The organism is Micromonospora sp. NBC_00617 (assembly GCF_045161355.1).
Classification (GTDB): Bacteria; Actinomycetota; Actinomycetes; order Mycobacteriales; family Micromonosporaceae; genus Micromonospora.
The window spans coordinates 4582993-4638862 of the sequence record NZ_CP107751.1 but is presented as its reverse complement, the minus strand read 5'-3'; the positions used below and the strand labels follow the sequence as shown (position 1 = coordinate 4638862).

Annotated in this window: 54 protein-coding genes and 1 pseudogene (2 of these 55 running past the window's edge); 31 read left to right on the top strand and 24 right to left on the bottom strand. The window is 72.5% G+C overall.

Annotated elements, in window-relative coordinates:
- Nucleotides 1-163 carry the 5' end (the start) of a sensor histidine kinase gene (locus OG505_RS21275; protein WP_405426886.1) on the bottom strand. It extends 995 nt beyond the left edge of the window, so the window shows 163 of its 1158 coding nt (coding positions 1-163); its start codon is at nt 161-163; its stop codon lies beyond the left edge, outside the window.
- Nucleotides 164-332: 169 nt separating this feature from the next.
- On the opposite strand from OG505_RS21275, the gene OG505_RS21270 reads away from it, so the two are divergent.
- The 3 genes from OG505_RS21270 to OG505_RS21260 are packed head-to-tail and all read left to right on the top strand — an operon-like array spanning nt 333 to nt 4537.
- Nucleotides 333-1085 carry an ABC transporter ATP-binding protein gene (locus OG505_RS21270; protein ID WP_405426884.1) on the top strand — a complete coding sequence of 251 codons (753 nt, stop codon included), beginning with the start codon at nt 333-335 and terminating at the stop codon, nt 1083-1085.
- Nucleotides 1079-3508, top strand: coding sequence for an FtsX-like permease family protein (locus OG505_RS21265; RefSeq protein ID WP_405426883.1), 2430 nt, complete (start codon nt 1079-1081; stop codon nt 3506-3508). Before OG505_RS21270 ends, OG505_RS21265 begins: the two co-directional genes overlap by 7 nt.
- A gap of 48 nt (nt 3509-3556) precedes the next feature.
- Entirely contained in the window at nt 3557-4537 is a 981-nt protein-coding gene (locus tag OG505_RS21260; RefSeq protein WP_405426881.1) for a hypothetical protein, read from the top strand.
- Here the strand turns inward: OG505_RS21260 and OG505_RS21255 are convergent, their stop codons facing one another.
- From OG505_RS21255 to OG505_RS21240, 4 genes are read right to left on the bottom strand one after another with little or no spacing between them, the layout of a single operon-like run.
- A complete protein-coding gene (locus OG505_RS21255) occupies nt 4538-5101 on the bottom strand; it encodes an SOUL family heme-binding protein (RefSeq protein WP_405426879.1) in 564 nt (187 codons plus the stop codon).
- Nucleotides 5102-5132: 31 nt separating this feature from the next.
- Complete coding sequence (locus OG505_RS21250; RefSeq protein WP_405426877.1) at nt 5133-5870, bottom strand: hypothetical protein; 738 nt, start codon at nt 5868-5870, stop codon at nt 5133-5135.
- A gap of 2 nt (nt 5871-5872) precedes the next feature.
- Nucleotides 5873-6670 carry an ABC transporter permease gene (locus OG505_RS21245; RefSeq protein WP_405426875.1) on the bottom strand — a complete coding sequence of 266 codons (798 nt, stop codon included), beginning with the start codon at nt 6668-6670 and terminating at the stop codon, nt 5873-5875.
- On the bottom strand, nt 6667-7563 hold the full coding sequence (locus OG505_RS21240; protein ID WP_405426873.1) for an ABC transporter ATP-binding protein: 897 nt from the start codon (nt 7561-7563) through the stop codon (nt 6667-6669). Before OG505_RS21240 ends, OG505_RS21245 begins: the two co-directional genes overlap by 4 nt.
- Nucleotides 7564-7695: 132 nt before the next feature.
- On the opposite strand from OG505_RS21240, the gene OG505_RS21235 reads away from it, so the two are divergent.
- The 3 genes from OG505_RS21235 (at nt 7696) to OG505_RS21225 (ending at nt 10268) form a co-directional block, all read left to right on the top strand.
- On the top strand, nt 7696-8949 hold the full coding sequence (locus OG505_RS21235; RefSeq protein ID WP_405426871.1) for a sensor histidine kinase: 1254 nt from the start codon (nt 7696-7698) through the stop codon (nt 8947-8949).
- Entirely contained in the window at nt 8928-9650 is a 723-nt protein-coding gene (locus OG505_RS21230; protein WP_405434624.1) for a response regulator, read from the top strand. Before OG505_RS21235 ends, OG505_RS21230 begins: the two co-directional genes overlap by 22 nt.
- A 126-nt stretch (nt 9651-9776) precedes the next feature.
- Nucleotides 9777-10268 carry a hypothetical protein gene (locus OG505_RS21225; RefSeq protein WP_405426869.1) on the top strand — a complete coding sequence of 164 codons (492 nt, stop codon included), beginning with the start codon at nt 9777-9779 and terminating at the stop codon, nt 10266-10268.
- Nucleotides 10269-10368: 100 nt separating this feature from the next.
- On the opposite strand, the gene OG505_RS21220 is transcribed toward OG505_RS21225, so the two are convergent.
- On the bottom strand, nt 10369-11157 hold the full coding sequence (locus OG505_RS21220; protein ID WP_405426868.1) for a D-Ala-D-Ala carboxypeptidase family metallohydrolase: 789 nt from the start codon (nt 11155-11157) through the stop codon (nt 10369-10371).
- A 303-nt stretch (nt 11158-11460) separates the two neighbouring features.
- On the opposite strand from OG505_RS21220, the gene OG505_RS21215 reads away from it, so the two are divergent.
- The gene (locus OG505_RS21215; protein WP_405426866.1) at nt 11461-12099 is read left to right on the top strand and encodes a DUF6642 family protein; all 639 of its coding nucleotides are present in this window, start codon (nt 11461-11463) and stop codon (nt 12097-12099) included.
- Between the two features lie 69 nt (nt 12100-12168).
- Nucleotides 12169-12633, top strand: coding sequence for a PPOX class F420-dependent oxidoreductase (locus OG505_RS21210; RefSeq protein ID WP_405426864.1), 465 nt, complete (start codon nt 12169-12171; stop codon nt 12631-12633).
- 271 nt (nt 12634-12904) lie between these two features.
- Here the strand turns inward: OG505_RS21210 and OG505_RS21205 are convergent, their stop codons facing one another.
- Nucleotides 12905-13546, bottom strand: a complete 642-nt coding sequence (locus OG505_RS21205; protein ID WP_405426862.1) for an NAD(P)-dependent oxidoreductase — start codon at nt 13544-13546, stop codon at nt 12905-12907.
- Between the two features lie 54 nt (nt 13547-13600).
- On the bottom strand, nt 13601-14833 hold the full coding sequence (locus OG505_RS21200; protein WP_405426860.1) for a serine hydrolase domain-containing protein: 1233 nt from the start codon (nt 14831-14833) through the stop codon (nt 13601-13603).
- A 94-nt stretch (nt 14834-14927) separates the two neighbouring features.
- On the opposite strand from OG505_RS21200, the gene OG505_RS21195 reads away from it, so the two are divergent.
- The 3 genes from OG505_RS21195 to OG505_RS21185 all read left to right on the top strand — a co-directional run bounded on the left by OG505_RS21195 (nt 14928) and on the right by OG505_RS21185 (nt 17104).
- Nucleotides 14928-15521 (top strand): pentapeptide repeat-containing protein, encoded by a 594-nt coding sequence (locus tag OG505_RS21195; protein ID WP_405426858.1) that lies wholly within the window; start codon nt 14928-14930, stop codon nt 15519-15521.
- Nucleotides 15522-15709: 188 nt separating this feature from the next.
- Nucleotides 15710-16678, top strand: coding sequence for a hypothetical protein (locus tag OG505_RS21190; protein ID WP_405426856.1), 969 nt, complete (start codon nt 15710-15712; stop codon nt 16676-16678).
- Nucleotides 16679-16777: 99 nt separating this feature from the next.
- A complete protein-coding gene (locus OG505_RS21185; RefSeq protein ID WP_405426854.1) occupies nt 16778-17104 on the top strand; it encodes a hypothetical protein in 327 nt (108 codons plus the stop codon).
- Nucleotides 17105-17313: 209 nt separating this feature from the next.
- On the opposite strand, the gene OG505_RS21180 is transcribed toward OG505_RS21185, so the two are convergent.
- Nucleotides 17314-17493 (bottom strand): hypothetical protein, encoded by a 180-nt coding sequence (locus tag OG505_RS21180; RefSeq protein ID WP_405426852.1) that lies wholly within the window; start codon nt 17491-17493, stop codon nt 17314-17316.
- A 92-nt stretch (nt 17494-17585) separates the two neighbouring features.
- Here OG505_RS21180 and OG505_RS21175 point away from each other — a divergent pair, with 92 nt between their 5' ends.
- Both OG505_RS21175 and OG505_RS21170 read left to right on the top strand, forming a co-directional pair.
- On the top strand, nt 17586-17738 hold the full coding sequence (locus OG505_RS21175) for a hypothetical protein (RefSeq protein WP_405426851.1): 153 nt from the start codon (nt 17586-17588) through the stop codon (nt 17736-17738).
- Between the two features lie 191 nt (nt 17739-17929).
- Nucleotides 17930-18211, top strand: coding sequence for an adhesin (locus tag OG505_RS21170; protein WP_405426849.1), 282 nt, complete (start codon nt 17930-17932; stop codon nt 18209-18211).
- 39 nt (nt 18212-18250) lie between these two features.
- Here the strand turns inward: OG505_RS21170 and OG505_RS21165 are convergent, their stop codons facing one another.
- On the bottom strand, nt 18251-19321 hold the full coding sequence (locus tag OG505_RS21165; RefSeq protein ID WP_405426847.1) for a beta family protein: 1071 nt from the start codon (nt 19319-19321) through the stop codon (nt 18251-18253).
- Between the two features lie 91 nt (nt 19322-19412).
- Here OG505_RS21165 and OG505_RS21160 point away from each other — a divergent pair, with 91 nt between their 5' ends.
- The 4 genes from OG505_RS21160 (at nt 19413) to OG505_RS21145 (ending at nt 22884) form a co-directional block, all read left to right on the top strand.
- Nucleotides 19413-20306, top strand: a complete 894-nt coding sequence (locus OG505_RS21160; RefSeq protein ID WP_405426845.1) for a sulfotransferase domain-containing protein — start codon at nt 19413-19415, stop codon at nt 20304-20306.
- 242 nt (nt 20307-20548) lie between these two features.
- On the top strand, nt 20549-20941 hold the full coding sequence (locus OG505_RS21155) for a cupin domain-containing protein (protein WP_405426843.1): 393 nt from the start codon (nt 20549-20551) through the stop codon (nt 20939-20941).
- Nucleotides 20942-20983: 42 nt separating this feature from the next.
- Nucleotides 20984-22780, top strand: a complete 1797-nt coding sequence (locus OG505_RS21150) for a glycoside hydrolase family 15 protein (RefSeq protein WP_405426841.1) — start codon at nt 20984-20986, stop codon at nt 22778-22780.
- Nucleotides 22750-22884 carry a hypothetical protein gene (locus OG505_RS21145; RefSeq protein ID WP_405426839.1) on the top strand — a complete coding sequence of 45 codons (135 nt, stop codon included), beginning with the start codon at nt 22750-22752 and terminating at the stop codon, nt 22882-22884. Before OG505_RS21150 ends, OG505_RS21145 begins: the two co-directional genes overlap by 31 nt.
- A gap of 39 nt (nt 22885-22923) precedes the next feature.
- Here the strand turns inward: OG505_RS21145 and OG505_RS21140 are convergent, their stop codons facing one another.
- Complete coding sequence (locus OG505_RS21140) at nt 22924-24114, bottom strand: threonine synthase (RefSeq protein WP_405426837.1); 1191 nt, start codon at nt 24112-24114, stop codon at nt 22924-22926.
- 14 nt (nt 24115-24128) lie between these two features.
- Nucleotides 24129-25060 (bottom strand): annotated as a pseudogene (locus OG505_RS21135) (DNA polymerase ligase N-terminal domain-containing protein).
- Between the two features lie 94 nt (nt 25061-25154).
- Between OG505_RS21135 and OG505_RS21130 the strand changes: the two are divergent.
- The 3 genes from OG505_RS21130 (at nt 25155) to OG505_RS21120 (ending at nt 27185) form a co-directional block, all read left to right on the top strand.
- Nucleotides 25155-25943 (top strand): aldo/keto reductase, encoded by a 789-nt coding sequence (locus tag OG505_RS21130; RefSeq protein ID WP_405426835.1) that lies wholly within the window; start codon nt 25155-25157, stop codon nt 25941-25943.
- A 124-nt stretch (nt 25944-26067) separates the two neighbouring features.
- A complete protein-coding gene (locus tag OG505_RS21125) occupies nt 26068-26223 on the top strand; it encodes a hypothetical protein (RefSeq protein WP_405426833.1) in 156 nt (51 codons plus the stop codon).
- Nucleotides 26223-27185, top strand: a complete 963-nt coding sequence (locus tag OG505_RS21120; RefSeq protein ID WP_405426831.1) for an N-acetylmuramoyl-L-alanine amidase — start codon at nt 26223-26225, stop codon at nt 27183-27185. Before OG505_RS21125 ends, OG505_RS21120 begins: the two co-directional genes overlap by 1 nt.
- Before the next feature lie 150 nt (nt 27186-27335).
- Here OG505_RS21120 and OG505_RS21115 read toward each other — a convergent pair whose 3' ends face one another.
- Nucleotides 27336-30275, bottom strand: coding sequence for a hypothetical protein (locus OG505_RS21115; protein ID WP_405426829.1), 2940 nt, complete (start codon nt 30273-30275; stop codon nt 27336-27338).
- 191 nt (nt 30276-30466) lie between these two features.
- On the bottom strand, nt 30467-31591 hold the full coding sequence (locus OG505_RS21110) for a GH12 family glycosyl hydrolase domain-containing protein (RefSeq protein ID WP_405426827.1): 1125 nt from the start codon (nt 31589-31591) through the stop codon (nt 30467-30469).
- Between the two features lie 300 nt (nt 31592-31891).
- Between OG505_RS21110 and OG505_RS21105 the strand changes: the two genes are divergently transcribed.
- Complete coding sequence (locus OG505_RS21105) at nt 31892-32998, top strand: FAD-dependent monooxygenase (protein ID WP_405426825.1); 1107 nt, start codon at nt 31892-31894, stop codon at nt 32996-32998.
- Nucleotides 32999-33128: 130 nt separating this feature from the next.
- Nucleotides 33129-34886, top strand: coding sequence for a cytochrome c oxidase subunit I (gene ctaD / locus OG505_RS21100; RefSeq protein ID WP_405426823.1), 1758 nt, complete (start codon nt 33129-33131; stop codon nt 34884-34886).
- A 479-nt stretch (nt 34887-35365) separates the two neighbouring features.
- On the opposite strand, the gene OG505_RS21095 is transcribed toward ctaD, so the two are convergent.
- The 5 genes from OG505_RS21095 to OG505_RS21075 form a co-directional block, all read right to left on the bottom strand.
- Nucleotides 35366-36616, bottom strand: coding sequence for an MFS transporter (locus OG505_RS21095; protein WP_405426821.1), 1251 nt, complete (start codon nt 36614-36616; stop codon nt 35366-35368).
- A 40-nt stretch (nt 36617-36656) separates the two neighbouring features.
- Complete coding sequence (locus tag OG505_RS21090; protein ID WP_405426819.1) at nt 36657-37238, bottom strand: isochorismatase family protein; 582 nt, start codon at nt 37236-37238, stop codon at nt 36657-36659.
- A gap of 71 nt (nt 37239-37309) precedes the next feature.
- A complete protein-coding gene (locus tag OG505_RS21085; RefSeq protein ID WP_405426817.1) occupies nt 37310-37738 on the bottom strand; it encodes an IPT/TIG domain-containing protein in 429 nt (142 codons plus the stop codon).
- A 112-nt stretch (nt 37739-37850) separates the two neighbouring features.
- Nucleotides 37851-39137 carry a nicotinate phosphoribosyltransferase gene (locus OG505_RS21080; RefSeq protein WP_405426815.1) on the bottom strand — a complete coding sequence of 429 codons (1287 nt, stop codon included), beginning with the start codon at nt 39135-39137 and terminating at the stop codon, nt 37851-37853.
- Between the two features lie 16 nt (nt 39138-39153).
- Complete coding sequence (locus OG505_RS21075) at nt 39154-41832, bottom strand: LuxR C-terminal-related transcriptional regulator (RefSeq protein WP_405426813.1); 2679 nt, start codon at nt 41830-41832, stop codon at nt 39154-39156.
- Nucleotides 41833-42029: 197 nt separating this feature from the next.
- On the opposite strand from OG505_RS21075, the gene OG505_RS21070 reads away from it, so the two are divergent.
- The 9 genes from OG505_RS21070 to rdgB all read left to right on the top strand — a co-directional run bounded on the left by OG505_RS21070 (nt 42030) and on the right by rdgB (nt 49207).
- The gene (locus OG505_RS21070; protein ID WP_405426811.1) at nt 42030-43580 is read left to right on the top strand and encodes a hypothetical protein; all 1551 of its coding nucleotides are present in this window, start codon (nt 42030-42032) and stop codon (nt 43578-43580) included.
- 148 nt (nt 43581-43728) lie between these two features.
- Nucleotides 43729-44019, top strand: coding sequence for an ATP-dependent Clp protease adapter ClpS (clpS, locus tag OG505_RS21065; RefSeq protein ID WP_234581506.1), 291 nt, complete (start codon nt 43729-43731; stop codon nt 44017-44019).
- A 61-nt stretch (nt 44020-44080) separates the two neighbouring features.
- Nucleotides 44081-44575 (top strand): DUF2017 domain-containing protein, encoded by a 495-nt coding sequence (locus OG505_RS21060; RefSeq protein ID WP_007456109.1) that lies wholly within the window; start codon nt 44081-44083, stop codon nt 44573-44575.
- 52 nt (nt 44576-44627) lie between these two features.
- On the top strand, nt 44628-45116 hold the full coding sequence (locus tag OG505_RS21055; protein ID WP_354855130.1) for a M67 family metallopeptidase: 489 nt from the start codon (nt 44628-44630) through the stop codon (nt 45114-45116).
- Between the two features lie 67 nt (nt 45117-45183).
- A complete protein-coding gene (locus tag OG505_RS21050; RefSeq protein WP_405426809.1) occupies nt 45184-45555 on the top strand; it encodes a MoaD family protein in 372 nt (123 codons plus the stop codon).
- Nucleotides 45556-45566: 11 nt separating this feature from the next.
- Nucleotides 45567-46532: a PLP-dependent cysteine synthase family protein gene (locus tag OG505_RS21045; protein ID WP_405426807.1), complete on the top strand. Its 966-nt coding sequence runs from the start codon at nt 45567-45569 to the stop codon at nt 46530-46532.
- A 226-nt stretch (nt 46533-46758) separates the two neighbouring features.
- A complete protein-coding gene (locus tag OG505_RS21040; protein ID WP_405426805.1) occupies nt 46759-47502 on the top strand; it encodes an MBL fold metallo-hydrolase in 744 nt (247 codons plus the stop codon).
- Nucleotides 47503-47867: 365 nt separating this feature from the next.
- On the top strand, nt 47868-48593 hold the full coding sequence (gene rph, locus OG505_RS21035) for a ribonuclease PH (protein WP_405426803.1): 726 nt from the start codon (nt 47868-47870) through the stop codon (nt 48591-48593).
- A complete protein-coding gene (gene rdgB / locus OG505_RS21030) occupies nt 48590-49207 on the top strand; it encodes an RdgB/HAM1 family non-canonical purine NTP pyrophosphatase (protein WP_405426801.1) in 618 nt (205 codons plus the stop codon). Before rph ends, rdgB begins: the two co-directional genes overlap by 4 nt.
- Before the next feature lie 30 nt (nt 49208-49237).
- Here the strand turns inward: rdgB and hutH are convergent, their stop codons facing one another.
- The 5 genes in view from hutH to hutU are tightly spaced (at most 58 nt apart) and all read right to left on the bottom strand, a layout consistent with a single transcriptional unit that may run on beyond the window.
- Nucleotides 49238-50776 carry a histidine ammonia-lyase gene (gene hutH / locus OG505_RS21025; protein ID WP_405426799.1) on the bottom strand — a complete coding sequence of 513 codons (1539 nt, stop codon included), beginning with the start codon at nt 50774-50776 and terminating at the stop codon, nt 49238-49240.
- Nucleotides 50773-51957, bottom strand: a complete 1185-nt coding sequence (gene hutI, locus OG505_RS21020) for an imidazolonepropionase (RefSeq protein ID WP_405426797.1) — start codon at nt 51955-51957, stop codon at nt 50773-50775. Before hutI ends, hutH begins: the two co-directional genes overlap by 4 nt.
- Nucleotides 51958-52015: 58 nt before the next feature.
- Complete coding sequence (locus OG505_RS21015; protein WP_405426796.1) at nt 52016-53383, bottom strand: formimidoylglutamate deiminase; 1368 nt, start codon at nt 53381-53383, stop codon at nt 52016-52018.
- Complete coding sequence (locus OG505_RS21010; protein ID WP_405426794.1) at nt 53374-54594, bottom strand: allantoate amidohydrolase; 1221 nt, start codon at nt 54592-54594, stop codon at nt 53374-53376. Before OG505_RS21010 ends, OG505_RS21015 begins: the two co-directional genes overlap by 10 nt.
- An 11-nt stretch (nt 54595-54605) precedes the next feature.
- Nucleotides 54606-55870, bottom strand: partial view of a urocanate hydratase gene (hutU, locus tag OG505_RS21005; protein WP_405426793.1) — the 3' portion only. 385 nt of this gene lie beyond the right edge of the window; the window shows 1265 of its 1650 coding nt (coding positions 386-1650); its start codon lies off the right edge, out of view; its stop codon occupies nt 54606-54608.

The following is a 55870-nucleotide window of genomic DNA, read 5'->3' as shown; positions in this document are numbered from 1 at the left end:
CGACGAGCACCGACACCCAGAGCGGTTCGTCCACGCCCCCGCGCAGCGGTGACTCCAGCGCCGCGTACGGGCAGAGCAGCCCGCCGACCGCCACGGCGAGCACGGCGTCCACGGTGTACAGATCCACCGGCCGCAGCCGCCGGGTCAGCAGGAGAGCTGTCACCTGTCAGACCGTATCGGCGGGGCGGTCCGACCGCGTCCACCCGTGGGTGGTCATCCCCGGGGACGACCCGGTGGGGTTCGCGCGCCTTCGACTCCGCCCGGGGGTGGGCCGGAAAGTGCCCGCCCCGGCACGACGCGCCGCACCCCCCGTATTCGGGACCGTGACGGTCATGACCACAGACACGGTGACCCTGACAGGGCTGCGGGCGGTGTACGGCGCCGGAGACCGGCGGGTGACGGCGCTCGACGGCGTGACCACGAGCTTCGCGGGCGGCACGTTCACGGCGGTGATGGGCCCCTCGGGCTCGGGAAAGTCGACACTGCTGCACTGCGCGGCGGGGCTGGACCGCCCGACCGAGGGGGTCGTCACGATCGACGGCGTACGCCTCGACGACCTCGGCGAGGACGAGCTGACCCGGCTGCGGCGCGACCGGATCGGTTTCGTGTTCCAGGCGTTCAACCTGGTGTCCACGTTGACCGCCGCGCAGAACGTCGAGCTGCCGTCGCGCCTGGCCCGCCGCCGCCCGCCGGCCGCAGACGTCGTCGCCGCCCTCGACGCGGTCGGACTCGCCGACCGGGCCGGGCACCTGCCGAGTGAGCTGTCCGGCGGGGAGCAGCAGCGTGTCGCCGTGGCCCGCGCGTTGATCACCCGTCCGGCCGTGGTGTTCGCCGACGAGCCGACCGGGGCGCTGGACAGCTCGGCGTCCCGGCAGGTGCTCCGGCTGCTGCGCGCGCTCGTCGACGACCACGGCCAGACCGTGGTGATGGTGACCCACGATCCCGCCGCCGCCGCGTACGCCGATCGGGTCCTCCTGCTCGCCGACGGTCGCGTCGTCGACGAGCTGACCGGCCCGATCACCGCAGCTGCCGTCGCCGCCCGGATCGCCGAGCGGGAGACCGTTTCGGCGGAGCGGTCGTGGTGAGCGTCCGGCGGTCGGCCAGCGCCTTCGTGGCCGTCGCCATCGGAGTCGCGCTTGTCGCGGCGGCCACCCTGCTCCTCGCCGCCGGGCGTCCGCAGGTGCCGGACCGGTTGGCGCGGGCGGCGGTCGTGGTGCAGAGCCCCGAGGCGGGCGCGTCGGCCGACGCCTTCGTGCCGACCCGGCCCTGGTCCGCCACGGCGACCGCGGGACTCGTCGGCCGGCTGGCCGCGCTGCCCGGTGTCGCGGCGGCGGTGCCGGACCGGACCTTCTACGCCCAGCCGCTCGTCGACGGTCGGCCTTCGGCCGCCGACCCCCGCCGGGAGGACGCCCACCAGGGGCACGGCTGGTCCAGTGCCCAACTGGGTGGACTGCGCATCACTGCCGGCGAGCCGCCCCGCGGGCCCGGCGAGGTCGTCGTCGACCGCGCGCTCGGGCTGCGGACCGGCGCACCGGTCACCCTGCTGACCGCCGCCGGCCCGGAGCCGTACACCGTCACCGGTCTGGTCGACGGGCCCGGCGTCCATGTCGCGGACGAGGTCGCCGCCGCGCTCGCGCCCGGCGTCCGGACCATCGGGCTGGTGCTCGCGCCGGGGGCCGACCCCGAGCGGGTCGCCACGGCGGCTCGCGGAGTCGTCGGCGGCGACGGACAGGTGCTCACCGGTGCTGCCCGTGGTGCGCTGGAACCGCGCGGCGACGCTCGTACCCGGTGGATCGGCATGCAGGTGCTCACCGCCACGGCGGCCCTCGCCGGCTTCGTCACGGTGTTCGTGGTCGCCTCCACCTTCGCGTTCACCATCGCGCAGCGCCGGCGCGAGCTGGGCCTGCTGCGCGCCGTCGGCGCCACCGGACGTCAGGTCCGCCGCATGGTGTACGCCGAGGCGCTCGCCGTCGGCGCCGCAGGCGGGCTCGTCGGCCTGCTGGTCGGCGCGGCGCTCGCCCCGCTGCTGGGTCGGCTGCTCGTCGACGTCGGCTACGAACCATCGACCTTCCGGGTCCGCTACGAACTGTGGCCGGTCGTGGTCTCGATCGCCGCCGGGCCGGCGATCGCGCTGCTGGCCGTCTGGTCGGCGTCCCGCCGGGCGGCGCGGGTCCGCCCGCTGGAGGCGTTGCGCGAGGCCGCTGTGGAACAGCGACCGATCGGGCGGGTTCGCGTCGCCACCGGTGCGCTCCTCGTCGCGGCGGGGCTCGCGCTCAGTTTCGGTACGGCGACCGCCGACGAGGCCCGGATCGCCGCGCAGTACGCCCTGTACGCGGTGATGGCGCTGGTGGCCGGTGCCACAGTGCTCGCCCCGGCGGTGGTCGGACCGGTCGTGCGGCTGCTGCGGTCGCCGGTGCGGCGGCCCGGAGGCGCGATCGGAATGCTGGTCCGGGGCGGGGCGTTGACCGCGACCCGGCGGACCGCCGCCATCGCCGCACCGGTGCTGCTCACCGTCGCGTTCGCGGTGCTGGTGTCCGGGATGGTGCGCACCACCACCGCCGCCTACGCGGCAGGTCGGGCCGACAACGTGAACGCCGGCTGGATCCTGGTGCCCGATCGGGCACCCGGCCTGTCGGACCAGGCCGTCGCCGCGACAGGTGGCACCGCCCTCCTGCCCACCACCGTCTACCGCACCGACCCCGAAACAGTGCCGGCGGACCGGCCGCTGACCGCGCTCGGCGTGGATCCGGCCGGCTTCGCCGCCGCGAACCGGGCGCTGAGCGTCGTCGCCGGCTCGCTCGACGACCTGCGCGGTGACGACACGGTGGTGGTCACCGCGGCGGCGAACCTGCGGCCGTCCGAGGCGTACGCGGTGGTCTTCGCGGACGGGACGTCGGTGTCGCTGCGCGTCGTCGCAGTGGTCACCGACACCTCGATCCCCGGCGACCTGCTCCTGCCCCGGGCCGTGGTGCGTACGCACGACCCGTCGGCGCTCACGTCCACGGTGTACGTCCGGGACCGGATCGACCCTCCGGCCGGCGCGCGGGTCGTCGACGTCGCCACCTGGGCGGCCGAGGCGGACGCCGCCGAGGACCGTCTCGTCTGGCTCTTCACGCTGCTGCTGATCGGGGTGTCCGCCGGTTACGGCGCCATCGCGGTGGCCAACACGCTGCTGTTGGCCGCCGCTGGCCGCGCCGCCGACCTGCGGCTGATCCGGCTGGCCGGGGCGACTCGACGGCAGGTCCTCTGGCTGGTCACGGTCGAGTCCGCAGTGGTTGTCCTGATCGGCGCGCTGCTGGGTGGGGTTGTCGCGTTCGTCGGTCTGCTCAGCATCCGCGCCGGTCTCGCCGAGCAGGTCGGCGCCCCCGTCGACCTGGTGGTGCCGTGGTCGGTGGTCGCCGGTGTGGTGGGGCTGTGCCTGCTGCTCGCGGCGCTGGCCAGTGCGTTGCCGACGGGGCGGTCACTGCGTCGCCGCCCCGCGCGGTCATCGGTCGGCGTCGTCGGGTGACCGGGTCCCCGGCCCCCGGGAAACCCGCCCGGCCGCTACCGTCGACGGATGCGATTCGCGCGCCCGGTAGGGCTGCTCCTGGGTGCCGTCGCCGTGCTGCTCTGGGCGGTCGGCATGGCGGTGTGGCAACCGTTGACCGAGCCGATCGGCCCGTGGTCGGAGCAGCTGCCGGGCAACAACGCCTACTGGGCACGGGATCTGCGGTTCGTGGCGATCGCCGCGATCGTGCTCGGGCTGCTGCTGGCCGGCCGAGGGCAGCTCCGGTGGGGCGCTCCGGCGGTCGTGCTCGGTGGGCTCTGGATCGCGGCCGACGTGGCGATCGACCGGGCCGACCCGGCCGGCACGGGGTCGACAGTCCTGCTCGCCGTCTACGGTGCGGCGGTGCTCGGCGTACTGGCGGCCGTCCTGGTGTGGCGGGACCGGGGCAGGGCCCCGACCACCGACCGGCGGGTGTTGACCGGCGCGGCCTGCGTGGCAGGGGTGCTGGCGGTGGTGGCGGCCGGCATCGAGTCACCGACCGACCGGGAGCCGGAGCTGACGCCGGCGGCCTTCGTCACCGGCGTGCTCCTGGTCGCCCTGACCGTCGTCGTCGCCCTGGCTGCGGCACCGGCCCGCACCCGGGGCCGCCGCCTGCTGGCCGTCGGGCTCGGTGCGGTCGCCATCGGCGGTGTCGCGCTGGTCCGGGCGGTCCCGCCCGGCCCGCGCATCCTGCCGATGATCGGGCTCGGCGCGGTGCTGCTCACCGGCGTCACCCTGCTGGCGTGGGACTGGCCGGGTGGTCGGCCGGTGTGGTGGCAGCACGCGCTCGCCGGTCTCGCCGCGCTGGTGGGCCCGGTGCCGATGCTGCTGGTCGCGGCCGTCGCCATGATGATGCTGCTCCCGATCGGCGCGGCGTTCACCGCGCTGGCCGGCAACAGCCCGATCAACTCCGCCGACTCCGACGTGCTGCTCTCGCTGGCCGGGCTGCTCGCCGGGCTGGGAATGGCGCTGCTGCTGGCCTGGCCGACCGTCGACAACCGTCGCCGCTAGCTACTCCACGACCGGCAGCACGACCTCGTTGCGGCGCAGGAACCACGGCTTCCACGGCGGGTCGAAGCGCGCGTACCGGATCGCGCCGGTCGGTTGCAGCCCGGCCGCGGTCACCGAACGGCCGAGCATGGTGGCCCGCTGACCGAACGCCCGCTCGGTCCACCGCCCGGAGAACCGCATCGCCGCGGCCAGGCGTGCCGGGACCTCGTGGATGCGCACCCGGGTGTCCACCGGCTCGGGCAGGGTGGCGGTGGTGAAGGTGGCCGGCATGACGAACTGGATCAGGTACGCCCCAGGCCGCTCGCCCTCGATCTGGACCACTGGCACGGTCATGGCGATCTTCTCCGAGTCGCCGGCCGCCGACAGCGCCGGCCCGGCCGAGCCGATCGGGTGCCGGGCCCGGTTGGCGCCCCCGATGTAGGCGGCCAGCGGCCGGAACGCCTCGATCGGCGCCCGGGTGAAGGATGCCTGGATCTGCATCTCGGCCACCAGGTGGGCCGGGTAGCGGCGCAGCTCGAAGCCGGGGTGTCGGGACACCACCCGGTACGGCTGCTGCTCGGTCATCGCGCGCTCCCAGGATCTCCTGGGACAGACGCTACCGCCCCGTTGGCTCCCGCTCGGCCGAAGTCGGTTGTCCCGCACCCGGGACGACGACCCGCCAGTACTGGCGTCTGCCCTCGTCGCGCAGCACCACCCCGATCCGGCCCAGCTCGCGCCGCAGCTCCCGGGCGTCGTCGCGGCGATCCCGCTCGATCGCCCGCTCGCGGGCGCGCAGCAGCGCGTCCGCCCCTGCCGGCAGACCGGGCAGGTCGGGCACCCACAGCCGGTACGCCGACCGGTGCGGGTCGCCGTCCGTCCAGGCCCAGCCGTGCTCCCGGAAGGCGGCGGCGAGCCGTGCGGCCGGCAGGTCCGTCGACTCCCGGACCAGTTCCGCCCCGTCGGCGTCGAGCAGCACCAGGTGCTTGTCGGCGAGGAAGACGACCCGGGTGTCGGCCCGTGCGACGGTCCGGTTCTGCTCGGCGCGGCGCAGCCGGACCTGCGCCGCGTCGACGCTGACGATCAGCCGTTCGGCGGTGCCGATCCCGGCGAGGACCAGGCCGGCCAGGGCGCCCACGGCGATCGTGCCGGCGGTGGCCTGCGGCTCGGGCAGCCGGTCCAGCCACTCGACCAGGTCGCTGAACGGCACCCAGGGCAGCCGGGCGAGCCAGCCGGTCGTCGCCGCGAGGAGCCATCCGACGCCCGCGCCGACGAGCGGGAAGCCACCCCACATGACGACCAGCTCGACCACGCCGCCGCTGACCACGGTGCGGCGTCGGTATCCGGCCAGGTCCATGGTCAGGACACCTCGCGGCGCAGCGTCCGGAACAGGCCGGCGGCCAGCGGCAGGACCATCCAGACCAGCAGGGACACCGCTATCCGCCCCCACTGCCCGCCGGTGACGGCGTCGCTGCCGAACAACGGTTCCATGGTCTTGCTGGTGTCCAGCCACTCGGACGGGCCACGCAGGGGCTTGACCATCTCGCCGAGCACCCCCCACAGGGTGGGCAGCAGCAGGTAGCCGACGATGGCCAGCGGCGGGTTGAGCAGCAGCAGACCGAAGGCGGCGCCCATCCACACGCTGGTGACCTGGATGACCACCGCGTTCAGCACCAGCGACCAGTCGAACTGCCAGGTGCCCGCGCCGCCGATGGCGGACGCCACGAGCGTCCCGACGGCGGCGACGGCGAGGCTGGTCAGTACCGAGGCGAGCGCGGTCAGCGCCACGGCGACCAGCTTCGCGGCCACCACCCGCTCCCGGCGGGGCACCAGCGCGTACGTGGTGAGGGCCGTCCGCTGCGACCACTCGCTGGTGATCGACAGGATGCCGAGCACCGGCAGCAGCACCGACACCGGCAGCAGCGAGGGGACGAAGAAGTTGAGGAAGGTCTGGTCGGCCTCCTTCGCGTAGATCAGTTGCAGGGTGACGATCGCGGCGGTGAGCAGGGCGATGGTGATCAGCAGCCAGCGACCGGCCCGGGTGTCGACGAGCTTGCGCAGCTCCACGACGGTGAGCCGGAGCAGCGACGGACGGCGTACCGCCGTGTGTTGCCGGGGCGCGACGGCGCCGGCGGCGGGTGCGGTGGTGGTGGTCATCGGACGGCCTCCTTGGTGGACTCGCCGGCGGTGAGGGTGAGGAAGAGCTGTTCGAGGCCACCACTGCCGGCGGGGCGCAGCTCGGCCAGCGCGATGCCCGCGTCCGCGGCGGCCTGGCCGACCGCCTCGGCGTCGGCCTGCACGAGCAGCCCCTCCGAGCTGTCGGCCGCGCTCAGGCCGGCCAGTTCCAGCGCCCGGCGCAGCGCCGCGCCGTCGCGGGCCCGGGCCACCGTCCCGCCGCCCGCCAGCAGCTCGTTCTTGTCGCCCTGGGCCACGATCCGGCCGCCCCCGATCACCACCAGCCGGTCCGCGACCGCCTCCACCTCGCGCAGCAGGTGGGAGGAGAGCAGCACCGTGCCGCCCCGGTCGGCGAAGTCGCGCAGCAGGCCGCGCATCCAGAAGATCCCCTCCGGGTCCAGGCCGTTGGCCGGCTCGTCGAGGATCAACACCCGGGGGTCGCCGAGCAGCGCGTGCGCCAGCCCGAGCCGTTGGCGCATACCCAACGAGTACGCCCGGACCCGACGCTTCGCCGCCACCGTGTTCAACCCCACCAGGTCGAGCTTCGCGGCGACCTCGCGCCGGTCCAACCCCATGGTGTACGCGGACAGCGTCAACGCCTCGCGGCCGGTGCGCCCGGCGTGCTGGGCGGAGGCGTCCAGCAGCACCCCGACCTCCCGCCCCGGGTTGGGCAGCTCGCGGTAGGGGTGCCCGGAGACGGTGGCGCGGCCGGCCGTCGGGGCGGTGAGCCCGCAGATCATCCGCATGGTGGTGGACTTGCCGGCGCCGTTGGGGCCGAGGAAGCCGGTGACGGTGCCCGGCTCGCACTGGAACGACACGTCGTCCACGGCCGGGTGTGGCCCGTACCGCTTGGTGAGGTTCTCCACGGTGATCATGTCGTCGAGCCTGCCCGCGCCGCCCGGCCATCCGCTGCGGCCACCGGTCGGCCCCGCACCGACCTTGGTCGACGACTGGGTCTCGACTTTGGTAGCTGGTCGTGGCGCCGGTCGACTGCCTAGCATGGCGTGGTGACCAGCCTCGCCGTACCGGAACACCCCTGGCTGCTGCCAGGGGAGCTGGTGGTGCCGGCCGAGCCTGAGCGTGCGCGTCCGCGCCGCACCACCCGCGACTGGGTGGTGGACAGCCTGGCGTTCCTGCTCGGGCTGCTCTGGGTGCTGTTCGTCACCGCGGACGCCCTGTCGCCCGACCCGGAGTCGGCGGTCCCGCTGCCGCATGACTGGATGGTCGGCGCGGACGCACTGGTCGGGCTGGTCTGCTGCGGGCTGCTCTGGCTGCGGCGGCGGTGGCCGCTCGGGTTGGCAGTGGCCACCCTGCCGTTGAGCCTGTTCTCGATGGCGGCCGCCATCCCGCTGGGGATCTTCTACTTCACCGTGGTGGTGCACCGGCGCACCGCCGTCGCGGTGGCGGTGACCGGGGCCGGTCTCCTCACCAACCTGGTCTTCAGCTGGACTCGTCCGGATCCGACCATGCCGTATTGGGCCACCGTCGCCTGGGGCGTGGTGATCACGATCGCCGTGCTGGCCTGGGGGATGTTCGTCCGGGCCCGCCGGCAGTTGATCGTGTCGCTGCGCGAGCGCGCCGAGCGCGCCGAGTCCGAGCAGCAGTTGCGGGTGGCCCAGGCCCGCCACCTCGAACGCACCCGGATCGCCCGGGAGATGCACGACGTGCTGGCCCACCGGATCTCGCTGCTCAGCCTGCACGCCGGTGCGCTGGAGTTCCGCCCCGACGCGCCGGCCGACGAGGTCGCCCGAGCTGCCGGGGTGATCCGGGGCAGCGCCCACGCCGCGCTACAGGACCTGCGGGAGGTCATCGGTGTGCTCCGGGCCGAGGGCGACAGTGTCGGCGATGCCCCCGAGCCGCCGCAGCCCACCCTCGCCGACCTGCCGACCCTGATCGCCGAATCGCGGTCGGCCGGGGTACGGGTCAACGTCAGCGACACCGTGGACCGGTCGGGGGAGGTGCCGGCGGCGCTGGGCCGGGCCGCGTACCGGATCGTGCAGGAGGGGCTCACCAACGCCCGCAAGCACGCCGCCGGCGCTGCGGTCACCGTTGACGTCGCCGGCGGGCCGGGCGCGGGGCTGACCGTGGCGATCGGCAACCGGTGGCCGGTCGGTGCGCCGGCCGGCGGCAGTCTGCCGGGCGCCGGCACCGGCCTGGTGGGCATCAGCGAGCGCGTCACGCTTGCCGGCGGTCGGCTGGCCTACGGCCGGGACGACGCGGGCGACTTCCGCCTGGCCGCCTGGCTGCCGTGGCCGGCGTGACCGGGCCGGCCGGCGGGGCCGGGGAGGCCACCGCCCCGGTGCGGGTGCTGATCGTGGACGACGACGCCCTGGTCCGGGCGGGCCTCTCGATGATCCTCGGCGGCCTACCGGACCTGCGGGTGGTCGGCGAGGCGGCCGACGGCGGCGAGGTTCCGGCGGCGATCGCCGCGTACGCCCCGGACGTGGTGCTGATGGACATCCGGATGCCACGGGTGGACGGGCTGACCGCCACCGAGGCGCTGCGCGCGCGGCCGCACCCGCCGGAGGTGCTGGTGCTGACCACCTTCGACGCCGACGAGCAGGTGCTCCGGGCGTTACGCGCCGGGGCGGCCGGCTTCCTGCTCAAGGACACCCCACCGGCGGAGATCGTGCGCGCCGTGCGTCGGGTGGCCGCCGGGGAGGCGACGCTTTCCCCGACGGTGACCCGCACGCTGATCGACCACGTGACCGCCGCCGCCCCGGGTCGGACCGGCCCGGATCCGCGTCGCGAGCGGGCGCTGCGGCTGCTCGACGGGCTCAGCGAGCGGGAGCGTCAGGTGGCGGTCGCGCTGGGGCAGGGCCGCTCCAACGCGGAGATCGCGGGGGAGTTGTTCATGAGCGTCGCTACGGTGAAGGCGTACGTCTCCCGGCTGCTGACCCGGCTCGATCTCAACAACCGGGTCCAGGTGGCCCTGCTGGTGCACGACGCCGACCTCGCGTGAGCGCTCGTTAGGGGGACGGTTAGGGGGCGAGGGGTTGAACTATCGTCCGATGCCGGCCGTACCACTGCCCGAGGATGTCGGTGCGGTGGGTCCGCCGTACCGCTGCCGAGCTGCGGGAGGCCTGCCGTGCGTGTTGGTGAGCAGTCGACGGATCCCATCGACCAGGTGCTGGGTGAGGTGCCGCTGCCGGCACCACTGACACCCGAGGATGTCCGGCTCGCGGTCCGGGCGGTGGTCGTGCACACCGCCGAGGAGTGGCCGACCGGGCCGCTGTGTCGCAACGACGGCGCCTCCTACCCGTGCCGACTGCACCGGTGGGGGCGTCGGGTTCTTCAGACACACGGGCTCAACGAGCGGCAGATCGAGGCGTTGATCCAGCACGGCAACCCCTTCGTGCACGTGCCCTTCCCGTTCACCGTGACCGGGCCGTCGTCCGCGCGTCCTACCGGCGCCCGGCCGGCGGCGACCGCCGGCCATCCGGCGCCGGCTCCCGGCCGCGGTGGGCTGCCGGCGCGACACCAGGCCGCGCGGGTCACCCCTGCGGGGGTACGACCTGCCTCTGCCGGCCGGCCGGTGACTCCCCCCGTCACCGCGCCGCGCTGGCCCCGGGCCAGCTGAGCGGCGCTACCCCCGCCCGCTCTGTCCGGGGCGACACGACGTCGGCCCGACGCGGAGATTCCCCACCCGCGCCGGGCCGACGTCACACCGGCCGGCTCGTTCAGTCGTTTCCGGCGCCGACGCCGCAGTCCGGAGCGGACCAGCTCGTCGTGTTCGAGCTGTGGTCGCTGTTGTTCTCGCGCCGCGAGTCGACGTGCACGTGGTCGTCGTGGTCGGGGTAGCCCGGCCCGTAGATTCCGCTGAAGCCGTTGTCACGGGCGCTCTTGGCCACCCGGCACAGGGAGGACGTCCGCGAGGTGACGTCGGCGGCATTGCCGTACAGGTGCTGGCTGTCCGACGCGCCACCGACCTGGTGGTTGCAGGCGCGACTGCGGAAACCACTCGACACGTCCAGCGGCTTGTCGCCGAGGCTCTTGCGCAGCGCCTCCAATTTCCACATGGTGCGCAGCGCGTTCTGCTTTGTCTGGTTCGCCGACAGCGGACCGCCGCTCCACCCGCTGCCGCCGCAGCCGTTGTCCAACTCGCTGTAGGTGAAGTGCGCGGGCGTGCAGTCGTCGTCCTGGAGCTGGTACAGCTTGGCGTAGGTCTGCGGTCCCGCGACGCCGTCGACGCGCAGCCCGTACGCCTGCTGGAACCGCTTGACCGCGGCGGCGGTCTTCGGTCCGTAGCGACCGTCGTTCTCCACGATGTCCCGGTAGCCGGCCCAGCCGGCGACCCGGATCTGCAGCTGACGGACGTCGTCGCCGGAGCGCCCCTGGTACAGGTTGCGGTTCCAGGTGTAGCAGCCGTCCGCGTACGCTGCCGGCGCGGCGAACACCGACGCGATCGCTGCCCCGGGCAGTGCCAGGGCGAAAGCGACAGCAACTCGCTTCAAGGTGTTTACGCGCACAGAAGTCCTCCCGATAGGAGAGCGAATGGGGTTGCTTCGGGACATCGACCGGGACGTCCCGTGATTTCCACCCTCGCACTGATCGGTGCGCTAGGCGGCAATTAACGAGAATTGTCCTCGCGATTCGCTGTTCCGGGCATCGGCTGGGAATTCGACTGATTTGTGAAACAGCCATTTCCCCCCGATCGGCCCGCCGGCGCAAGAACCGCACCGAACGTCGCATTCGGCCATACCCAGGGTGATGTTCCTCGCCCGTCGGGGGCCGGTAACGTCAGCCCGGGCGGCGGACTGGCGGAGGTGCACGTGGCACGCGGCGGCGTCTTCTGTATCGAGGGCCAGTGGCACCGCGACCTCAACGAACGCGGCTCCGTGCTGCCCACCCTCGAACTGCTGGAGCGGCTGGGCAAGATCCGTTTCATCCACAAGGACGCGGCCACCCGCGACGAGTTGTTCTACTTCCTGGACCGCTGGCTGCTCAAGCAGTACGCCGACCACCGCGTCGGCTTCTTCGCCATGCACGGCGAGCCGAGCCGGCTCTGCCTCACCGACTGGCAGTCAGTGGAGCTGAACGAGGTGGCCGAGCTGATGGCCGGCCGCTGCGAGGGACGCCGGCTCTATTTCGGCAGCTGCTCGGTCCTGCGCGCGTCGGACGCGGTGCTGCGCGAGTTCCTGGAGGTCACCGGGGCCGCCCTGATCTGCGGTTTCACCCGGGACGTCGACTGGGTCGAATCGGCCGCCTTCGAAACCGTCCTGCTCGACGTGCTGGCGAACGGGCGGCGGCACAACGCCGCCGAACTGCGGATGGGCTCCGCGCACTGGGCGCCGCTGGCCTCGTACCTCGGCTTTCGGGTGATCTACGCCAACGGTCGGGCCTGGCGCCCGGCCGGGCGACCCCGCGTGCCCACCCAGGCGGTGCACCGCGCCGCCGCCGGCCCCCGCTGACCTGCCGCCCGCCCTGCCGCGCTCCGACCCGCCGCCGTTGGTCCCTGGCCACCCTGGTAGGAACGAGTGATGGCGCCCAGCATCGCGAAGAACACCCGGGTCGACCGGAACACCCTGCTCGACTTCCTCCGGCCTCGGCACCGTGTCGTGCTGATGACCACCCGGGCCGACGGTCGCCCGCAGTCCTCCCCGGTCTCCGCCGGCATCGACGGCGAGGGCCGGCTGGTCGTGTCCACCTACCCGGAGCGGGCGAAGGTGACCAACATCCGTCGTGATCCCCGGGTCTCGGCCTGTGTGCTGTCCGACGACTGGAACGGCCCCTGGGTGCAGCTCGACGGCACCGCCGAGGTGCTGGACCTGCCCGAGGCGCTGGAGCCGCTGGTCGAGTACTTCCGCAGCATCTCCGGCGAGCACCCGGACTGGGACGACTACCGGGCGGCCATGGTGCGCCAGGGCAAGTCGCTGATCCGGGTCACCATCGACGCCTGGGGCCCGATCGCCACCGGCGGCTTCCCGGCCCGCCTCGCCAACTGACTGCGCCTTCTCAGTGCGCGGCGGTGACCGCCGCCCCAGGTCCGGCCGCGCCCGAACCTCCGAGCGCGCCCGCACCCGCCGGATGGGTTGTAGAGCTGCCCCGAATATGGGGCGGGCGACGAGGGTGGCGTGTCCGTGTGCGGGCGCCGTGCTGCTCCCCGCGTGCTGTTTTCTGCGCGCTGTCCTCTGCGTCTGCCCCATATCTGGGGCAGCTCGACAGGGCGCGAAGGGAAGTCGGTTCGTCGGTCTCGACCGTCGGTTGCCGCGACGGTCAGTACGCGGCGGTGAAGCGCGCGTTGACGTGCCGGGGCTGCTCGATCTCGTCGACGATCGCGACCGCCAGGTCCTCGTAGGTGAGCACCGAGCGGCCCTGGTCGTCGGTGACCGGCTCGTCGGTGCCGGTGCGGTAGTGCCCGGTGCGGTCGCCGGGGTGGAACTCCAGCGGCGGCGGGGAGACGTAGGTCCAGCTCACCCCGTCGGCGGCGGTTCGGTAGTAGTCCAGGGCATCGGCCTGGCCCAGCGCCGCGTCTCGATACTGCTCCGGGAAGTCCGGCTCGTCGAGGATGCGGGTGCCACGCGGCGTGAGCAGGGTCGAGCCGCCGCCCAGGTGGATGATCCGGGGTGCGGCCGGCATCGACCGCAGGGTGGTCACCAGGTTCTCCGCGGCGCTGCGCCAGAGCCCGCGCTCGCCGCCGCCGATCGCCACCACCAGCGCGTCCGCGTCCGGCGCCAGCTCCCGGACACTGCGCTCGCTGGTCGCGTCGCCGGTGACCGTCCGGACCCCGGCCGGCAGGTACGAGGTGGCCTCCGGGCGGCGGACCGCGGCGATCACCCGGTGCCCACGGTCGGCCGCCTCGGCGGTGACCCGCGACCCGGCGGTGCCGCCCGCGCCAAACACGACGATGGTGCTCACCAGCCCAGGCTAGGGACCGGGCCGCCCGCCCGTCGGCGGAACGGGCGATCCCGGTCAGTCGACCAGGGCGGCGTAGACGAGCTGGCGCAGCTGGGAGCGCAGCGGGTACGTGCTCGACGGCATGAGCTGGGTGAACAGCAGCGCGGTGATCTCCTCGGCCGGGTCGACCCAGAACGCCGTGCTGGCGACCCCACCCCAGTAGTACTCGCCGACGCTGCTCGGCACCCGGCTCGGGATCGGGTCCTCGACCACCGCGAAGCCGAGGCCGAAGCCGATCCCGTCGAGGGTGGTCTCGGCGAAGCCGCCGGTGGACAGGGTGCCCAGATCCTGCCCGCCGGGCAGGTGGTTACGGGTCATGAAACGCACCGTGCGCGGCCCGAGCAAGCGTACGCCGTCCAGCTCCCCGCCGCGCAGCAGCATCTGCGTGAACCGGTGGTAGTCGGCGGCGCTGGAGATCAGGCCGCCACCACCGGAGAGCAGGCCGGGCTTGTGGTGTGCGAGCGTGCCGAGCCGGTCGTATCGGACCGCCCGCCCGTTGCGCGGATCCGGTGCGTAGAGCGCGGCGAGCCGCTCGGCCTCGTCGCCCTCGACCCACCAGCGGGTGTCCGTCATCCCCAGCGGGCCGAAGATCCGATCGGCGAAGAAGGCGTCCAGGCTCTGCCCGGAGACCACCTCGACCAGCCGGCCGAGCACGTCCGTGGCGACCGAGTAGCCCCAGGCCGTGCCGGGCTCAAAGAGCAGCGGCAGCTCGCCGAAGGCCGCGCAGGCGCCTGCCAGGTCGACGTCCGCCGGCGGGTACAGGTCGTAGCCGGCCGCCCGGTAGAGCCCGTCGACCACCGAGGTCTGCATGAAGCCGTACGTCAGGCCGGCGGTGTGGGTGAGCAGGTGCCAGACCCGGATCGGCTCGGTCGCCGGCACCGTGTACGGCTTGAGCGTCGAGCCCTTCGAGTAGACCCGCAGGTCGGCGAACTCGGGCAGCCAGCGGCTGATCTCGTCGGTCAGCTCGAAGCGGCCCTCCTCCCACAGCATCATGGCGGCGACCGAGGTGACCGGCTTGGTCATCGAGTAGATCCGCCAGAGCGTGTCCGCCTCGACCGGCGCCCCCGCCTCCCGATCCCGCAGGCCGTACGTCGAGGAGTGCGCCACCTCGCCGCGGCGGGTGACCACCACCTGCCACCCGGCCAACCGGCCGTCGTCGACGTACCTGCCGAAGTGCTCGTCGATCCGCGCCAGCCGCGCCGGGTCGAAGCCGATCTGATCGGGGTCCTTGCTCCGCGCCACACTCACGTCGCCGAACCTACTCGCCGGTACGCCGCCACCGGAAGGGGCCGCCCCCACCGGGCCGTCCCGGGGCGTCGGTGGGCGGCACTAGCCTGGCCGGATGCCGGAGTTGACCGAGGACACGACCTTCCGCCACGAGGACTGGTACGCCGAGGAGCTGACCGACCGCCAGTTCGTGGCGTGCGAGTTCTTCGACGTGGACCTGACCGAGGCAATCACCCGTGGGGCGGTCTTCACCGGCTGCACGTTCGGCAACGTGCAGTTCAACGCGTCCCGGCACCTCGACTCGGCGTTCACCCGCTGTGTCTTTCGGCGCTGCAACTTCTTCGAGGCCGAGTTCACCGGCTGCAAGCTGGTCGGGAGCAGCTTCGTCCAGTGCGAGCTTCGTCCGTTGCGGGTCGACGGCGGCGACTGGTCGTTCGTCGCGCTGCCCGGCGCGGACCTGCGCGCCGCCTGGCTGAGCGGCGTGCGGATGCGCGAGGCCGACCTCACCGGGGCCAACCTGACCGGCGCCACGATGACCGGCGTCGACCTCTCCGGGGCGCAGCTGCACAACTGTCGTCTCGGCGGCGCCGACCTGCGACGCAGCGACCTCACCGCGCTGGATCCGACGTCCGTCGAACGGGCCGGCGCCATCGTGGACGCCGAGCAGGCCCTCGTCATCGCGCAGGCGCTCGGCTTCCGGATCGGCTGACCCGGGGTCGCTCCCGGTCGATCGATCGCGGGATCGCCGGCTGTCCCATACCGTCCCGATCCGGACTGGACACGTCAGCCTGTCCCGATTTAGCGTGTCGACCACGCCGGTGCAAACGTGAAGATGCCCACAGTGGACGGTCGATCCGTCGCGTGCGGTGGCGGTCGGGCGGCGGACTGGAGGGGTCGGTGGCGGACGAGGACCGTACGCGGGCGGATTCGCGGGCCGGGGACGAGTCGACCGGCCGACCGCCGTCGCACCGGCCGCGGAGCGTCGCCCTCGGGCTGAGCCACCGGACGCTGCGCCGGCTCGCCCGCGCCCGACAGCGGCGGCGTTGGGCGCTGGAAGGGCTGGGCGCACTCGTCTGCCTCGTGGTGCTCGTCGCGTACCTCGGCACGCGGTCCGGCCCGGAGCCGGGCGATGGTCCGGTCGGTGGCTCGGGTGGCGTGCCCGCCGGAGCCAGCCGACCGACCGTCCTTCCGGCCGCCGACGGGCACGCCACCGATGCCGGGCCGGCGCTGCCCGGGCTGCGCCCCCGGGAGCGGCCGCCCTCGCCCGACCCGCCGCCGCCGTCGACGAGCGCGCCCGCTCCGCCGCCGTCGAAGCCGGGGGCGTCGCTGCTGTCGGTAAGTCGCGCCGAGGTGCCCGCCGAGGTCGACCTCACCGCCGTGGGCACCCGTGACTGGATGCACTGGGGGCTGCGCGGCGGCGACTCGACCGTTCGCAAGCGCTCCGGCTCCGGGGAAATCGCCGACGGTGGTGGGAAGGGCAACCGGGTCGGCTGGGACGGCAACCAGGAGGTCGTCCGCTGGTCCGACGGCGCACCCGAGCGGTGGGACGGCGGCAGTTCCAACGGCGTCTACACCTGTGGCGTGGGCAACGGGTTCACCCTGACGGTCGCCGGCAGCGGGGCGCCGCGCACCGTCCAGCTCTACGCCGGGATCTGGATGGCACGGGGTCGGCTGGACGCCCGGCTTTCCACCGGCGGGCCGGTCCGCACCGTACGCCTGGAGGATCCGTACACCAGCCAGAGCGCCCAGTTCACCATCCGGTTCGAGCTGCCGAAGGACGCCCGGTTGGTGCTGACCTGGACCGTCGAGAGGGTCTTCACCGAGCACTGCGGCAACGTCGGCCTCCAGGCCGTCGCGCTGCGCTGAACCATCCGAGTGGCGGGACAGTTTGTCCGTCGCCCTCGGTCGACGGCGACGTAACTTTCTGCTGTCCCCGTCTCATTTTCCACTGTGGAGGAAGCGCAGATGAGCAGCAGTACCGCCCACCGCGTCCGTCCCGCCATTTCCTCCGGCGCCGATGTGCCCGGCGAGGTGCTCCGCGACATTCCCCTGCCGCCGTACGTGACGGGCGAGGACGCCCAGTTCGCGGTGCGCGCGGTGGTGGTGCACGCGCCCCGGCGCTGGTCCGGCGGGGTCGTCTGTCGCAACGACGCCAGCCCACACCCGTGCCGGCTGCACCGTTGGGGCACCCGGGTGCTGGCGCTGCGGGGCCTGCGGGCCGCCGAGATCGCCGCGCTCATCGAGCGCGGCGACCCCGCGGCGGTGCCCCCCACACCGAACCGCCCGGCCTGACCCCGCCGCCGGGGTACGCCGTTTCCCGGCCCCTGGTCAGCAGGTGATCGGCTTGACCCAGGAGCACTCCACGCCCTCGGGCGTACGCGGCGTCTCCGGCACCGCGGGCGGCGCGACCCGTGCCGCGCTCGCGCCGTCATTCCGATGGCCGGCCAGCGCCACGGCGATCTGGTCCTCCAGCGGCTTGACCGACGCCGTCAGGTAGTTGTTCAGCAGGATGGAGAACGCCAGCAGGTGGCCGTCGGCGCTGGTGACGTGTCGATGGTGGCGCGCAGTCGGGTCGTCGCGGGGGTGGGCGACTCGGCGGTGGCGCCGGACGCGCCGACGGTGGCCGCGGTGACGGCCAGCGCGAGCAGCGCGACAGCGCGCGGAAAGAGACGACGATGCATGCGCCGATGCTGTCACGAAGGTAATCGCCAGAAAAGAGCCTGGGCCGAAGGTTATTGCCACTCGCGTTTCCCCGGTCGGCCGACCGCCCGCTGTGAGCGGGGTGGGGCCGGGCGGCGACCTGCCGGTCCGCCGGCTGCGCGAGCGCGGCGTGCTCGATCGGCTACCCATCTTCGACCGCATCACACCCCGCGCGGCAGTCAACGAGATTCGCTCGCTGCTCGCCCCCAGCCCCGTGCTCGACTGATCCGGCTCTATTTGACGGATCGCCTGGCAGCGGGCACCGTGGGCAGGGACGGGGCCCGTCAGCTGCCCCGATTCGATGCGACGGCGATGCCCGTCCCTCCTGTCGCCTCCCACGCGTGCTCGTACGCGGGCCACCTGTCCGGTCTGCGCGACAACCGACCGCGAGCCGAGAATCCACGAGGAGTTCCGCCAATGCTCACCATGACCGACAATGCCGTGCTCGTCATCCGTGACCTCGCCAACCAGCAGGACGTGGCCGAGGACGGTGGTGTGCGGATCGCCGCCGACGCCGACGCCGGATCGCTCACCGTGGAGCTGGTGCACGAGCCGGAGCAGGGCGACCACGTGGTCGACAACCAGGGTGCCCGGATCTTTCTCGACCCGGACGCCGCCGAGCTGCTCGGCGACGCCTCGGTGGACGCCACCGTCGACGACGAGGGCATCATCCAGTTCGGTTTCACCGAGCAGCAGTAGCACGTGGACCGGGCAGCAGAAACACGTTCCCGGCGGTTCTCACCGCAGCGGTCGCCCGCGCTGCGGCGGGCCCGGCCGGAGATTCCACCCGGGATCGGTGCTGCCGTCCGGTCGCGACAACGTGGCGAGCACGTGCGCCAGGTGGTGCGATGTGCTCCACGCCGTCCAGTTGGCGACCGACCCGGCGCCGGCGCCCCGACGGGCGCGGCGCAGCAACTCGTGGTCGCCCCAGGAGAACGCCGCTCCGGCGCTCGACCAGTGGGGCGCCGCCACCAGCGTGCGGCACAGGTCGGCGAAGCGGTCGTCCCCCCGGCCGCCACGGCGTGACCAGCGGTAGACCCACCAGCCGTCGTCGGCGGTGTACCGCACGGTGGGCGTCCGGTCGCCCGGATCGGCGGAGTCGGACAGCGCCGGACCAACGCCGTAGTCGCCGTAATCCACCCCGACGTCGGCCAGCCGCTGCCAGAGCTGCCAGTCCCAGCGCTCCAGCCGGACCGGCTCGTTGGTGGGCAGCCGGGACAGCGTCGGCGGCATGCCGCCGGCCGCCACCGTCGCCGAGCGCCACGCGTGGCGACGGGCCCAGTCCAACAGCCGGCGTACCCGCGGCTCGGCCACCCGCACGTCCGCCGGGCAGCAGACGTCGCCCGCGTCCACCAGCAGGTCGCACTCCTCCGGAGCGAGGCCGGTGAGCCGCCAGATCCGCTCGACGGCGGTCGTGTCCGCGTCCGGCCCCGCCCGGTCGTGCGCGGCGCGCAGCCGGATTAGCGCCCGCCGCGCGTACGCCCGGGCCGCCGTGCCGTGCGCGACCAGCCGCCGGTCACTCTCCGCGAGCCCGATGACCGGCATCAGCGGTACGCCCCACCGGGCCAGCTCCGTGTCGGCCGAGTCGGGCAGGGCGGCGACGTCGATGGCCGGCAGCAGGCCGGACGGCAGGCGGCGCAGAGTGTCCCTGGTGGAGCGGTCGACGGTGCTGACCTCCAGGATCGGGGCGAGCAGCGGGGCGACGGCGGGGTCGAGGTGGTTCAACGCTTCCAGCTCGCCGCGTCGGCGGCTGGCGAGGATGGGACGGTAGACCGGTTCCGCCGCCCGGCCCTCGTGGGCGGGCACCATACTTCAATCTAGTCAGTCATTCGCATACGTCCACCGGTTCCGGGTCGAGAATTTGCTGCCTGGCTGTCGCTTCGGCGACTAAGCTCGCCCGATGTCCGCGCCACCCCACCGCTACCGCTCCGTGGACGAGGACAGCGCCCGCTGGGTCGGGTTCCCGTTCCGCGACGGCGACATCGTGATCAGCACCCGGTCCAAGAGCGGCACCACCTGGATGCAGATGATCTGCGCGCTGCTGGTGCTGGGCACCGCGGAGCTGCCGGCGCCGCTGCCCGAGCTGTCGCCCTGGCTGGACTGGCTGGGCGAGCCGCGCGACGTGGTGTACCAGCGGCTGGCCACCCAACCGCACCGCCGGTTCATCAAGACGCACACCCCGCTGGACGGGGTGCCGCTCGGCCCTCGGGTGCACTACGTGGTGGTGGCGCGGCATCCGCTGGACATGGCGGTGTCCCTCTATCACCAGTCCGGCAACCTGAACCGGGTCCGGATGGCCGAGCTGACCGGCCAACCCGTGCCGGCGGGACCGCCGCGGGCCCGTCCGTCGGTGCGGCAGTGGTTGTCGAGCTGGGTCGACCACGAGGTGGACCCGCGCGCCGAGCTGGACTCGCTGCCCGGGGTTCTCTGGCACCTGAGCGACGCCTGGGCCCGCCGACACGAGCCGAACGTCGAGCTGGTGCACTACGACGACCTCCAGGCCGACCTGGGCGCCCAGATGCGCCGCCTGGCCGACCGGTGGGGTGTACCGGTGTCCGTCGAGCGCTGGCCGGCGCTGGTCGAGGCGGCCACGTTCGGCCGGATGCGGGAACGCGCCGACCAGCTCGCCCCGGACATGCTGGGCGTGCTGCGGGACCGCCGGGCGTTCTTCCGCCAGGGTGGCTCGGGGCAGGGGCGCAGCATGCTGGACGCGGCCGGTCTGGCCCGCTACGAGGAACGGGTGCGGGCCCTGGCCCCGCCCGACCTGCTCGCCTGGCTGCACCGCGAGGCGTGAGGGTGCGCAGACGAGCGCGCGGCGCCGCTTCGACAGTGGTCGGAACGTCGCCGCGCTCTGGCCGTCTCCCACCACCGCAGCCGTTCGGCGGTACGCCAGCGGGGACCTGGCTCGACCGGCCGTTCGCGCCGGTCAGCGTTGTCGATCCCCGGTCGGGGCGGATCCAAACCTGCCGACCATGAGGAATTCCACCATCTGCCAGTCCCGGCGTGACGCGCGACCGAACGGGGTATGAGCGGGGCATGGACCATTTCACGATCGCGACCGTCGCCGAGAAGAGCCCGGACTTCCGGCGGGTGCTGTGGACCGGCGAGCACACCCAGCTGGTGATCATGACCATTCCACCGGGCGGGGAGATCGGCGAGGAGGTGCACGAGGGGATCGACCAGATCCTGACCTTCGTCAGCGGGACGGGCGAGGCCCGGGTCGCCGGTGCGAAGCGGGAGGTCGTCGCGGGCGACCTGGTCGTCGTGCCGTCCGGGACGAAGCACAACTTCGTCAACACCGGCCCGAACCCGCTGGTGCTCTACACCGTCTACGGCCCTCCGGAGCACGCCGACCAGGCTGTGCACCACACCAAGGAAGAGGCCGACAAGGCCGAGGAAGCCGGTGAGGACGAGCCGCCGACGTCGTGACGGCGGCGGCCTGAACCGGGCCGATCCGGGTACGCCCGGCGGGTGACACAGCCGGTGATCTCCGACTACGGGTTCCTCTCGGACGCCCGTTCCGGCGCGCTGGTCGGGATCGACGGCTCGATCGACTGGTGGTGCCCCCACCGGTTCGACGGCGCCTCGGTCTTCGGGCGGCTGCTCGACCCGAGCGGGGGGCACTTCCGGTTGGCGCCGGTCGGCGCCGGTGGCCCCGGCTACCGGGTCGAGCGCGCGTACCGACCGGACACGCTGGTCCTGCGGACGGTGCACCACACGCCGCACGGCAGCGTGGCGGTGACGGACGCGCTCGCCGCCGAGATCGGCGCCCGCGCGCACGACCTGGGCAAGAACTCACCCGCTGTGCTCATTCGGGTGGTCGAGGGTCTGTCCGGGCGGGTGCGGATGGCGCTGGACTTCGCTCCCCGCCCGGAGTACGGGCTGCTCACGCCGTATCTGCACGAGCAGCCCGGCGGTGGGGTGCTGGCCGGCGCCGGCCCGGTGGTGCTGGTGCTGCGCGCCGGTGACCTGCCGCTGCGGGCCGGTGAGGATCGGGTGACCCACGAGTTCGAGGTCTCCGCCGGCCAGGTGGTCGGAATGGACGTGGCGTTCGGTCAGACGTACGGGACGCCGCCCGTTCGGCTGGACCCGCTGGCCGCCCTCGCCGAGACGACGCGGGCGTGGGAGGCGTTCCGGCAGTCGCACGGGTACTCCGGCCGGTACCCGAAGCTGGTCCGACACAGCGCGACCGTGCTGGGCGGCCTCACGTACGCCCGCAGCGGCGCGGTGGCCGCGGCGCTGACCAGCTCGTTGCCGGAGCAGATCGGCGGCGACCGCAACTACGACTACCGCTACTCCTGGCTGCGGGACTTCTCGCTGACCATGCGCGCGCTCTGGGTGGCGGCCTGCCCGGACGAGGCGTCGCGGTTGTTCGCCTGGGCGGCCCGGTCGATCGGCCGGATCGGCGACGAACCGGTACCGATCCTCTTCGGGTTGGAGGGCGAACGTGACCTCTCCGAGCACCACTGCGATCACCTGCGCGGATACCGCGACAGCCGCCCGGTGCGGGTCGGCAACGACGCCTGGAAGCAGCGGCAGCTCGACGTGCCGGGTGAGGTGATATCGGCGGTGTGGAGGCTGCGCGACTACCTCGGCACGACGTTCGAGGGGGAGCTGCGGGAGATGGTGCTCGGTCTGACCGAACAGGTGGCGAGGACCTGGCACCTGCCGGACCGGGGCATCTGGGAGACCCGGGAGGAGGAGCGGCACTACGTATCCTCGAAGGTCTCCTGCTGGCTGGCGATGGATCGGGCGGTGGGGCTCGCCGACCAGCTCGGTGAACGGGCCGACCCGCGTCGCTGGGCCGGCGTACGCGACGAGATCCGCGCGGCGGTGCTGCGCGACGGGTGGAACGACCGCATCGGGGCGTTCACCGACTCGTTCGGTTCGGCGGAGCTGGACGCCTCGGTGCTCACACTGCCGGTGGCGCGCTTCCTGCCGGCGACCGATCCGCGCATGCGATCGACCATCGCGATGGTGGAGCGGGAGTTGGGCACCGACGACGGGCTGGTCCGGCGGTGGACGACCGACCCGGCCGGGTTCCTGATGTGCTCGTTCTGGCTGGTGGAGTGCCTGGTGATGGCGGGTGAGCCGCGCCGGGCCGAGGAACTGTTCGAGCGCGTGGTGGGCCGCGCCAACGACGTGGGCCTGTTCAGCGAGCAGATCGACCTGAGCACCGGTGCGCAGCTCGGCAACATGCCGCAGGCGCTGTCACACATCGGGCTGATCAACGCGGCGTGGCGGCTGACCGAGCCGAACAGCTTCTGACCGGGCCGCCGGGCGTACCCAAGGGCAGCGAGCCGACCAAGATCGGCGAGGGCGCCGACGGCGTCAACTGCTTCCACACGCCGTCCGACATCACCTACCAGTAGGCCCGGCCGCCGGCACCCCGCCGTCCGTGGGGTGCCGGCTCAGGCCATAACGGGTACGCCGGAGACGTCCACCGTCTCCGGATACTTCAGCCCCGCGCCGGTGTTGAGCACCACCACCCGTTCGCCGGCGCGGATCCAGCCACCGGCGCGCAGCTGCCGCGCCGCGGTCAGGCAGGCCGCGCCCTCCGGGCAGAGCAGCAGCCCCTCGCGGGCGGCGAAGTCCCGCAGGTCGGTCAGGATCTCCGCGTCGTCGACGGCGACCGCGGTGCCGGCGGCCGCCCGCAGCGCGGCCAGGAGCAGCTCGTCACCCAACGGGGACGGCACGGTGATGCCGAACGCCACCGTGTGCGCGTCCTCCCACGGCTGGGCCCGGGACTCACCGGCGGCGAAGGCCCGCACGATCGGCGCGCAGCCGGTCGACTGCACCGCCACCAGCCGGGGCAGCTTGTCGCCGACCCAGCCCAGCTCGCGCATCTCGTGCAGCGCCTTGTGGATGCCGATCAGGCCGACCCCGCCACCGGTCGGATAGATGATCACGTCGGGCACCTGCCAGCCGAGCTGCTCGACGATCTCGTACCCCATCGTCTTCTTGCCCTCCAGGCGGTAGGGCTCGCGCAGCGTGCCGGCGTCGAAGATCGCGCCGCCCGACTCCGCGATCAGCTCGGCCACCCGGCGGCCCGCGTCGCTGATCAGCCCGTCCACCAGACGCAGATCGGCCCCCGCGGCCACACACTCGCGTCGGCAGATGGTCGGCGCCGCCAGCGGCATGACGATCGTGGCGCCCATCCCGGCGCGCGCCGCGTACGTCGCCCACGCCGAACCGGCGTTGCCGTTGGTGGGCATCGCGATCCGCTCGACGCCCAACTCGCGAGCCCGACTCACGCCTACCGCGGCGCCGCGTGCCTTGAACGAGCCGGTCGGGATCAACCCCTCGTCCTTGACCATCAGGTCCGCGATGCCGATCTCGGCGCCGTACGACGGGGCGCGCAGCAGCGGCGTCCAGCCCTCACCGAGCGTGGTGACATGCCGGGGATCGGCGACGGGCAGCAGCTCCCGGTACCGCCACAGGTCGGCCGGGCGCAACGGGAAACGCTCCGGGGTGACCGCCTTCGCCACCGCCGGCAGGTCGTAGCGGGCCAGCAGCGGCGAGCCACACCCGCAGAGGTTCTGCGGCTTGTCGGCGGCGTACTCCAGGCCGCAGCGTGGGCAGTCGAGATGGGTCAGGTACACGTCGCTCCTCGCCGTCAGGCCGCGTCGATGCTTAGCCACCGTCGGCTGCGCCGGCCCGGCTCGTACACCGAGTCCAGCCGCTTGGCGACCACACCCGGCAGCCCCTGCTCCCGCCCGGTACGCAGGGCCTCGTCGCCGGCACCGGGAAACCACGGCGGAGTCTGCCAGTGCGTACCGGCCAACGCCAGCCCATCGAGCAGTTCCCGGCGTTGCGCGTACGGGACGTCGACGCTGCTCACGCCCTCCAACCACAGCAGGTCGACGAGCAGGAACTGGGCGCCGGCCGGGACCCGGCCACCGCTGGCCGGACGGGCGGGACGCACCCGGCCCGAGCCGTCGATGCGGACGAGCACGCCGTCGAGCACCGCCTCGGTGGGCGCCAGCGCCTCGGCCATCGCGCGTAGCCACGGGTAGCCGCCGGTGATCTCCTCGTCGGTCTCGGAGAGCAGCCGCAGCCGGCCGCCGGAGACGTACGCCATGGCGCGGACCCCGTCCCAGCGCAGCTCGTATCCCCAGTCGGCGCGGTCCCGTGGGAGCCGGGCGGCGGGCGTGGCGTGCATCGGGCGGACCAGCTCGGGCATCGCGGTCCAACCCGGCGGCGCGGGATCGGTGCCCGGTCGTGGATGACCATCCGGCCGCCCCCGTACTCCCCGGCGGGGATCTCGCCGGAGAAGTCGAGGTACTCCATCGGGTGGTCCTCGGTGTGCACGGCGAGGTGGTTGCGGCCCGGGTCGCGGGGCAGGCCGCGCGGCACCGCCCAGGACGCGAGCACGCCCTCGTGCTCCAGTCGCAGGTCCCAGTGCAGGCTCCGGGCGTGGTGCTGCTGGATGACGAAGCGGCCGGCGCCCTCGTCGGGCCCGGTCGCCGTGGGGGCGCGTTCCGGCACCGGCTCGGGCGTACGGGCCGCGTCGCGGCGGCGTCGGTACTCCTGCAGCCGGTCCGTCACACCCGCATTCTCCGGCAAACCGGGCCATTGTGCTGACCGCCGGAGTGTCCGGTTCGCTCGGCGTCCGGGGGCGTGGCGGGGTAGAACGGACCTCATGGACCTCAGTGACCAGCCCACCGCCCTGCTCTCGGGTGACGTGCGGATGCCCCTGCTCGGCTTCGGCACCTGGCAGGCGACCGGCCAGGCGGGCTACGACGCCGTGCTGGCCGCGCTCGACACCGGCTACCGGCACCTCGACACCGCCACCATGTACGGCAACGAGCGGGAGGTCGGCCGAGCGGTCCGGGAGAGCGAGCTGCGTCGCGAGGACATCTTCATCACCACGAAGCTCCCGCCGGACCGGATCGGCCGGGAGCGCGAGACGTTGGAGGCCAGCCTGGAGGCGCTCGGCGTCGACCAGGTGGACCTCTGGTTGGTCCACTGGCCGCCGTCGTCCCCGGCGGACAGCATCCCGCTGTGGCGGGAGTTGCTGGCCGCCCGGGACGAGAACCTGACCCGCGCCGTCGGGGTCAGCAACTACAGCACGAACGAGATCGACGAGTTGATCCAGTCGACGGAGGAGAACCCGGCGGTCAACCAGATCCGGTGGAGCCCCGCGCTGTACGACCGGCAGCGGCACGCCGAGCACCGGGACCGGGGCGTGGTGCTGGAGGGGTACAGCCCCTTCAAGACCAGCGACCTCAGCGATCCGGTGCTGACCAGGATCGCCGGGGCGCACGGCGTCTCTCCCGCGCAGGTGGTGCTGCGCTGGCACATCGACCACGAGATCGTGGTGATCCCGAAGTCGGTGACGCCGGAGCGGATCAGCGCCAACTTCGACGTCTTCCACTTCTCGTTGACGGCCGAGGAGATGCGCGACATCGACGCGCTCGGCGACGCCTGAATCGGCGGAATCCTTCACCACGCGGCCCGGCTGTGAAGGGTGTCGACATCGACGCTCATGACGGTATAGCGTGCCGTCATCACGCTCATCGATGCGTGTGACCCGTCGCCGCTGGAGGACCGCCATGGCCCGATCCCCGTCCGTCCGTCTGCGCCGTCGTGGGGTGCTTGGCATCCCCGCCCTGGTGGCCGCCGCGCTGACCACCCTCGCCGTCCGACCCGCCCCGGCGAGCGCCGCGCCGAAGGCCGAGTGCCTGGCCGACCTTCTCCGGGAGTCCTGATGGCGACGATTCCCTGGCTGGTGGACGTCCTGCGCGGCGCCGGTGTCCAGGTCGTCGTCGAGGGTGACTGGCTCAACCGGATGCGGCCCGGCTCCTTCGACCCGATCGGGGTGCTCTGGCACCACACCGCCTCGACGTCCAGCGCCAGCAACCCGCACCCGGCGCTCGGCATCTGCATCAACGGCCGCTCCGACCTGGCCGGCCCGCTCTGTCAGGCGCTCGTCGACTACAACGGCGTCTTCCACGTCATCTCCGCCGGCCGGTGCAACCACGCCGGGGTCAGCGGCGGCAGTGGACCCATCCCCGCCGGGGACGGCAACACCCTGATGATCGGGTGGGAGATCGACTACAACGGCGTCGACCAGGAGATGACCGCCGCGCAGTACCGCGCGTCGATCGCCGCGACCGCCGCCGTGCTCACCCGCCTCGGCCGGGACAGCAGCTACGCCCGAGGCCACCGGGAGACCAGCACCACCGGCAAGATCGACCCGTCCTTCATCGACCTGAACGTGATGCGCGCCGACGTCGCCGCGAAGATGGCCGGCGGTACGGCGTGGTCGTCCACGGTGGACAACACGACCTCCGGCCGGTTCACCGCCAGCGCGAGCTGGGGCGTGTCGACGTTCTCCAGCCAGCGGTACGGCGCCGACTACCGCTACGCCGACCCGGTCGCGGCCAGCGATCCGGCCTGGTACCGGTTCAACGTGCCGGCGACCGGTTCCTACCAGGTCGAGGCGTGGTGGCCGACGAACAGCGGCTACAACAGCGCCACGCCGTACATCGTCGCCACCACCACCGGCAACCGCACGGTGTACGTCGACCAGCGGGTGACCGGCGGGCAGTGGCGCGTCCTCGGCACGTTCACCCTGCCGGCGGGCGACGCCAACCGGGTGGCGGTGAGCCGCTGGAGCAACGCGACCGGGCTCGTCATCGCCGACGCCGTACGCCTGACCCGGGTCTGAGCGTATCCGCCGCCCGGAACAGCCCGGCGGCGGACGTCAGTAGCGTGATCCACTCGGATTCCGCGAAGTCGGGGTGTCCCAGGCGCAAGGACGCCCCGACTTTACGAATCCGAGTGGATCACGAGGGTGGCTTCGACCACAGCAGCTACATCACACGATGGAGATCGACCGCACCTGGGTGTTGCCCTTGGTGTCGACGTACACCTTGTAATCGCCGACGGTGTAAGTGCCAGCAGCGTTGTTGTTGATGGTGAACGTGCCCGTCACGGCAGACTCGCTGCCGTCGATACGGGTCTGCTTCACCGTGATGATCAACTCGTTCGTGTTGCCCTTCAGCTTCTTCACCACCGCCGACGGCTTCGCATCGACGGCCGCGTTGGCCACAGTCACGTAAACCGCGTCGGGTGACGAGAACTCCGCGTTCTTCTGCCCGTCACCGAACTGGAAGAAGCCCCGCTGTTCGGTGGCCCCGCGCCCCGGGAACGGATCCGGGTTCGAGGCCAGGTACGTCGGGTTGACCTTGTACAGGTCCGCCTTGGAGTCCGCGAGCTTGGCCTGCACCCCGGTGTACGGAGCATCGGTGATCGCGAGGTTGACCGACAGGTAGATGGCGTTGGGGTTGTTGGCCGAGATGCGCGAGGAGAAGTACTTGTCCGCGCTCTGCCCCGCTGGAACGGCCAGCGGCACAACCCTGTCGCCGACGAGAATGTTGAACCGGAAGTCGCCGTAGCCGCCGGCGACGAACGTCGCCCACGCCGCGTCCGACATGTGGCCGGGGCGCTCCACCTTGAACTCCAGACGCATCGGCGCCACGTACGTGCTGCTCTGGAACTCGGGGTCGGTCAGGGGCAGGTAGACCCCTCCCGGCTCGTGGCCCAGCGCGAAAGCCGCCGCCGTCGGGGCCGAGTTGCCGCGCCCGTTCCACATCGGGATGTTGAACGAGGTGGCACCGAGCAGGGCCTGGTTACCCAACTGGTTCGCGCCGACAGCGCCCGACGCGTCCTTGTAGGTGCCGATCGTGACGTCGAGCAGGTCCAGGTCCGCCCGGTCGGCGTTCAGCCCCGGCATGTCCGCCCACATGAACTTGGCGCCGGCGGGCCCGGAGTACCGGGCCATCTCCAACATGCCATCGGCCATGATCTTGGTCATCTGCACCGCCGAGTCGACCTTCATCCGCTCGTTGGCGGTGTGCCACCAGCGCTCGTTACCCGGGATGACGGCGCCGAAGGCGGTCATCTTGTTGCGGAAGCTGCTGGCCAGAGTGCCACCGGTCGTGCCCTGCGGATACACCACGTCCCTGAGGGCATAGGGATCCGGGAAGTCCTGCGGGCTGCTGTTGATCGAAGCCTGGTAGCTCTTGAACTGTAGGGCCGTCAGCGGGTTGTCGTGAGTGACGTACAACCCGGCGCCGATGGGCGACCCGAGGGTCCCGATGGTGAACCCCTTGCCCTGGAAGGCGGCAGTGACCGCCGCCGTCGCCTGGCCGGAGTCAGCCGCGGTGACGTGCATGCTGCGCACGTACATCGGCATGCTGAGGCTGCCGGAGGCGTCCGTGTAGAAGCTCGTCGGGGTCTCCGAGTTGATGTTCGCCATGAGGGCGAAGGTCAGGTTCGGCGTGCCGTTGCTCCGGTTGCGCAGCAGGCTTGCCGGGATGCCCATGTACTTGCCGATATAGGCTTCGCCCTCGACACCATCGCGGAAGAACAGGTCGGTGATACCGTCGGCGGCCTTCTTCAACTGCAGGTCGGCGGTCGTGCCTCCCAAGGCGCCAAGTCCCTGAGAGATGAGGAACATCCCCCACACGACGGCGTTCTTGCCGTACTGCGGGGTCGGCATCTCCATCGCCACATCAGTGTTGATCTCCAGCGTGAGCGAGTCGCCGGTGATCGTGGTCTGCACCTTGGGCGTGGTCCGGGGAGCAGCCGGGAGCCAACCCTTCGTGGTCGCGGCGGCGGTGATCGCCGCCACGAATCGGTCGCGCTCGGCGGAGCCGGCCCCCGCGACATCGAGGGTGAAAATGGCCCGCGAGGCGATCTGCGTGGTGCTGCCGTAGGCGATGTCCTTGAGCGTCGGGTCGCCTTCACGCAGGGTGACGCCGGCTGTGGCATTCGTCAGCCGGAAGGCCTTGGTGCTGTCTGCGGCCAAGCTCATCGACACCGACGGGGTCACCGATCCGGAGTTGCCGACGATTACCGGGAACCGCGAGTCGGAGGTGTAGGCCGCAATCGGGATCTCCTCCCGGTTGAGGTTCTTGTAGGCCCAGTTGTCGTAGAAGCTCGGGTTCGAGTTGTACGGGATGGACTGGAAGGTGGCGGTGTTCGTCGTCGAGGGCGTGCCGGGACCGCCGTCTTCGTAGATTCCCATGACGATGCGGATGCGTCGGTCGAGGGGCAACCCCGCCTCGAGCAGCGCCTTGGCCGCGAGCAGCGTCGCCAGCGTCGGGCCGCTGTCGTCCTGGATGCCCGCCCCGTAGACCCAGCCGTCCTGGACATAGGGCGAGTGGTACGCACCAGGAGTGCCGAGGCTGCCATCGGCGTCCCGCCAGCGCGCCAGTTGGGCTGGCGAGACGGAAGCGGTCGGCGAGTCGAGGTGGCTCAACGCCATGACCATCTCCGGGGCGTCCGGGTCACCGATCTCTGCGTAGACGTACTTGTCGGGCTGGCGTTGGACGACCACCGGGAAACCCAGGTCGGTGGCCAGCTTGACCACCCAGGCGAGCTTGGCGACCTTGCGGTCGTACTCGTTCTGGTTGGCTTCGGTGTTGCTGACCGGGAAGGGGTACGCCGTGGCGGCCGTGCCGCCTCGGGAGATGGAGTCGTAGCTCGACCCATCCAGCATCGCCCCGATCAGACTGAGCGGGTCGTAGGTGCCGTCTCCCGCCCGCGCGCTGTTGACGCGTCCAGCCAACGCCTCGACCTCCGCGTGGATCGCGTCGCGCTCGGCGTCGGTCACCGACAGGTCGTAGGTGACACTCGGCTGGAAGCGCTCCTCGCCGGAGCCGGTCGCGGACGCGTGGGCCGGGGGGGCGACGGTCGCCACGAGTGCCGTGGCGAGCAGGGCGGATAAGACAGGCTTTCGTCTATCTATCATGAGGGCGGCTCCAGAACAAGGGGGATGATCAGTAGCGACAGCACACACCAGCCGCGCCGCCAGCGGCCGTCGAGGTGCAATTTCTTGAGGATCATCTGAGAATCGGCCGGTGCCGTCAGCTCTGCCGCAGCGGGCTGAATGCGAGGGGCGTGACCAGATGGTCACGCCCCTCCTGTCGGTGGTGATCCTGCTCAGGCGCGGGAGCAGGTGGCGCCGTTGAGCGAGAAGCTGGTCGGGGACGAGTACGACCCGCTCAGCGTCCCCTGGTAGCCGAAGCTGGCCGTGCCGCCGGGTGCGATCGACCCGTTGTGGCTGACGTTGCGGGCGGTGACCGCGGATCCGCTCTGGCTCACCGTGGCGTTCCAGGCGTTGGTGACGGTCTGCCCGCCGGGCAGGTTGTAGTTCAGCGTCCAGCCGTTGATCGCGCTGGAACCGGTGTTGGTGATCTGCACGTCGGCGGTGAAGCCGTTGTTCCACGAGTTGGCGGTGTACTTCACCGCGCAGCCCGAGCTGCCGCCCGGCGGGGGCGTGGTCGGGGGCGGGTTGGTGGGGTTGCCGCCGCCGTTGACGTTGGCCGAGAACGAGGTCACCGCGAGACCGACGCCGCCCTGCCACGGCTCGAAGCCGGCCTGAATGCTGGTCAGGTACCAGGAGTTGGTGATCGCGCCCCGGTTGCGGGTGTCGTTGATGAAGTCCATGACGCTGAAGTTCAGGCTGGAGATCGCGGACGACGCGACGTAGGAGATGACGTTGTTGGAGCCGTTGCTGCCGCGCCACACCTCCCAGGTCCGGCCGGCCAGGTTGGTCGTGCCGACCACCGAGCCGATCGGCTGGATCTGACCCTGGCGGTTGAGCCAGATCATGATCTCCATCTGGTTCACCCCGTCCCGCTTGGGCGACGGGTCCAGCCAGATGTCGTACGACGCGTTGTAGGTGGCGCCGCTGACGTACCGGTAGGAGATGCTGCTGGTGGCGCTGCTGATCTGGCTCACCTGGATCGGCAGGTTCGTGCCGGGGGAGCAGTTGGTGTAGTGACAACCGAAGAAGATCGAGGGGTACGCCGTGGGCGCGCCGTTGGTGGGGCTGCTGCCGTTCAGCGTGGTGATCTCGAAGCCGTTGCTGGTGGCGTTGATGCACTGCTGGGCGGTGGTGCCCCAGCGGTTGTTCTGCACGACGTAGCGACCCTGGATGACGGTCGAGCCGTACTGTTCGCAGATCTGGGTGTCGGCGGAGGCGCTGCCGCCGAGGGTCACGGCGACGAGCGAGCTGGCGACCAGCAGCCCGGCGGTGGCCAGGGCCCGAAGTTGACGTTTCATGACGCTCCTTGACTCGGCGCGTGCCGGGCGCCGGATGTGGTGGGGTGGTGCGGGAGCGCTCCCACGCTCAACGACACATTTACATGCCTGAAACTGAGGCGCAACCGTCCGCGTCAAACTGGTGAAATGTGAGGATTGCCATCGTGCCGCCGAACGGGGGTCGACGGGCGGCCAGCTAAACGGGGCGGACCGCCGACGAGCGGATCCGGCGGGCCGATCGGGCTCTGGTGTGCGCCGATCGCTCCGAGTAGCGTGTTGCCTCCGACGCGTGCCGCTCCCCCTCCGGAGGCGTACACCACCATGGGTGGCTCCCCCCTGCGCATTCTCATCGTCGGCGCGGGCATCGCCGGCCTGGCCGTGGCCCGGGCCCTGCGCCTGGCGGGCTTCCGGCCGGACGTCACCGACAAGCTGCCGCCGGGGGAGTCCACCGAGACCGGCCTGTACCTGCCCGGCAACGCCGCCCGCGCGCTGCGCCGGCTCGGCCTGCACGACCCGGTCCGACCGCTCGGGCAGGTGATCCATCGGCAGCGCTTCTTCGACGCCGCCGGGCTGCCCCTCTGCGAGGTGGACCTCGACGCCCTCTGGGCCGGCGTCGGCGAGTGCCGGGCGTTGCCCCGGGCGGACCTGCACCGGGTGCTGCTCAGCGGCGCCGGCGGCGCCGTCCGACACGGCGCCGAGGTCCGCACCCTCGATCTGCTGCCGCGCGCGGTCGGGGTCACCTTCACCGACGGCACCAGCACCGAGTACGACCTGGTCATCGGCGCCGACGGGCCGCGTTCCTCGGTCCGGGCCCTGGCCGCGCTCGGTGGGCCGCCCCGCCCGGCCGGGCACGTCGTCTACCGGGCCGTCCTGCGCGACGGCCCGCCCGTCACCGGCTGGACCGCCCTGCTCGGGCAGCGCTCCGGTCTGCTGCTGGTGCCGATCGGCCAGGGGCGGCTGCACTGCTACGCCGACGAGGCGGGCACCGAGCCGCCCGCCGACCCGCTGGCCCGGCTGCGCGAACTCTTCGCCGACTACCGGGGCCCCGTGCCCGAGGTGCTGGAGATGCTCGACCGGGTGCACGCCGGGATCACCGACGAGGTCGAGCTGGGCCGCTGGTACCGGGGGCGGGTGCTGCTGGTCGGCGACGCCGCGCACGCAACCGCGCCGACCCTGTCCCAGGGTGCCGCGATGGCCCTGGAGGACGCCGTGGTGCTGGCCGAGTCGCTGCGCGCCGCCGGCAGCGTGGAGGCGGCGCTGGTGGCGTACGAGAGTCGTCGTCGCCCGCGTACGCGCTGGGTGGCCGACCGGACCCGCGACCGCAACCGGACCAGGGACGTGCCGCCGGCGCTGCGCGACCCGCTGCTGCGCGGACGTGGCGGACGGATCTTCGGGGAGCACTACCGATTGCTCGTCGGCCCGCTGTAGGCCCGTAGTAGATCGTGTCACGCCACCCCACGCGGCGTTGCGACCTGCCGAGGACTATCCTCCTTGCGGATGACGGCCCGCAGATAATCAGCGTGTGCCGAGCGGGACAACCGAGAACCGGAGGCCACTCGTGACCACCGTCGCACCCAAGCCGGTCGTGACCCGGCCCTGGCCGGTCCGGGAGCCGGTCAAGGGGTCGGCCATCGCGCGGCTGCTGCGTACCACGGACGCGAAGCAGATCGGGATCATGTACATGGTCACCGCGTTCGCGTTCTTCATGATCGGTGGCCTGATGGCCCTGATCATGCGGGCTGAGCTGGCCCGACCCGGGCTGCAGTTCCTGTCGCCCGAGCAGTACAACCAGCTCTTCACGATGCACGGCACGATCATGCTGCTGTTCTTCGCGACGCCGATCGTGTTCGCCTTCGCGAACTACATCGTGCCGATCCAGATCGGCGCGCCCGACGTTTCCTTCCCCCGCCTGAACAGCTTCGCCTACTGGCTGTTCCTGTTCGGCGGCACGATGGCGACCGCCGGCTTCATCACCCCTGGTGGTGCCGCCGACTTCGGCTGGTTCGCGTACGCGCCGCTGAGCAGCGTCGAGCACTCGCCCGGCGTCGGCGCCAACATGTGGGTCATGGGTCTGGCCATCTCCGGCCTGGGCACCATCCTCGGCGCGGTGAACATGATCACCACGATCCTCACCCTGCGTGCGCCCGGCATGACCATGTTCCGGATGCCGATCTTCACCTGGAACATCCTGGTCACCAGCCTCCTGGTGATCCTGGTCTTCCCGCTGCTGGCCGCCGCGCTGCTCGCGCTCGCCGCGGACCGCCTCCTCGGCGCCCACGTGTACGACCCCGCCACCGGCGGGCCAATGCTCTGGCAGCACCTGTTCTGGTTCTTCGGGCATCCCGAGGTCTACATCGTGGCGTTGCCGTTCTTCGGCATCATCAGCGAGATCATTCCGGTCTTCTCCCGCAAGCCGATCTTCGGCTACAAGGGTCTGGTCGCCGCGACCGTCGCGATCGCCGCGCTCTCGATGAGCGTCTGGGCGCACCACATGTTCGCCACCGGCCAGGTGCTGCTGCCGTTCTTCAGCTTCCTGAGCTACCTGATCGCGGTGCCGACCGGCATGAAGTTCTTCAACTGGATCGGCACCATGTGGCGGGGCCAGATCAGCTTCGAGACGCCCATGCTGTGGGCGGTCGGCTTCCTGGTCACCTTCCTCTTCGGTGGTCTCACCGGTGTGCTGCTGGCCAGCCCGCCGCTCGACTTCCACGTGTCGGACTCGTACTTCGTGGTGGCGCACTTCCACTACGTGCTCTTCGGCACCATCGTGTTCGCGGTCTTCGCCGGCATCTACTTCTGGTTCCCGAAGATGTTCGGCCGGATGCTCGACGAGCGCCTGGGCAAGGTGCACTTCTGGCTCACCATGATCGGTTTCCACACCACCTTCCTGGTGCAGCACTGGCTCGGCAACGAGGGCATGCCCCGCCGGTACGCCGACTACCTGCCCAGTGACGGCTTCACCACGCTGAACATGATCTCCACGATCGGCGCGTTCGTCACCGGTATCTCCACGCTGCCGTTCATCTACAACTGCTGGAAGTCGTACAAGACCGGTCCAGTGGTCGAGGTGAACGACCCCTGGGGTCACGGCAACTCGCTGGAGTGGGCGACCAGCAGCCCGCCGCCGCTGCGCAACTTCGACCGGATGCCCCGGATCCGCTCCGAGCGGCCGGCGTTCGACGCGAAGTTCCCGGAGTTGGCCGCCGGTCAGAGCCTGGCCGGCCCGCCGGAGGGTGGCTCCAAGCCGCTCACCAGCGAGTCGGACGGCGGCGCGAGCTACCGCGAGGACACCGCCAGCGACATCGACCGGCGCTGACGCTCGACCCGCTCGACCCGCTCGACCGTACGACGGGCGCCGCCCCCGGAACCACCCGGGAGCGGCGCCCGTCGCCATGTCCGGCCCGCACCCACCCTCGTCCACGCGGCTCAACCGGATGCCGTCGCCGGCCCAGCCCGCAGGTCGGGCCGCTCCGCCCGGTTTGGTCCGGTCGCTTGGTCCGGCGGCTCCGCCCGGTTCGGTGGGCTCCGGCGTGAGTTGTGCTGCTGAGCGATATGACTGTGAGTCATATTTATGACTCACAGTCATACCTGGTATCAACAGGTGCGCCGCCGGCGAGCGCCGTTGTGGGGATGAGCGCGTTGTGGCGGCGGTGAGCGTGGGTGTGTCGCTGGTGGGCGGCGGTAAGGGCGGGTGTGTCGCTGGTGGGCACTGCTGTGGCAGCGGTGAGCGCAGGAGCGCTGCTGTGGCGGCTCTGGGCGGTGGCCGTCGCGAGCGGGCGCGCGTCCGAGCTGCCCTCAGCGGGTGGCGGCGGCGAGCTCGGCGTCGGTGGGCGGCACCGACGCGAGGGCGTCGGCGTGGCGACGACGGCGCAGCTCGCCGGGGAGCACGATCAGGGTGACCAGCGCGCCGAGCGCCCCGGTCACCACGAAGCCCCAGAGCGGCGCGCTGGCGTCGATCACCGCGCCGGCGAGCGGTGCGCCGACCGCGATGCCGACGGTGACCGCCGAGCCGTGCAGGCCCATGGCCTCGCCGCGTACCTCGGCCGGGGCCAGGCGGCTGACGGCGTCGGAGGAGGCCGCGATGGTCGGCGCGCACAGCGCGCCGGCCGGGATCAGCGCCAGGCAGAGCAGCCACCAGTGCGCGCCGCCCAATCCGACCGGGATGGTGCAGAGCGCGAGTGCGGCGGTGAGGGCCAGCGGAGAGAGCGAGCGGTGCACCGCCCCGTAGGCGAAGCCGCCGGCCAGGGAGGCGATCGCCCAGCCGGCCAGCACGACGCCGGTCCAGCCGACCTCGCCGCTGGCCCGCAGGACGGCGACCACCGCGACGTCGGTGCCGCCGAGCACCAGGGTGGCGGCGGCGCTGAGCGCCAGCACGGCGAGCAGTCGGGGCGTCAACCACTCCCGGCGAGGCACCCGGCGTCGGGGGCCGGCGGGTTCGGCGGCGCCGCGGATCGGCGGGTTCACCAGCCACAGGGCGATTCCGGCGGCGACGATGCCGCCGCCGACGAGGTACATGGTGGTCTGCGCCGAGATGGCGGTGACCAGGGCCACCGCCAGCGCCGGGCCGATCATGAAGGACAGCTCGACGGACATGGAGTCCAGGGCGTACGCCGGCCGTCGTTGATCTTCCGGAACCAGCGCGGCGATCGACTGGCGGACCACCGAGAAGATCGGCAGGGCCAGCGAGCCGGCCACGAAGGCGGCCGGCAGCAGCAGCGCATACGGCAACGACGGCGCGGTGGTCCAGAACACCGCCTCGGCGACGCCGGTGAGCACCAACACCGGACGCAGACCACGCCGGTCGACCAGGCGGCCGAGCAGCGGCCCACCGATCGCCGCGCCCACGGTGATGGCGGCACCCACCAGGCCGGCCGCGCCGTAGCCCCGGTCGAGGTCGAGCACGACGTGGAAGGTCAGCGTGACCCCGGTCGCCGTGAGCGGGATGCGGGCGAGGACGGCGACCAGCAGCAGCGACCGCAGGCCGGGCAGGGCGAGGGCTGCCCGGTAAGGCTTCATGTTCACGTTGGTCCGTACCTCCGGCGACATCCTCGACGGAGGGTGGACCATTGGCCAACCAATTACCGCCTCATGCGGCCCTGATCACAGGCTCGCCGTGCAGGATCACGCCAGCGCCGTCCATCGCCCGCAGCGCCACGTCGGTGGTCTCCGGAGCGACCGCGGCGGTCAGCTCCAGCAGGACGGTGGTGGCGAAGCCCTCCCGGGCGGCGTCGAGCGCGGTGGCGCGGACGCAGTGGTCGGTGGCGATGCCGACCACGTCGACCCGGTCCACGTCGTGCCGACGCAGCCAGTCGGCCAGGCACTCGCCGTCGTCGGCGTGCCCCTCGAACCCGGAGTACGCCGCCGCGTGCTCGCCCTTGTGGAAGATCGCCTCGACCCGACCGGTCTCCAGGTCCGGGTGGAACTCCGAGCCGCTGGTGCCGACCACACAGTGCCGGGGCCACGACTCGACGAAGTCCGGCGGATCGCCGAAGTGCGCGCCCGGGTCGATGTGGTAGTCCTTGGTGGCGACCACGTGTGTCCACCGGTCCGGCTCCCTGGCGAGCAGCCGGGAGATGCCCGAGGCCACCCCCGCCCCGCCGGCGACGGCCAACGAGCCGCCCTCGCAGAAGTCGTTCTGCACGTCCACGATGATCAGGGCAGTGCCCACCGGAGCGCTCCTTCGGGGGTCGGCTGCCGGGGCCTCAAACGAGCGCGGGCCCGGCCGGTTCCCCGGCAAGCCTACGTGCCCGGACGGGTGGCGGGTGGCGGCTGGACGCTCGGTGCCGGCCCGGGGTTGGCGGGGGGCGGCTGGGCCTCTGGTTCGTCGGTGTCCGGCAGGTAGGTGTAGGACTTGCCGGAGCCGTTCGGTATTCCGGTGTCCACCCTCACCAGCACCACCCCGGCTGGATGGGGTGGTGTCAGCACGCTCACCGATCCGTCGGGGTTGTACTGCGGATCGGGCGCCAGTGTGTCGCCGAAGGTCACGATCAGGTAGGTGCCGTTCCCGAAGTTTGCCCCCCGGATGAGGACCTGCTTCCCGCCCGACTCGGGGCCCTCCGAGGGGTCGATGCTCGTGATGACCGGCCACGGAGGCACCTCTGCCGGGACCACTGGCCTGTGCGACTGCGCTGCCGCCGGCGTGCTCAACATCGTCAGGATTGGCAGCATCGCGATGAGTACGCGCCGCGTCGATGGCATGGTGGCCCGCCCTAACCTGTCGCTGGAAGCTCCGTTCTGCCTAACGACGAGATGCGCCCAAGGGCTCGATCGTGCTGCCGGTTCAGCCGGCGGGTACGACGGTGACCGGCACCGCGGGGTCGCCGGCCGAGAGCTTCAGCCCCTCCCACGGGATGGAGATGAGGCACTCGCGCAGGTGCTCCCGGGACTCGTCGAGGGTGGGCAGACCCACGGGCTCGCCGTCGACCACGTACGAGCGCTGGAGCATCCGGTCGTTGGCCTGCCGGTCGGGTACACCCTGCGGGACGATGATCTCCTCCGTGGCGGTGCCGGTGGGCTTGTGCCGGCGGACTGCGACCTTGCGCCCACCGATGGTCGCCTTCTGCTCGGAGCGCTTCACCACCGGGCGGCCCTCGACCTCGACGAGCTTGTAGACCAGCCCTGCCGTGGGCGCCCCGGAGCCGGTGACCACGGCCGTCCCCGCGCCGTACATGTCGACCGGTTCGGCGGCCAGCGCCGCGATCGAGTACTCGTCCAAATCACCCGAGACGATGATTTTCGTCTCGGTGGCGCCCAACGAGTCCAGCAGTTCCCGGGACTGTTGCGCGATCACCGCGAGGTCACCCGAGTCGATCCGGATCGCCCGCAGCTCCGGCCCGGCCACCGCGATCGCGTTGCGGATGCCCTGGCTGATGTCGTACGTGTCGACCAGCAGCGTGGTGTCCCTGCCCAGCGTGGCCACCTGCGAGGCGAACGCGGCCCGCTCGTCGTCGTGCAGCAGGGTGAACGCGTGTGCCGCAGTGCCCGCCGTCGGGATGCCGTAGCGCTCGCCGGCGGCGAGGTTGGAGGTGAACCGGAAACCGGCCAGGTACGCGGCCCGCGCCGCCGCCACCGCCGCCTCCTCGTGTGCCCGGCGCGATCCCATCTCGATCAGCGCCCGGCCCCGGGCGGCGGTGACCATCCGCGCCGCGGCGGCCGCCACCGCGCAGTCGTGGTTGAGCACGGAGAGCGCCAGCGTCTCCAGCACCACGCACTCGGCGAAGCCGCCGGAGACGGTCAGGATGGGCGAACCGGGAAAGAACAGCTCACCCTCGGCGTACCCGTCGATGTCGCCGGTGAAGCGGTAGTCGGTGAGCCAGGCCGCCGCCGTCTCGTCGACCACTCCGGTGCGGCGCAGGAAATCGACCTCCGCCGGGTCGAACCGGAAGTCGCGGATCAGCTCGATCAGGCGCGCGGCACCGGCGACGACGCCGTAGCGCCGGCCGCTGGGCAGCCGACGGCTGAACACCTCGAAGACACAGCGGCGGTCGGCGGTGCCGTCCTTGAGTGCCGCGCTGACCATGGTCAGCTCGTAGTGGTCGGTCAGCAGCGCGGGGCGGAGGGTGCTCACCGCCCCAGCCTAAGGTTCAGCCCGCGCCGCCGCCTTCGTGGCCCGGGATCGACCGCAGCGCGGCCCACAGCTCGGACCGGCCGGTCACGCCGAGCTTGGTGTAGATCCGCTGCAGGTGGTTCTCCACGGTGCGGGCGGAGAGATAGAGCCGCTCGGCGATGGCCTTGCTGGTCGCACCGTGCGCGGCGAGGCGAGCCACCTGCCACTCGCGTTCGGTCAGCACCGGCGCTCCGGCCCGCAGCGCTGGCGTGCGGATCAGGTCGCACCGGCCGAGCAGCCCCGCCAGACGCTCGCGCGCCTCGCCGGCCGTCACCGAGTGTTGCTGGCGTAGCCGCTGCAGAGCCTGGGCGGTGGCCTCGGCGGCGTACACCGTCAGCTCGAGCGCGGTGTAGTCGTCGGCGACCGCGAGCAGATCCGCGGCGCAGTCGGTCACCGCGGCCCGGGCGTGCCGGGCCAGCAGCGGCGGGAGCACCCCGTCCACCTGTTCGGACAGCTCGGCGAGGCGCTGCGCCACCGTGCGCCGCCCACCGTCGGAGCAGGTGGGCCCGACCGCCGCGCCGGCCTGGTCCAACCGGACCAGGTCGTGCAGAACGTGCACCTCGTGCCCGGCGAAACCGTCCGCGCGCAGCCGGTCGGCCAGGTCGTTGAGCTGCTTCGCCGCGCCCGGCAGGTCACCCGACGCGGCGAGCACCGCACCCCGGGCCTGCTCCAGCCACGGGTAGAGCACCGCCATGCCCGGCGCGTGGGTGCGGTCGGCCTCGGCCATCGCCTCGGCGGCCTGCGCCGCGTCGCCGCGCAGCGCCGCCGCCTGGGCCCGTTCGGCCTGGGCCAGACCGGCGTAGACCCGGCTGGTCGCCAGCACCGCGCAGGCGCCCAACGACGTCCGCATCGCCGAGTCGCTCTGCCCGCGCAGCCGCGCGGCGTACGCCTGGAGGATGGCCAGGTATCCGGTGCCGAGTCGGAAGTCACCGGCACCGGCCAGGTCGGCGAACTCGTCGGCCACGATCGCGTCGATCCCGACGAGGTCGCCGGTGAGCATGAGCCGGGTGCCGCGGGCCAGCTCCAGGGCCAGTTGCAGGTACGGCATGTCGGTGCGCCAGCTGGCCACGGCGGAGTGCACCTGCGCGATGGCCGCGCCGCTGCGCGTCAGCTGCCCCTGGGCGGCCTGGACGTACGCGATGGTGCTGCGCGCCAGTTCACGGGCGGCGATGCTGGCCGCGGGCCGATCGAGCACCCGCTGACTGAGCCGGACGGCGGTGGTCGTGTCGAGCCGGTGCAGCCGCATGATCGCCTCGAAGGCTTGCACCCGGGCGCGGTCGGCCGAGTCGCCGAGCTGCTCGACCCGGCTCGCGATCTCCTCCACCGTGGACTCTCGACTGAGCCCCCAGTAGCTGACCATGCCGCGGACGGTCAGCCACCGGCAGAGCCGCCGTTCGTCCCCGGCCTCCAGGGTCACCGCGTCGAGAACGGTGATCGCCTCGTCCGGTCGGTCGGCGAACATCAGAATCGTGGCCAGCAGCTCCGCCGCGTCCGAGCCGCCGTCGGCGTTCAGCGCGGCGCGGGCCAGCCGGGTCGCCAACGGTACGTCGTAGCGGGTGAACGCCTGCATCGCGGCGTCCACGAGCAGGGCGGCGTCCTGTGCGGTGCCCGAGTCGAGCCGCCAGACCGCCACCCGCAGCAGGTCGTCGCGGCGGCGCTTGCCGACCTGTTCCAGCAGCTCGGCGAGGTGCGCCTGGAGGCGTCGGGTGCGGCTGACCGGGCACCGGCGACGCATCACCTCGCCGTAGAGCGGGTGGGCCAGGCGTACGTTGGTCCGCCGGTCGTGCTGGACGACGGTGATCAGGCCGCGCTCCTCGGCGCACTCCACATCGGACTGCTCGGCGGCCTGGTTGAGCAGGTGCAGGCCGAGTGGCTCACCGAAGGCGACCAGCTCGACGACCGTACGAACGCCGTCGGTGAGCTGCCCGACGCGGGTGTCGATCAGCTCGGTGAGGCTGGGCGCCAGCTCCAGCCGCCCGGTCCACTTCCAGATCCCGTAGGTGCGCTTCAACTCCTCGCTGCCGCTGGCGGCGTGCACCAGCTCGCGCAGCAGCAGCGGGTTGCCGGCCGACAGCCGGCCGAGCCGGTCGGCGGAGCCGGCGTCGACCGGGCCGCCCAGGATCGCCGCCAGCAGGCCGGCGGTCTCCGACGGTGGCATGGGGGTCAGCTCGACGTGCTCGACGAGGTCGTCGGTCCAGAGTGCGCGGATCGGCAGCGGGATCTGTTCGCCGTCGCGCAGGGTGCCCACGACGGTGGCGTTGTCGGCGCGGGCGACCAGATGCACCAGCGCCGCGGAGGGCGGGTCGAGCAGGTGCGCGTCGTCGATGGCGAGCACGATCCGCCGGCCGGCGGCCTGCTGTTGCAGAACGCCCAGCGCCCAGCGGAGGATGCCGGCGGGGGAGAGGCCCTGGGGCTGCTCCGTCGGGAGGACCTGCACCAGCCCACCGAAGGGCAGCGCCGCCGTGGTGGCGCTCGCCGCGATGGACCAGATCGCGTACCGGTCGGTGGGCAGGGTGGTGACCCCTTCGCGCAGCAGCCGGCTCTTGCCGATGCCCGCGCTGCCGCTGAAGAAGAGCCCCCGGCCGGCCTCGCCGGTCACCGCCGCCAGCAGGCGGTTGAGCTCGTCGGTTCGGCCGACGAACTTCCATCGACTCATCCGCGCAGCATATCCATCGAATTCCGTCCGCGCCCGCATCGTCACGCACCGAAGTTGAGTAGCCGCACAATTACCGCTGAGTATCCGAAGTGTTCCGCCTGGTCGGCCGGCCGAACGTACTCTTCCGGCATCCGGGTAATGTCACCGGAATTTCCACGCGACCGGCGTGCCGGTCGCCTGCCCCGGGAGGCCACCCGATGCAGCAGGGCCCTCTCCCCTCGCTCGACTCGCCCGGCGACGTGGCCAGCTCAGCCGACCTGCCGAGCTGTGGCCCGCTGCCCACCGATCTCGGTGTGCCCGGCCCCCGGGCGGACGAGCCGCTCGGCGTGGTCGCCGTCGGCCCGGCCGGCGCCGACCGGCGCGCGGTCCTCGCCAGCCTCGTCGGGCTCGACCCGGTGATGCTCACCGTGCCGGCGGGTAGTTGGCTGCTGGTCCGGCACGCCCAGGTGCCCACGCGGGCGGCCTTCGTCCCCGGCTACCGCCAGCCGCACTCGTACGGCGCGGACCGGGACGCCGCCGGCCCGGCGTTGGCCCGCCCACCGCGGCGGGTCGAGCTGAGCGTGCCCGAGCCCCTGCTGCGCCACTTCACCCTGATCGACACACCGGACACGGGCGCGCTCGGCGTGGCCGGCGTCCGGGTGCTGCGCGAGGCCGTCGGCCGGGCCGGCGCGCTGCTCTTCGTGATCGCGGCCGACCAGGCGTTCACGGCCCAGGAGCTGAATTTGCTCGCCGAGGTGGCCGCCGCCCCGGTGGAGGTCGTCTTCGCGGTGACGCCGGGTGCGGCAGGCTGGGCGCCGCTGGCCGACGGCGGGGTGCTGACGGAGGACGCGGGGGCGTCCGTCTCGCCGGCCGACGGCCGGCCGGGGGAGGTGGACCCGGTGGCGGTGATCGTCGAGGCGCACCGGGCGGCGCTGCTGGCCGCCGTTCCCTCCCTGGCCGGCGCGCGGTGGTTCCCGGTCGACGGCGCCGATTCCGCCGCCGACCTGCGCCGGGCGCTGGTGGGCTGGTCGGCGAACGAGGGGTTGCAGCGGGCCAGCGCCGATCCGCCGGTGCTGCCGGGGCAGCACGACCGGGTGGCGGTGTCCGCCGACCCGGGGGACTGGTCCGAGCGGCTCGACCGGCAGATCCGCTCCTGCTCCCAGCGGATCCGCCAGCACCTGGCACTGGAGTTGGCGAACATCCACCTCCGGGCCGTCCAGGAGATCGTCTTCGGGGTCGGCTGCGCTGGCCTTCCGGACCTACTCGACCGGGAGATGGCGGCGCTGTCGCTGCTGGCCACCGCGCAGTGCGACCACGCGGTGCGGGGCATCCTGGCCGACACCGCCGCCCAGGTGCTCGGCGTGACACCGGCGGAGGGCGTTTGCCGCCGGATCGCCACCGCCGTCCAGTACGGCCTGGCCGACCACCGCTCCGGGCGCGACCTGGACCGGGTTCTGCTGATCACGAGTACGGCGGGTGTGGCCGGGCTGACCGGCACGGAGGCGATCGACGCGCTCGCCGGCTATCCGACGGTGACCCGTGACGAGGTGCTTCCGCCGGTCGCGGTGGCGCTCTCCGGCGGGTGCTGGCAGCAGTGGCGTACCCCGGGCAACGATGACCACAGCGCAGCGCGGGCCTGGTCCCAGCGGGCGTTGCGGGAGGTCGAGTTGGAGCTTTCCCGGGAGATCTCCCGACGGTTCGAGGTGATCCGTCTCTCGCTGGGCGTGGTGCTCTCCGATGCGGTCGACCACGGCATCCTGCTCGCCTGACGGCATGGCCATCTCCCGGCTCGGGCCCGCACCGCGCCTCGCATCCGACGGGGTGCGGGCCGACTCCGGGGTGGCCAGGGCGGGTGATCCTGGTTCGCCCGGCGTTCCGGTTCCTCGGTTCCGGGAAACCGGTGGCACGATGGGGGGCATGGCGGCTCCACAGGTTGCACCGGTCGAGACGCCGGCCACTGACGAGGTGCCGGCGCCCGACCGGCAATGGGTGACGATCGTGTGGGACGACCCGGTCAACCTGATGACGTACGTGACCTGGGTCTTCCAGAAGCTGTTCGGCTACAGCCGGGAGAGGGCGGAGCAGCTCATGCTGGACGTGCACCACAAGGGCCGCGCCGTGGTCTCCACGGGGGCCCGGGAGCGGATGGAGCACGACGCGTCGCAGTTGCACGCGTACGGGCTGTGGGCGACGGTGGACCGCTCGTGAGCGCGACGGGTGTGCCGGGTCCGCGAACCCCGCGGTCGCGAACGGAACTGGCGGCGTGAGCATGTTCCGGCGGCAGGCCGGCCGCTATGTCGCCACCTTCGCCGTGGACGAGGTGCGGGTGCTGCGAAAGGTCGCCTCCGAGGTGGTCGGCCTGCTCACCGACGGCTTCGACCACACGGACCCGGTCGTGGGCCGGCTGTTTCCGGCTGTCTACCCCAAGGATGCGAGCGGCACCGCCGAGTTTCGCCGCTACACCGAGGGTGATCTGAAGACTGCCAAGATCGACCAGGCGGGGGCCATCCTGGCCGCGCTGCCCGACGAGGCCGGCGGCGAGGTGCGGTTGGACGCCGAGGCGGCCGAGGCGTGGCTGCGGGCGCTCAACGACGCGCGGCTGGCGATGGGCGTCCGGCTGGAGATCAAGGACGGCACGGATCTGGGTGAGGAACTGGACGACGCGGTGACCGAGGATCCCGGTTCCAGCCGGGTGTTCCAGCTGTCGGTCTACGCGTATCTCGGATATCTGCAGGAGTCGCTGCTCAACGCCTTGATCGACTAGGCGTGACCGGCACCACTTCAGGGCCCGCCCGGTAGGCGTTAGGCTGGTGCACGTGCTGAGCATCGACCGGTCGATCATCGACGCGATCGTCGCCCACGCGCGCCGGGACCACCCCGACGAGGCGTGCGGCGTCGTCGCCGGCGCCGTCGGCAGCGACACCCCGACCCGGCACATCCCGATGGACAACGCCGCCCGGTCGATGACCTTCTACGAGTTCGACTCGATGGAGCATCTGCGGGTGTGGCGGGAGATGGACGACCGGGACGAGGAGCCCGTGGTCATCTACCACTCGCACACCGCCACCGAGGCGTACCCGTCCCGGACGGATGTGTCCTTCGCCGGCGAGCCGGGCGCGCACTACCTGCTCGTCTCGACCCGTGAGCCCGACTCGGAGGAGATCCGCTCGTTCCGGATCGTCGACGGCGTGGTGACCGAGGAGCCGGTCCAGATCGTGGAGGCCGGGGTCGACCCGCACGCCGTGCAGTCCTACATGTTCGGGCAGAGCCCGGCGACGGTCGACTACGAGTGTTCCGGCCGCTGACCCGTCAGCGTTCGCACCCGTTTCCGTCCCGTCACCGTTGGCACACCCGTTTGAGGAGCACGACATCATGGCCATCGAGGTTCGCATCCCCACCATCCTGCGCAGCTACACCGGCGGCGCCAAGGTCGTCGAGGGCACTGGCGACACGCTGGGCGACCTGCTCACCGACCTGGACTCCCGGCACGCCGGGCTGCGTGGCCGCCTGGTCACCGAGGCCGGCGCGCTGCACCGTTTCGTGAACGTCTACGTCAACGACGAGGACGTCCGTTTCCTCGGTGCGCTCGACGCGAAGCTCTCCGACGGTGACAGCGTCACCATCCTGCCGGCCGTGGCCGGCGGCGCGTTCGGCTTCGCCGCGGCAGCGGCGATCAGCTCGCACAGCGCCGCGGCTGCGGCGATCAGCTCGCACAGCGCCGCGACCGCCGTCGGCGCGCGCTGAGGGCGGCCGCCATGGCGCGGTACGACAGCCTGCTCGACGCCTGTGGTGGCACGCCGCTCGTCGGTCTGCCCCGGCTCTCTCCGACGGTGCCCGACGGCGCACCGCCGGTGCGGCTCTGGGCGAAGCTGGAGGACCGGAACCCGACGGGCAGCATCAAGGACCGCGCGGCGCTGTTCATGGTCCGCGCGGCGGAGGAGGCCGGCCGGCTCCGGACGGGCGACACCATCCTGGAGCCGACCAGCGGCAACACCGGCATCTCGTTGGCCATGGTGGCCAAGCTGCGCGGGTACCGGCTGGTCTGCGTGATGCCCGAGAACGTCTCCACCGAGCGGGTCCAGCTGCTTCGCATGTACGGGGCGGAGATCATCTTCTCGGCGGCGGCGGGCGGTTCCAACCAGGCCGTCGCGACGGCCAAGCAGATCGCCGCCGAGCACCCGGACTGGGTGATGCTCTACCAGTACGGCAACGAGGCCAACGCGCGGGCGCACTACGAGACGACCGGTCCGGAGCTGCTGCACGACCTGCCCACCATCACGCACTTCGTGGCCGGGTTGGGCACCACCGGCACCCTGATGGGCACCGGGCGCTACCTGCGCGAGAAGGTCGAGGGCATCCAGGTCGTGGCGGCTGAGCCGCGCTACGGCGAGTTGGTCTACGGCCTGCGCAACATCGACGAGGGGTACGTGCCGGAGCTGTACGACGCCTCGGTGCTGTCCCGGCGCTTCTCGGTCGGCACCCGGGACGCGGTGCTGCGTACCCGTCAGCTCGTCGAGGTGGAGGGCATCTTCGCCGGCTTCTCCACGGGCGCGATCCTGCACGCCGCGCTCGCGGTGGCGCATGAGGCGGTCCGCGACGGCCGGCGTGCCGATGTGGCGTTCGTGGTCTGTGACGGCGGCTGGAAGTATCTGTCCACCGGCGCGTACGGCGGCACCCTCGCGGATGCCGAGGACGCGCTGGAGGGTCAGCTCTGGGCGTGAGGGCAGGGGTCTTGCGCGAACGGGCCATCGGCGTACGCGTCGGTGGCCCGTTCGTCGTCCCCGACCGCTGTGAGCAGGTGTCACGTTCGTGACAAGTTCCAACGGATGATTCTTGTCCTCGCGTACGCCAGCGTAGGCTGCGCAGCGTGGCGTACGCGTCGGTAGAGATCATGGCCGGGACGACCGCCGGCATGGCTGCTACTGACAGTGACAGCGAGACAACCCGATGCGACTGACTGTCCTGGGGTGTGCCGGTAGCTTCCCCGGCCCCGAGTCGCCGTGCTCCGCCTACCTCGTCGAGGCGGACGGCTTCCGCCTCCTGATCGACTTCGGCTCGGGGTCGCTGTCCAGCCTTCAGCGCTACGTGGGGCTGCACGCCCCCGACGCGATCCTGCTGACCCACCTGCACTGTGACCACATCCTCGACGCCGCGTCGTACGTGGTGGTCCGCCGGTACGCTCCGGACGGCCCCTACCCGCCGTTGCCGGTGTACGCGCCCTCCGGCGCACCGGACCGGCTCAGCGCCGCCTACGGCGACGACGGCACGGTGGAGGACGTCTACCAGTTCTACGCGTTGCAGCCGGGCACCTTCCCGATCGGGCCGTTCACCGTCACCGTCGACCGGGTCAACCACCCCGTCGAGACGTACGGCGTGCGGTTGGAGCACGGCGGTCGGTCGCTGTGCTACTCGTCGGACACCGCGCCCTGCGACGCGTTGCTGCGGCTGGCCCAGAATGCCGACGTGTTCCTGTGCGAGGCCAGTTACCTCGACGGCGTGGACAATCCTCCGGATCTGCACCTGACCGGCCGGGAGGCGGGCGAGACGGCGACCAAGGCGGTGGTGGGGCGGCTGCTGCTCACCCACCTGGTCGCGGCGTGGGGCAGCGAGGCGCACACGTTGGAGTCGGCTGCCGCCGCGTACACCGGGCCGCTCGAGGTGGTCCGGGCCGGCGCCAGCTACGACATCTGACCGCCGCGCGGCGGTGTTGTGCCGTCCTGTTGGCTGGTCAGTGGCCGGTCGCCCGGCGCACCCGTGGCACCCGCGCGGTGTGCGCATGCGGATCGCCATCGTGACCGAGTCGGGCGGAGCAGTTCGGCTGGTCGGCGGCCGTGGTCCAGGCGTGCCGGATCCCTGTGTCGCTCCCTATCGAGCTGCCCCAGATCTGGGGCAGCTCGACAGGGCTGACAGGTAGGTGCCAGCCCAGATCTGGGGTGTCCCACATCTGGGGCAGCTCGACAGGGGCTGACGGGTAGGGCCAGGGGCGGCCCGCCGGTGGACGGCTGGTCGGGGGCACCGGTCGAATGCGAGGACCGCGGCCCGCATAGGGTGCAGGGATGGCGCGACCTGACGGGCGAGGGCCCTCTCAACTCCGACCGGTGACCCTGACCCGGGCCTGGAGCACCCATCCGGAGGGCTCGGTGCTCGTCGAGTTCGGCGGCACCCGGGTGCTCTGCACGGCGAGCGTCACCGAGGGCGTGCCCCGCTGGCGCAAGGGCTCCGGGCTCGGCTGGGTGACCGCCGAGTACGCGATGCTGCCCCGGGCCACCAACACCCGCTCGGACCGGGAGAGCGTCAAGGGCCGCGTCGGCGGCCGTACCCACGAGATCTCCCGCCTGATCGGGCGCAGCCTGCGCGCCTGCATCGACCTCAAGGCGCTCGGCGAGAACTCGATCGTGCTCGACTGCGACGTGCTCCAGGCCGACGGCGGCACCCGCACGGCCGCGATCACCGGCGCGTACGTGGCGCTGCACGACGCAGTGGGCTGGCTGGCCGCCCGCAAGGCGTTGGCCGGCAAGCCGGAGAAGGTGATGCACCGGTCGGTCGCGGCGGTCAGCGTCGGGATCATCGCCGGCGAGGCGCGACTGGACCTCTGCTACTCCGAGGACGTGGCCGCCGAGGTGGACATGAATGTGGTGTGCACCGGCACGGGTGACTTCGTCGAGGTGCAGGGCACCGGCGAGGCGGGCGTGTTCGCCCGCGACCAGCTCGACAGCCTGCTCGACCTGGCCGTGGCCGGGTGCGCCGAATTGGCCGAAGCCCAGCGGAAGGCACTCGCGTGAACAAGGTCCTGCTGGCCACCCGTAACCGCAAGAAGCTGGTGGAGCTTCAGCGGATCCTGGACGGCGCGCTCGGCGCGCACCGGATCGCCCTGCTCGGCCTCGACGACGTCGACGCGTACCCGGAACTGCCCGAGACCGGCCTCACCTTCGGCGAGAACGCGCTGATCAAGGCGCGCGAGGGCTGCCGACGTACGGGGCTGCCGACGATCGCCGACGACTCCGGGCTCGCCGTGGACGCGCTGAACGGGATGCCGGGCGTGTTCAGCGCCCGCTGGTCCGGTCAGCACGGCGACGACGGGGTCAACCTCCGCCTGGTGCTCGACCAGATCGCCGACGTGCCGGACGAGCACCGGGCCGCGTCCTTCGTCTGCACGGTGGCGCTGGTGCTGCCCGGCGGCAAGGAGCACCTGGTCGACGGCCGGCAGTCCGGCCGGGTGCTGCGCGCGCCGCGCGGCGACGGCGGGTTCGGCTACGACCCGATCTTCCTCGGCGACGGGCAGGACCGGACCAACGCCGAGCTGACCCCGCAGGAGAAGGACGCGGTCAGCCACCGGGGCAAGGCGCTGCGGGAGCTGGCCAAGCTCGTCGCGAAGGTGCTGCCGCCCGCCGCCTGACCCGCGGCGGGCGACAGCGACCCACGGAGGTCAGCCCAGCGGGCCGACCTCCCGTTCGATGGCGGCGCGCAACTCCGGGCCGGCCAGCACCGCGCGGGCGGCCTCCAGCACCGGGGCGAGGAACACGTCCGGGCCGGGTTCGCCAGCCGCCGTGCCCAGGGCGGCGACGGCGGCCCGGCCGGCCGGCGACGGCACCAGCGGCGCGCGCAGTTGCAGCCCGCGTACGCCGGCCAGCAACTCGACGGCGAGCAGGCTGGTCAGGTTGTCCAGCACGGTGCGCAGCTTCTTGGCCGCCGCCCAGCCCATCGAGACGTGGTCCTCCTGCATGCCGCTGGTGGGCAGCGAGTCCACCGAGGCGGGGGCGGCGAGCCGGCGGTTCTCCGCGACGATCCCGGCCGCCGTGTACTGGGCGATCATCAGGCCGGAGTTGACCCCGGCGTCGGGGGAGAGGAACGCGGGCAGTTCCCGGGAGCGGGTGACGTCCAGCAGCCGGTCCACCCGCCGCTCGGCGATCGCGCCCACCTCGGCGGCGGCGATGGCGAGGAAGTCGGCGGCGAAGCCCAGTGGCGCACCGTGGAAGTTTCCGGTGGACTCGACCCGGCCGTCGGGCAGCACCACCGGGTTGTCCACGACCGACACCAGTTCCCGGGCCGCGACCGTGCGGACGAAGTCCAGGGTGTCCCGGGCCGCGCCGGCCACCTGCGGCGCGCAGCGCATCGAGTACGCGTCCTGCACGGCGTGCGCCAGGTCGTCGCGGTGCGAATCCATGACGCGGGAGTCCTGCAACAGCCGGTGGATGTTCGCCGCCGACGCCGCCTGGCCGGGGTGCGGACGGATGGCGTGCAACTCGGGCAGGAACGGCCGCTCCGAGCCGAGCATCGCCTCGATGGCCAGCGCGGCTGTCACATCCGCCATGGCGAACAGGTGCGCCGCGTCGTGGATGGCCAGCAACAGCATGCCGAGCATGCCGTCGGTGCCGTTGATCAGCGCCAGCCCCTCCTTGGCGGCCAGCTCGATCGGCCTGAGCCCGGCGGCGGTCAACGCGTCGGCGGCGTCCTGCCGCTCGCCGGCCGGGCCGAGCACCCAGCCCTCACCGAGCAGCACGAGCGCGCAGTGCGCCAGCGGCGCCAGGTCGCCGGACGCGCCCAGCGAACCGTGCTCCGGCACCCACGGGGTGATGTCGTGGTTGAGCAGGTCGACGAGCGCCTCGGCGACCAGCGGGCGGACCCCGGAGCGGCCCAGGGCGAGCGAGCGGACCCGCAGCAGCATCATGGCCCGCACCACCTCGCGCGGCATCGGGGCGCCCACCCCGGCGGCGTGCGAGCGGATCAGCGCGTGTTGCAGCTCGGCCCGCCGCTCCGGCGCGACGAACGTGTTGGCGAGCGCGCCGAACCCGGTCGACACGCCGTACACGGGCCGTCCGGCGGCCTCGATCCCGTCCACGATCGCGCGGCTGGTCGCCATCGCGTCCCGGGTGGCCGGGTCGAGGGTCACCGTCGCGGTGCCGCGTGCCACCGCGAGGACGTCGCCGGCGGTGATACCGGTGGGTTGAATGATCACGGTCGTCACTGGGGAACTCCGTTGCGTATTACCTGGTGGATCAGGGGGACACCGGGCCGGTAGGCCAGGTGCAGGTAGGACGGCGCGTCCAGGACGACCAGGTCGGCCAGCGCGCCGGGGGTGAGCACGCCGACGTCGTCGCGGCGCAGGGCCCGTGCGCCGCCGGCGGTCGCCGCCCACAGCGCCTCCGCCGGGCTCATCCGCATCTCCCGGACGGCGAGGGCGATGCAGAACGGCATCGACGAGGTGTACGACGAGCCGGGGTTGCAGTCCGTCGCCAGGGCCACGGTGACTCCGGCGTCGAGCAGTCGACGGGCGTCCGGGTAGGGCGAGCGGGTGGAGAACTCGGCGCCGGGCAGCAGGGTGGCGACGGTGCGGGTGCCCGACCCGTCGCTGTGTGCCGTGCCGGCGAGCGCGTCGATGTCGGCGTCGGACAGGTGGGTGCAGTGGTCCACGCTGGCCGCGTCCAGCTCCACCCCGAGCCGCACGCCCGGGCCGGGGCCGAGCTGGTTGGCGTGCAGCCGTACGCCCAGCCCGGCGGCCTGCCCGCAGGCGAGGATGGCGCGGGCGTGGTCCACGTCGAAGGCGCCCCGCTCGCAGAACACGTCGATCCACTTCGCGTACGGCGCGGCGGCGGCCAGCATCGGTCCGCAGACGAGTCCGACGTAGTCGTCGGGGCGGTCGGCGTACTCGGGGGGCACCACGTGGGCGCCGAGGAAGGTGGTCTCGGTGCTGCTCTCGGCGGCGATCCGCAGCGAGCGGGCCTCGTCGGCGACGCTCAGGCCGTACCCACTCTTGATCTCGATGGTCGTGGTGCCCTGGCGCAGCGCCTCCCCGCGCAGCCGCCGCACGGTGGCCCGCAGCTCGTCGTCGCTGGCGGCCCGGGTCGCGCCGACAGTGGTGCGGATGCCACCGCCGGTGTAGCGCTCGCCGGCCATCCGGGCGGCGAACTCGGCGGCCCGGTCCCCGGCGAAGACCAGGTGCGCGTGGCTGTCCACGAAGCCGGGCAGCACGGCGGCGCCACCGGCGTCGATCCGCCGGTCGGCGGCCGGCGCGTACGCTGCCGGCCCGACCCAGGCCACCCGGCCCTCCTCGATCAGCACGGCCGCCTTGCGACGGATGCCCAGCGGACCCTCGCCGACGCCGTTGGTGACCAGCTCGCCGATGTTGTCGACCAGCAGCACGCTCATGCGGCGCCTTCTTCCGCTCGCGACTGCGGGGCTCGCAAACCCGGCTCACTCCTCGCGCTCACTGTGGGATCACCGCCTCGATCGACGCCGACAGTTCGGCCGGCACGTCCACGCTCAGGTGCTGGCCGTCGGCCACCACCACGCGGCCGTCCACCACGACCTGGTCGACGTCGGCCGCCCCGGCCGCGAAGAACGTCCCCACCGGCGGCACCCCGGCGGTGCGGACGCTGTCCAGTCGTACCGTGACCAGGTCGGCGCGGGCGCCCACGGCGATCCGCCCGGCATCGGCCCAGCCCAGCGCCACGTGCCCGGCGGCGGTCGCCATGGTCAGCAGACCCGCCGGCGTGAAGTGGCCGCGGCGGCGGGTGCGCAGCCGCTCGTCCAGCTCCACCGCCCGGGTCTCCTCGAACGGGTCGATCACGGCGTGGCTGTCACTGCCCAGGCTCAGCCGGATCCCCGCGTCGGCCATCCGCCGGGCCGGGCCGATGCCGTCGGCGAGGTCGCGTTCGGTGGTGGGACAGAGGCACACCCCGGTCCGGCTGTCGCCGAGCAGCGTCAGGTCGCCGCTGGTCGGGTGGGTGGCGTGTACGGCGGTGGTGTCCGGCCCGAGCACCCCGTGCTCGGCGAGCAGCGCGGTGGGCGTACGCCCGTGCACGGCCCGGCACTCGTCGTTCTCGGCGGGCTGCTCGGAGAGGTGTACGTGCAGCGGTGCGCGCCGCTCCCGGGCCCAGTCCGCGACCGCGCGCAACTGCTCGGCCGGGACCGCCCGCACCGAGTGCACGGCCGCGCCCACCCGGGCGTGCGAGCCCGCCGGCTGGAACGCCGACACCCGCTGCGCCCAGCGGGCCGCGTCGCCGTCGCCGAAGCGCCGCTGCGGCCCCGCGAGCGGCCGGCCGTCCACTCCGGCGCTCAGGTAGCAGGCGTCCAGCAGGGTGAGCCGGATGCCGGCGTGCGCGGCGGCCTCGACCAGCGCCGCCCCCATCGCGTTCGGGTCGTCGTACGCGCTGCCGTCGGGTCGGTGGTGCAGGTAGTGGAACTCGCCGACGCAGGTGATCCCCGCGAGAGTCATCTCGGCGTAGACGGCGCGGGCCAGCGCCAGGTAGGTGTCCGGGTCCAGCCGGTCCGCCACCGCGTACATCCGGTCCCGCCAGCTGAAGAAGTCGCCCCGACCGCCGTGGGTACGCCCGCGCAGAGCCCGGTGGAAGGCGTGCGAGTGCACGTTCGCGAGGCCGGGCAGGGTCAGGCCGGGCAGCGGCACGGCATCGGCGTACACGTCCACACCGGCGCTCGGCCGGCCAGGCGCGGCCAACGCGGTCACACCGGTGATCACCCCGGCGTCGGTCTCGATGAGCACGTCGGGCGTGGGCTGGGCGAGATCGGGCAGCCAGGCGTACTCGGCGAGCCAGCGCGTCGGGGTCAGCGGCATGTCAGCTCCTTGAGCACGCGGGCCAGCGCGCGCACACCGGCGGCGCAGTCGTCGTCGGTCGCGGCCTCGGCGGGGGAGTGCGACACCCCGGTCGGGTTGCGCACGAAGAGCATCGCGGTGGGCAGGTGCGCGGCGAGCACCCCGGCGTCGTGCCCCGCACCGGTCGGCAGCACCGGCGCGTCGAGCAGCGTGGCCAGCCGTTCGGCCAGCCCGCCGTCGAAGGCGACCAGCGGGGTCACCGACTCCTCGGTGACGGTCACCTCCGTACCGTCGCGGCGGGCCCGCTCGGCGAGCTTGCCGCGTACCGCGTCGACCAGCCCGGTCAGGGTCTCCGGGTCGGCGGCGCGGGCATCCAGCCAACCGGTCACCTTCGACGGGATGGCGTTGGTGGCGTTGGGCTCGACGGAGACCCGGCCCACGGTGGCGTGTGCCCCGCGCAGCCGGGCCTCCTTGTTGGCCGCCAGCACCATGAACGCGTAGGCGAGCATCGGGTCGCGGCGGTCGGCCATCCGGGTCGTACCCGCGTGGTTGCCCTCGCCGACCACGTCGAAGCGCCAGCGGCCGTGCGGCCAGATCGCGCTGGCCACCCCGACCGGCGCGTCCACGTCGACCAGCGCGCGGCCCTGCTCGACGTGCAGCTCCACGAAGGCGCCGAACCGGCCCAGCAGCTCCGGTCGGGCGCCCGCCGGCCGGCCGCCGAGCGCGTCGGCGAAGCTCACCCCGGCCGCGTCGCGCAGGCCGGACGCGCGGTCGGCCGCCAGCGCGCCGGTGAGCAGCCGCGAGCCCAGACAGGGTACGCCGAAACGGGCACCCTCCTCCTCGACGAACGCGCCCAGCACCAGCGGCCGGACGGGGGTGACGCCGGCGGCGCGCAGCTCGTCCACGGCCAGGAACGCGCTGACGATGCCGAGCGGCCCGTCGTACGCCCCACCGTGCGGCACCGAGTCGAAGTGGCTGCCGGTCAGCACCGCGTCGACGCCCTCGGGGTCACCCCAGTGGGCGAACAGGTTGCCGTTGCCGTCCTCGGTGACCGGCAGGCCCCGCCGCTGGGCCTGCGCACGGAACCAGGCCCGCAGCTCGTGCTCCGGCTCGGTCAACGCGTAGCGCAGGTAGCCGCCGCTGCCGGCGTCCCGTCCGACCGGCGCGATCTCGTCCCACAGCGCCCGAAACCTGTTAGGAAGGGACCCTTCTACAACAAAATCCGTTAACAAGGGGCCCTTCCTTACTGCTCGGTCATGGGGACGCGGACGCCGGTGCGCTCGGCTACGTCGCGGGCGATGTCGTAGCCGGCGTCGACGTGTCGGATGACGCCCATTGCCGGGTCGTTGGTGAGCACCCGCTCGATCTTCTGCCCCGCGAGGGCGGTGCCGTCGGCCACGCAGACCTGCCCAGCGTGGATCGACCGCCCGATGCCCACGCCACCGCCGTGGTGGATCGACACCCAGGACGCGCCGCTTGCCGTGTTGACCAGGGCGTTGAGCAGCGGCCAGTCGGCGATCGCGTCGGAGCCGTCGGCCATCTGTTCGGTCTCCCGGTACGGGCTGGCGACGCTGCCGGTGTCCAGGTGGTCGCGACCGATCACCACCGGGGCGGAGAGTTCACCGGACGCGACCATGTCGTTGAACCGCACACCCGCCCGGTCCCGTTCGCCCTGGCCGAGCCAGCAGATCCGGGCCGGCAGGCCCTGGAAGGCGACCCGCTCGCCGGCCAGCTTGATCCACCTGGCCAGCGACTCGTTCTCCGGGAACAGGTCCAGGATAGCCCGGTCCGTGGCCGCGATGTCGGCCGGGTCGCCGGAGAGCGCCGCCCACCGGAACGGGCCCCTGCCCTCGCAGAACAGCGGCCGGATGTACGCGGGCACGAAACCGGGGAAGTCGAAGGCCCGCTGGTAGCCGCCGAGCTGCGCCTCGCCCCGGATCGAGTTGCCGTAGTCGAACACCTCGGCGCCGGCGTCGAGGAAGCCGACCATCGCCTCGACGTGCTTCGCCATCGACGCGCGGGCCCGGTCGGTGAACTCGGCCGGCTTCGCGGCGGCGTAGTCCCGGGCGTCGGTCAGCTCGACCCCCACCGGCAGGTACGCCAGCGGGTCGTGCGCGCTGGTCTGATCGGTCACGATGTCGATCTCGACGCCCCGGCTGAGCAGCTCGGGAAAGACCTCGGCGGCATTGCCGACCACGCCGACACTCAGCGCCCGGCGGTCCCGCTTCGCCGCGAGGACCCGCGCGACGGCGTCGTCCAGGGAGTCGGCGACCTCGTCGAGGTAGCGGTCGTGCACGCGACGGTCGAGTCGGGTGCGGTCCACGTCCACGATCAGGCAGGCGCCGCCGTTCATGGTGACCGCGAGGGGCTGCGCGCCGCCCATTCCGCCGCAGCCGGCGGTCAGCGTCAGCGTGCCGGCCAGGGTGCTTCCGAACCTCCTGGCGGCCACCGCCGCGAACGTCTCGTAGGTGCCCTGAAGGATGCCCTGGGTGCCGATGTAGATCCACG

Excerpts from the sequence above, each read along its gene's own strand:
- OG505_RS21155 (WP_405426843.1), top strand. The coding sequence starts at position 20,549 with ATGGACCATTTCACGATCGCGACCGTCGCCGAGAAGAGCCCGGACTTC.
- rph (WP_405426803.1), top strand. The coding sequence starts at position 47,868 with ATGGCGCGACCTGACGGGCGAGGGCCCTCTCAACTCCGACCGGTGACC.
- OG505_RS21075 (WP_405426813.1), bottom strand. The coding sequence starts at position 41,832 with ATGAGTCGATGGAAGTTCGTCGGCCGAACCGACGAGCTCAACCGCCTG.
- OG505_RS21105 (WP_405426825.1), top strand. The coding sequence starts at position 31,892 with ATGGGTGGCTCCCCCCTGCGCATTCTCATCGTCGGCGCGGGCATCGCC.
- OG505_RS21250 (WP_405426877.1), bottom strand. The coding sequence starts at position 5,870 with ATGGACCTGGCCGGATACCGACGCCGCACCGTGGTCAGCGGCGGCGTG.
- OG505_RS21125 (WP_405426833.1), top strand. The coding sequence starts at position 26,068 with ATGGCCCGATCCCCGTCCGTCCGTCTGCGCCGTCGTGGGGTGCTTGGC.
- OG505_RS21245 (WP_405426875.1), bottom strand. The coding sequence starts at position 6,670 with ATGACCACCACCACCGCACCCGCCGCCGGCGCCGTCGCGCCCCGGCAA.
- OG505_RS21040 (WP_405426805.1), top strand. The coding sequence starts at position 46,759 with ATGCGACTGACTGTCCTGGGGTGTGCCGGTAGCTTCCCCGGCCCCGAG.
- OG505_RS21120 (WP_405426831.1), top strand. The coding sequence starts at position 26,223 with ATGGCGACGATTCCCTGGCTGGTGGACGTCCTGCGCGGCGCCGGTGTC.
- OG505_RS21210 (WP_405426864.1), top strand. The coding sequence starts at position 12,169 with ATGGCGCCCAGCATCGCGAAGAACACCCGGGTCGACCGGAACACCCTG.
- OG505_RS21130 (WP_405426835.1), top strand. The coding sequence starts at position 25,155 with ATGGACCTCAGTGACCAGCCCACCGCCCTGCTCTCGGGTGACGTGCGG.
- clpS (WP_234581506.1), top strand. The coding sequence starts at position 43,729 with ATGGCGGCTCCACAGGTTGCACCGGTCGAGACGCCGGCCACTGACGAG.
- OG505_RS21255 (WP_405426879.1), bottom strand. The coding sequence starts at position 5,101 with ATGACCGAGCAGCAGCCGTACCGGGTGGTGTCCCGACACCCCGGCTTC.
- OG505_RS21015 (WP_405426796.1), bottom strand. The coding sequence starts at position 53,383 with ATGCCGCTGACCCCGACGCGCTGGCTCGCCGAGTACGCCTGGCTGCCC.
- hutI (WP_405426797.1), bottom strand. The coding sequence starts at position 51,957 with ATGAGCGTGCTGCTGGTCGACAACATCGGCGAGCTGGTCACCAACGGC.
- OG505_RS21115 (WP_405426829.1), bottom strand. The coding sequence starts at position 30,275 with ATGATAGATAGACGAAAGCCTGTCTTATCCGCCCTGCTCGCCACGGCA.
- OG505_RS21050 (WP_405426809.1), top strand. The coding sequence starts at position 45,184 with ATGGCCATCGAGGTTCGCATCCCCACCATCCTGCGCAGCTACACCGGC.
- OG505_RS21185 (WP_405426854.1), top strand. The coding sequence starts at position 16,778 with ATGAGCAGCAGTACCGCCCACCGCGTCCGTCCCGCCATTTCCTCCGGC.
- OG505_RS21160 (WP_405426845.1), top strand. The coding sequence starts at position 19,413 with ATGTCCGCGCCACCCCACCGCTACCGCTCCGTGGACGAGGACAGCGCC.
- OG505_RS21240 (WP_405426873.1), bottom strand. The coding sequence starts at position 7,563 with ATGATCACCGTGGAGAACCTCACCAAGCGGTACGGGCCACACCCGGCC.
- OG505_RS21110 (WP_405426827.1), bottom strand. The coding sequence starts at position 31,591 with ATGAAACGTCAACTTCGGGCCCTGGCCACCGCCGGGCTGCTGGTCGCC.
- OG505_RS21070 (WP_405426811.1), top strand. The coding sequence starts at position 42,030 with ATGCAGCAGGGCCCTCTCCCCTCGCTCGACTCGCCCGGCGACGTGGCC.
- OG505_RS21165 (WP_405426847.1), bottom strand. The coding sequence starts at position 19,321 with ATGGTGCCCGCCCACGAGGGCCGGGCGGCGGAACCGGTCTACCGTCCC.
- OG505_RS21180 (WP_405426852.1), bottom strand. The coding sequence starts at position 17,493 with ATGCATCGTCGTCTCTTTCCGCGCGCTGTCGCGCTGCTCGCGCTGGCC.
- OG505_RS21260 (WP_405426881.1), top strand. The coding sequence starts at position 3,557 with ATGCGATTCGCGCGCCCGGTAGGGCTGCTCCTGGGTGCCGTCGCCGTG.
- OG505_RS21095 (WP_405426821.1), bottom strand. The coding sequence starts at position 36,616 with ATGTCGCCGGAGGTACGGACCAACGTGAACATGAAGCCTTACCGGGCA.
- OG505_RS21195 (WP_405426858.1), top strand. The coding sequence starts at position 14,928 with ATGCCGGAGTTGACCGAGGACACGACCTTCCGCCACGAGGACTGGTAC.
- OG505_RS21045 (WP_405426807.1), top strand. The coding sequence starts at position 45,567 with ATGGCGCGGTACGACAGCCTGCTCGACGCCTGTGGTGGCACGCCGCTC.
- OG505_RS21085 (WP_405426817.1), bottom strand. The coding sequence starts at position 37,738 with ATGCTGCCAATCCTGACGATGTTGAGCACGCCGGCGGCAGCGCAGTCG.
- OG505_RS21170 (WP_405426849.1), top strand. The coding sequence starts at position 17,930 with ATGCTCACCATGACCGACAATGCCGTGCTCGTCATCCGTGACCTCGCC.
- OG505_RS21270 (WP_405426884.1), top strand. The coding sequence starts at position 333 with ATGACCACAGACACGGTGACCCTGACAGGGCTGCGGGCGGTGTACGGC.
- OG505_RS21060 (WP_007456109.1), top strand. The coding sequence starts at position 44,081 with ATGTTCCGGCGGCAGGCCGGCCGCTATGTCGCCACCTTCGCCGTGGAC.